Here is a 57,483-nt window from a genome sequence, read left to right as displayed (position 1 = left end):
TATCGGCTTATCACTAAGCGGCGTGGCTGCGGTGGGCATGACCTATATCAGCGAGGAGATGCACCCGGGCGCGATCGCTTTCTCAATGGGACTCTATATCAGTGGTAACTCTATTGGCGGAATGAGCGGCAGACTGCTAAGCGGAGTGATCACCGATTTCAGCTCCTGGCGTATTGCTGTCGCTGTTATTGGCTGCTTCGCTCTCGCTTCGGCCCTGATGTTCTGGAAAATTCTGCCGCCTTCGCGCCATTTCCGTCCCACATCCTTAAAACCCCGCACGCTGCTGATTAATTTCAGGCTGCACTGGCGCGATAACGGTCTTCCGCTGCTGTTTGCAGAGGGATTTCTGCTGATGGGTGCCTTTGTCACGCTGTTTAATTACATCGGCTATCGCCTGCTGGCGCCGCCCTACTTTATGAGCCAGGCCATTGTCGGTCTGCTTTCCGTGGTCTATCTCACCGGCTCATGGAGTTCGCCGAAAGCGGGCTTGATGACGGCAAAATTTGGCCGTGCAGCCGTACTGCTGTTTGCGACTGGCATGATGGTGGCAGGCGTACTGATGACGCTGTTCAGCGCCGTCTGGCTGATTTTGGCAGGGATGATGCTGTTTACCGCCGGATTCTTTGCCGGACATTCGGTGGCCAGCAGCTGGATCGGTCCACGTGCCAGACGGGCTAAGGGCCAGGCAAGTTCTCTCTATCTGTTCAGTTATTATCTTGGCTCCAGCGTGGCCGGGACGGCGGGCGGGGTTTTCTGGCATCAGTTCGGCTGGCAGGGGATTACCGCATTTATAATTGTACTGCTGATAATGGCCTTGCTGGTGGGGGTTCGTCTCAGAAATAAACAGCTGTAAAAAGAACGGGCCTTGCGCCCGTCCTCTGTTCTTGCTCTGCCTGCACCTGAAAGCTTAGGCTTTAGTGCGGTCCGCATAACGTTTATGCAGCTTTTGCAGTTTAGGGGGAATAACGGCCAGACAGTAACGATTCTGCTGCCCTTCGCCTTCCCAGTAATTCTGATGATACTCTTCAGCCGGATACCACTCCGCCGGCCCCTCAATTGTGGTCACAATTGGGCTGGTATGATCTTCCTGCGCCCGCACAATAGCGGCCCTGGCTTCTTCAGCCTGCGCTTCATTAGCGGGGAAAATGGCTGAACGATACTGAGTACCGATATCGTTACCCTGGCGATTAAGCTGGGTTGGATCGTGGGTGGCAAAGCTGATATCCAGCAGGTCACCATAGCTTACTTTTTCAGGATCAAAGCCCAGGCGGATGGCTTCAGCATGGCCCGTATCACCCTCACAAACCTCACGGTAAGTGGGATTAGAGGTATGCCCGCCGATATAACCACTTTCTACAGAGACTACACCGTTAATTTGTTTGAAGACCGCTTCGGTACACCAGAAGCAGCCTCCGGCGATGGTTGCATATTCTATTGTCATGGTGACTCCTCTTTTTAATGTGGCCGGACTTAATGACAGCCGATCCGGCTCAATGCAGGCCATTGCAGCATAAGCGTGTCGATAATACCATCCAGTTCTTGCCGGCTTGCCCCCTCCCGTGCGCGCACGGACATGCCCTGCATCAGACAGCCAAGATAGGCTGAAAGCGCGGCAATATTCGTTTTTGCATCCAGTTCACCCGCGCTCTGACGCTCAAGTAAAAAGTGATGGAGATGGCTCTCCTGGCTGGTGTGGCGCGCTTTAAGCATATCTGCCACTTCGGCAGAGTCGGCTGAAAGCGCCGTAGAAGTACAGATAAAGAAACAGCCCGCGGGTTTCTGCCCGTCGGTAAAACAGGCTGCGGTAGAACGGAAATAGTTTTCCACCCCTTTTTCAACGCAGCTCTCCGGACAGGCTAAAGCCGCCTGCCGTTGATCGGCAAACTTCTCTGTATATCTGTCTACGGCCGCGCGGAACAGCCCCTCTTTATTGGTAAATTCTGCATAGAGCGTTGGGGCTTTCGCACCCGTCGCCTCGACCAAATCTGACAAAGATGTGGCTTCATAGCCATGTTGCCAGAAGAGTTCAAGCGCCTTATCAAGGGCAGCTTCGCGGTTAAACGTTTTTGGCCGTCCCCGGCCCTTACGTGTGCAGATGTCCTGATCAGTCATAAGTCCTCTCTGTTGACACAGCACTTGCTGATTAAATTACCGATCATTATAAAAACGTTTAGGGCGTGATGTCGAGTCTCTTTGTCACATTCCTGCTGCAAATAAACTTACCGCGGCAAACGCAGGATTTCAGCTGAGAGTTACATTTTTTTTCTGGCTTTAAAATTTTATAAATCAATGTGATAACTAATAAATTAACGATCGATAACAAAATAGCATTGACGGATGAGCAAGGCAGGCATACCATTTAGTTATCGATCGTTAACTAATAACGACGCAGAGATCAACTAAACCGAATTAAGAGAGAATACAAACGATGAAAACCATGAAAATGACTCTTGCTGCCCTCGCCCTGACTTCCCTCTCATTTGCCAGTTTTGCGGCAGAGAGCGTGAATCAGGAACCGATGAACCAACAACAGGTGGGTGTGGTAAGCGCTACGGGTAGCAACCTCTCCTCACTGGAATCTCAGCTGGCGACTAAAGCCGATGCCGCAGGCGCGAAATCATTCCGGATTACCTCAACTACAGGTAATAACCGTATGCATGCTACTGCCGAGATTTATCAGTAATTACACCGAATGAGCTTTTTTTATAAAAATTTAAATTATTAAGGGTATCGTCATGAAAAATATCAAATTAACTATCGCGGCCGTTCTTCTGGGTTCTCTCTCTTTTGGCAGCATGGCGGCAGAACTGGTTACCAGCGCCCCATCCAGTCAGCAGAAACTGGGCGTAATCAGCGCAACCGGCAGCACTAACCTGGCTTCTCTGGAGGCACAACTCTCGGCAAAGGCTCAGGAGGCAGGCGCGAAATCTTTCCTCATCACTTCGACCTCTGGTCAGAACAACCTGCATGGCACCGCCATCATTTATAATTAATTTCGACAGCCGCCCTGCCGTCAGCTCATCGCTGGCGGCGGTTATATTTTTCTCCCGGGCACAAATATTCTTTTTCCTCTCTCCTTTGCTTTCTGTTCTCTCTGCAAGATGTGTACAAACTCCGCAATGAAATATCACCTCAACATCCCTCTCAGCTCCGATTTTTTTACTATGTAATGGCAGTGAAAATATAGCCATACCCTTAGTGTGGAAACAGATAATACCCAGACTTTTCGGGTTATTTTTAATTGAATGCTCAATCAATAAAAACTATGATGGTTATCAGTTTTTGCACATTATGTTATCAAAAAGGTGAAGAATTGGTTAATTAACAGAGTTAAATCAAAAAGATAACTTTACACCCCCTGAGTTTTCCCCAGTGTAGTTAGCGGATATGCGGCGGCTTTTCCCAGTATGCGCTAAGGCACGCTTTGCGAAAATCGGGTTCCATCTTGATTGATTTCGGAGAAGGTATGCCGACGACTGAAATATCCAGGAAAGAACAACAAGACCGTATTAATCCCGTGGTCTTTTACACCTCAGCAGCGCTGATACTGCTGTTTTCTTTAACCACTATCTTTTTTACTGATTTATCCGATCGCTGGATTAACTCAACGCTGGAGTGGGTATCAAATACCTTTGGTTGGTATTATCTGCTGGCAGCGACGGTTTATATCGTCTTTGTGGTGGTAATTGCCGCTTCACGCTTTGGCTCTATCAAACTGGGGCCGGAACAATCCAAACCGGAATTCAGCCTGATGAGCTGGGCGGCTATGCTGTTCGCCGCGGGTATCGGTATCGATCTGATGTTTTTCTCGGTCGCAGAACCGGTGACACAGTATATGATGCCACCTGAAGGCCAGGGTCAGACAATGGAAGCGGCGCGCCAGGCGATGGTCTGGACACTGTTCCACTACGGTTTAACCGGCTGGGCTATGTACGCACTGATGGGGATCGCCCTGGGCTACTTCAGCTATCGCTACGGCCTGCCGCTGACCATCCGCTCTGCCCTTTATCCTATATTCGGCAAACGTATTAATGGCCCAATCGGTCACTCGGTCGATATTGCCGCGGTAATCGGTACCATCTTTGGCATTGCAACCACACTGGGGATTGGCGTAGTTCAGCTGAACTATGGACTCAATGTGCTGTTCCATGTGCCTGAAGGGCTGACGGCGCAGGCTGCGCTAATTGCCCTTTCAGTCATTATGGCGACCATCTCGGTGACCTCTGGCGTAAATAAAGGGATCCGCCTCCTTTCGGAACTGAATGTTCTGCTGGCGCTGGGGCTGATCCTCTTTGTGCTGTTTATGGGCGATACCAGTTTCCTGCTGAATGCGCTGGTGCTGAACGTCGGGGATTATATCAACCGCTTTATGGGTATGACGCTGAACAGTTTTGCCTTTGATCGCCCAACGGAGTGGATGAATAACTGGACGCTCTTCTTCTGGGCCTGGTGGGTTGCCTGGTCGCCGTTTGTGGGCCTGTTCCTGGCCCGAATCTCTCGTGGCCGTACAATCCGACAGTTTGTCGTCGGCACGCTGACCATTCCCTTTATCTTTACCCTGCTCTGGCTGTCGATTTTCGGCAACAGCGCGCTGAATGAAATTATCCACGGTAACCTGGGCTTTGCACAGGAAACGCTGGCGCATCCGGAGCGCGGCTTCTACAGCTTGCTGGCGCAATATCCAGCCTTTACCTTCAGCGCTTCGGTGGCGACCATTACCGGCCTGCTGTTCTACGTCACCTCTGCTGATTCCGGCTCGCTGGTGCTGGGGAATTTCACCTCACAACTCAGCGATATCAATAATGATGCACCAAACTGGCTGCGGATCTTCTGGTCGCTGGCTATTGGGTTGCTCACGCTGGGCATGCTGATGGTTAATGGCGTTACGGCGCTACAGAAAACCACGGTGATTATGGGGCTGCCGTTCAGCTTTGTGATTTTCTTTGTGATGGCCGGATTATACAAATCTCTGCGTGTGGAAGATCACCGGCGTGCAAGCAGCGTTGCCAGCACTCCGCCCATGCCGGTTTCCCGTGAAGACCGTCTGAACTGGAAGCAGCGTATCTCCCGCGTGATGAACTACCCTGGCAGCACCCACACTAAAAAGATGCTGGATACCGTTTGTCTGCCCGCCATGCAGGAGGTTGCGCTGGAGCTGCAAAGGCGCGGTGCTGAGGTACAGGTCAACGAACTGCCGCCGCTGGAGGATGAGCGTCTGAATCATCTGGAGATGTTAGTCACGCTGGGCGAAGAGCAGCGCTTCCTCTATCAGATCTGGCCTCAGCGCTACTCTGTGCCCGCCTTTACTTATCGGGCGCGCAGCGGCAAGTCAGATTATTTCCGCCTGGAAACATTCCTGCTTGAAGGTACTCAGGGCAATGACCTGATGGATTACACCAAAGAGCAGATTATTAATGACATCCTCGATCAGTATGAGCGTCACTTAACCTTCCTGCATATTCATCGGGAAGCGCCGGGCAACGCCATGCCCTTCCCTGAAGTCTCTTAACGCACTCTTGTTAAGTAATAAAGCCAGGCACTTGCCTGGCTTTTATATTTAGCGCGGCCTCTCCTGTTTTCGTTGTTTAGCGGCCATTGAGTTGGCAACCCATCTTGCAAGAGCAGGCCCTGTCAGCAGTACAATAATAAACCGCCCGGTTTGCATCGACATCACAAACGGCATATCAACGTGGCTGGATGAAGCGATAATAGCTACCGAGTCGGCCCCGCCCGGACTGGTAGCCAGATAGGCAGTCAGCGGGTCGATGCCGGCAAAATGAACCAGGCACAAAGCAAATACGCCGCAGATCACTACCAGACTGAAAATCGATAATAAGAGTCGCGGCAAGGCTTTCGCTACATAAATCAGAATTGCCCGGTTAAAGCGCAGCCCGATACTCCAGCCAATAATCGCATAAGCCACCATTAGCAAGGCTGGCGGCAATTCGATTGAGATCACCTTGAAATCCTGCAAGAGTGCTCCGCCCGCAAGGGTGATTAATAACGGCCCTGCCGGAATACGCCAGAGACGGCTTACCAGCACTCCCCCGACAATAATCAGTAGCGTATAACCAAAATGGCTCCAAGCCACGGGCTGAATGATATCAAAGCTTGAACTCATGCTGCCGGCGGGCACGGCGGGCGCCCAGATACGCGCCACCAGCGTTGCCGTCACCGCCACGACAACTACCCGCAGATATTGCATAAAGGCGACCAGTCGCACGTCTGCCCCATAACTTTCTGCCATTAAGGTCATGGCCGTAGCCGCACCGGGTGACGATCCCCAAATAGCAGTTGAACCTGGCAACACTTGCCAGCGAGCCAGTAACCATCCCAGCAGAGTGCTGGCGATAATCACCGAACTGATACTGGCGACAAATAAAGGCCAGTTCTTAGCCATTTCAACAAAGAGTGAGGCCGGCATCGCTCTGGCAATCATCATCCCCACCACTCCCTGAGCCAGGGAAAAGAGCTGACGATGAATTGTCAGTGGCTTGTCACGTGCTGCGAAAACGATCGCCATGGCCATAGGGCCTAACAGTAGCGCTGCCGGTAGATTCAGGCTCTCCAGCCCCAGGACAGCAAGAGCAGAAAACAGGATTAGCCAGAACCAGCGCATGCGGGGTGTTTTCATTGATAGCTCCAGGAGGCGTTCAACACGAACTTCCGCAGTTTATCAGCTCATTTTCTGCCTGCCAGGCATTCTTACAGCGATGTTGTCTGTCATTTTTACGCGGTCTTACCGCGATTGTAGTGAAAATCAACAAATAGTATGTTGTAACTAAAGTAGCCGCTACCACCGCCTTCTGCCATCCTGATTTCTGCGCCATCCCGACTGGCTGCCCCTTAATAAGCCTGTGCTTTAAAAAACCAACAGCATGGTGCTTTTATCAATCTGTCTGGCGGAGAGCAAGATAAACCGCTTTTAATCCTGACGAAGATAGGAGTTATTACTGTAACAATCCCAGCAGAGTAATTTTTAGCAGGCAAAAGTATTGGAGTGCTTACTCATATTAACTCTGGCTCTGAACTTTTTATGTACGGCCCTGCCAGAGCAACTGAATATAGCCGGATGAATGACGCTGACAATTATCCCTCTGTGCAAAATGGGGTTTGTTCATTTGTCCAAACGTTCCGCCCATGTAACGTTAAGAATTGTCCTATTAATGTAAATATATTAATGTTGACGCCCTGCACTTTCGGTTAAAAAGGTGACGGCGCAGAAAATAAATAACGAAATTACACATTAACTGTTTTTTACCGTGAATTTTCTCTGTACACTGAGCCTTGTTACCTCCACTGTTTAATTTTTAAACCACTCAACGCTACGGATTCCTTTATGAGCGAAACTCTGAAAGTATTAAATAACATTCGAACTCTTCGTGCACAGGCTCGTGAAGTTTCTTTAACTGAACTTGAAGAGATGCTGGAAAAACTCGAAGCGGTAGTAAATGAACGTCGTGAATCAGAAGCGGCCATTGCTTCTGAAGTCAAGGAAAAAGAAGAAAAGCTGGCGAAATATCGTCAGATGTTGCTGGATGACGGCATTGATTTAAGCGAACTGACTGCGGCAGAAACCACTACCGGCAAATCCCGTGCTAAACGTGCTCCCCGCCCGGCTAAATATCAGTACACCGATGAAAACGGTGAAACTAAATCCTGGACCGGCCAGGGTCGTACCCCAGCGGTAATTAAGCAGGCGTTAGATCAGGGTAAAAAACTGGAAGATTTCCTGATTTAATCTTCCTGCCACGTCAGCTTATCCTGGCGTGGCCCCTCTGGTTTATTATTCCTGCCTGTTTAATTTTTTAGTTTTAAAAATGCCCTTGTTATATTACGCTGACAGTGATTAGTATGTTGTAACTAAGGATGCCAGATGAGCCGTTATGAAGCCGTAGATAATCTCCATCGCTGCGTGGCCGACCTTGAGACCGCCCTGAAAACCTTCACAAACTTCCTGCCTGGCCTGCGGTTGTTAGTGGCGCGGGTATTTGAGCTGCCGCCCGTTATGAAGGGGAACGAGCATGACCCCGTGCGTAAAATTGCGGTGAAACAGCACCTGGCGCAACCCGCTCTGGATCTGGCACTCAGACACTACCTTCGCCTTTTTATTCAGCATCAGTCTGAATCCTTAAGTACTAAAGCTGCGGTTCGCTTACCGGGCGCCCTCTGTTTTGCTGCCAGCCCCGAAGAATCCCGGCTGGTACATCAACATATCGATAACATAAATAGCCTTAAGCAGCGCCTTGAGCAGATTATTACCGTGGAATCTGGTGTGCCCAGCGAGGAGCGTTTTGAATTTGTTCATACGCATTTGAAGGGGCTAATTACGCTGAATGCTTACAGGACTATTACCCTGCTGGACGCCGCGGATTCCCTGCATTTTGGCTGGGCAAACAAGCATATTATTAAAAATGTCACACGCGAAGAGATGCTGGAAAAACTCAATAAAAGCGTCAAGGCAGGACGGGCAATGGCACCCTGGACGCGGGAAGAGTGGGCGGAAAAACTCAGCGACGAGATTGCGTTGCTTAATTCCCTGCCCGCTTCCGCGAAGCTAAAGATAAAACGCCCGGTTAAGGTGCAGCCCATTGCGCGCGTATGGAATAAACAGCAGCAGAAGCAAACGCAGCTTGCCTGCCCTTCCCCGCTACTGATTCTTTGTCCGGATGCAACCAGCGTGCCGAAATTAGGGGAGTTGCTCAATTACGATGCAGATAATGTGGTTCACAAATTTAAACCCCAGGCAAAAACCCTGTATACCCTGATCCCTAGGCTGCATCTATATAGCGATATTGAGGTTTAACCGTGTCAGAAAGCAAAAAAGAGCGGGTGGCACCCCGCTCTTTTTATCTGCATCATTTTACGACTTCATGCTGCCAACCATATCTTCTGGTCGCACCCAGGCATCAAATTCCTCTTCCGAGAGATAGCCAAGTTTCAGCGCTGACGCTTTAAGGGTTAATCCCTCTTTATGTGCCTTTTTGGCTATTTCAGCCGCTTTATCGTAACCAATATGTGTATTTAACGCCGTCACCAGCATCAGTGATTCATTGAGCAACTGAGAGATACGATCGTGGTTAGGCTCTATCCCTGTGGCGCAATGATGGTTAAAGCTCTCCATGCCGTCCGCCAGCATACGTACGGATTGCAGGAAATTATGAATAATCATCGGACGGTAAACGTTCAGCTCAAAGTTACCTGAAGCGCCCCCCATATTCACCGCAACGTCATTCCCCATCACCTGGCAGCACAACATAGTCATGGCTTCACACTGTGTTGGGTTGACTTTCCCTGGCATGATTGAGCTGCCCGGCTCGTTCTCAGGAATGGATATTTCACCAATACCGCAGCGCGGGCCGGAAGAGAGCCAGCGAACGTCGTTGGCGATCTTCATCAAAGAAGCGGCCAGACCTTTCAACGAACCGTGGGCATGAACCAGTGCATCGCAGGTTGCCAGCGCTTCAAACTTATTGGGTGAAGTGACAAATGGTTGACTGGTGAGGTTGGCCAGCTCTTCAGCCACGCGAACGGCATATTCAGGATGGGTATTGAGGCCGGTTCCCACCGCCGTTCCGCCCAGCGCCAGCTCAGCCACATGGGGAAGACTTTGCTCAATGTGCTTCAGATTATGCCCCAGCATGGCAACCCAGCCGGAGATCTCCTGGCCCAGCGTCAGCGGCGTGGCGTCCTGTAGGTGAGTTCGGCCAATTTTAACAATATCCTTAAAGGCTTCTGCTTTCTCATTCAGGGTCTTGTGCAGGGTTCTCAGTTCAGGTAGCAAATGCTCCTGCACAGCCAGCACGGCAGCGACGTGCATCGCAGTGGGGAAAACATCATTAGAGCTTTGGCTCTTGTTCACATCGTCGTTAGGGTGAACCAGACGTTCCATGCCGCGTACGCCGCCCAGGATCTCACTGGCGCGGTTGGCAAGCACTTCATTCATATTCATATTGCTTTGCGTACCGGAGCCGGTTTGCCAGATAGCGAGGGGGAATTCTGAGCTGTGCTTGTCGGCAAGTACCTCATCCGCTGCGTTGATAATTGCTGTTGCGCGTTCAGCCGGAAGCAGCCCTAAATCGCTGTTAACCTTTGCCGCTGCCCGCTTGGTGAGCACCAGCGCGCGCACCAGCTCAACGGGCATTTTTTCCGTGGAGATGCGAAAGTGTTCCAGCGAGCGCTGAGTTTGCGCGCCCCAAAGCTTATCCGCAGGAACGTCAATGGAACCCATTGAGTCTTTCTCAATACGGTTGGCAGCCATGATTCTCTCCTTTTACACAATGATATGAATATTAACCCTTTCTTTTACCCTTCCGGGCTGAAAGCGCGGGGCGTAGTGTGTCATACAATAATTTAACATTATGCGACTCATACGCCCTTATTGCACACCGCATTGTCTTTTAGTCATGGTTTTCTGCTTTAATATCACCAGAAATTATCGAAATACAGGTGAGTTAACATGCAAAAATTGATCAATTCTCTGCAAAATTACGCCTGGGGAAGCCCGACGGCCCTGACGGAACTGTATGGGATAGCTAATCCAGGCGGGCAACCTATGGCTGAACTCTGGATGGGTGCGCATCCCAAAAGCCCCTCTTATATTGAAGTTAACGGTGAAAAGGAGTCGTTGCGCGCGGTTATAGAGGCAGATAAAGAGACTTTATTAAGTAAAGCCGTGGCGGAGCGATTTGGAGAGCTGCCTTTCTTATTCAAAGTGCTCTGCGCTGACCAGCCTTTATCTATTCAGGTTCATCCCAGCAAGGCCGCTGCCGAAGTGGGGTTTGCCAAAGAGAATGCTGCCGGCATTCCTCTTTCAGCAGCGAACCGCAACTATAAAGATGCTAATCACAAGCCAGAACTGGTGTTTGCCCTTACCCCGTTTAAGGCGATCAACGGATTTCGTGAGCTGCACGAAATTATCTCTCTGCTGCAACCCGTAGCGGGCGCGCATCCGGCCATTGCCCACTTTTTGCAGTCGCCTGCGATGAGCGGCCTGTCAGCGCTGTTTGCTGCGCTGCTGTCGATGGAAGGGGAACAAAAAAGCCTGGCGCTGGATTTACTGAAGAGTGAACTGCGAAGCCGTACAGGCGAGCCGTGGGAGACCGTTGCTTTAATTGCCGAGAATTACCCGGATGACAGCGGACTCTTTTCCCCGCTACTGCTGAATGTGATTGAGTTGCAGCCTGGCGAAGCGATGTTCCTGTTTGCCGAAACTCCGCATGCCTATTTGAAGGGCGTGGCGCTGGAGGTGATGGCGAACTCAGATAACGTGTTACGCGCTGGCCTGACGCCAAAATATATTGATATTCCTGAACTGCTGGCCAACCTGAAATTTGAAGCCAAACCTTATGCCAGCCTGCTGACCCAGCCGGAGCAGGCAGGGACAACCCTGAATTTCCCGGTGCCGGTGGATGACTTTGCCTTCTCTCTGCACCAGCTCAGCGCCACGCCTGTTACCGTTCACCAGCAAAGCGCCGCTATTCTGTTCTGTGTAGAGGGTCAGGCTGTGGTCAGTCATGGTGAACAGCAGCTGACGCTTAAGCCCGGTGAATCCTGTTTTGTTCCGGCCACGGAATTCCCTCTCACTCTGGCAGGCACTGGACGAGTAGCGCGAGTCTTTAACGATCTGACGGATTGCGGCTGACGTAAAGGGCCACAATTGCTATTATTAATCAAATTATTAAACAAAAACGCCTCAGGGCGTTTTTTATTCGCCAGGCATTTGCCCACAGGATCGATTTGCCGGCGCCAGTGACTAAAAGGACGACTTTACAGATGAAAAAGACAAAGATAGCGATTGGAGTAGTAGTCGCACTCGGCGTGATTTGGACCGGAACTGCCTGGTTTACCGGAAAACAACTGGAAAAGAACATGGATCAACTGGTGCAGAATGCGAATGCCCAGATGAATAATATGGCACCGGAAAGCCGTCTGAAGCTGAGCTATCAGGATTACAAACGCGGCATTTTCAGCAGCACTGCCCGTTTCATGCTGCAATCTAACTCGCAGACTGAAGATAACGCCTTGATCAAGCCCGGCCAGAGCATCGTCTTTAACGAGAAGATTGACCACGGCCCTTTCCCTTTCGCCCAGCTGAAAAAATTCAATCTGATCCCCAGTATGGCTTCTGTACACACGCAGCTGGAAAACACCGATGCGGTGAAGAAGCTGTTTGAAATGACCAAAGGCCAGTCGATTATTCAGGCGGAAACCCGTGTGGGTTACAGCGGCACCACCGTTTCTGACATTCATCTGCTGCCGATGGATTATAACAATACCCAGACCGGAGAGCGGTTTGCCTCTAACGGGGGCACGCTCAACGTCAGCGCCGATAGCAAGGGCGACAAAGTTGAGTTTACCGGTAATCTGGACAGCCTGGTGCTGACCACCAAAAATCAGCTCGATATGCCGGTACTCTTTACCGCTAATGGCCTGAAGCTGGATGCCACCACCCACCTCAGCCCGGAAGGGATGCGCGTGGGCGATCAGAGCATCAACCTGCAAAAACTCACCGCCGCCGTGGATGGACAGGAAGCGTTTATTGCTGAAGGGCTGAAGGGGAAATCCTCCTTCAACTCTGAGAAGAGCCTGATCGCCGGTACCATTGATTACACGCTGGATTCCCTGAAGCTGCAAAACCAGAACTTTGGCGAAGGTAAGCTTTCGGTAAAACTGTCGCAGTTTGACGCAAATGGTATGAAGGCCTTTTCTGACAACTACAACAGCCAGGTGCAGGCACTGCTGAATGAGCCAGGGATCAGCGACAATCCGGCCCTCTATCAGCAGCGTATGAGCCAGATCCTGACGGCTAACCTTCCTCTGCTGCTGAAAGGCGATCCGGTAGTTAACATCGCTCCCTTCAGCTGGAAGAATGATAAAGGTGAGAGCAGCTTTAATCTCTCGGTGCACTTTAAAGATCCTTCCACTAACACCGCTCAACCGCAGAACATCGGGCAGGCGGTGGATAACGTCCTGAAAACGCTGGATAGCAAGCTGAGCATCTCAATGCCGATGGCAACCGAGATGATGACTCACGTGGCGATGGCTGAAGGCTATAAACAAGAGGATGCTGCTAAACTGGCGGATCAGCAGGTAAAAGGCGTGGCGGCAATGGGCCAGATGTTCAAACTGACCACGCAGAAGGATAATAATATCGTTACCAGTTTGCAGTACGCCACGGGTCAGGTAACAATGAACGGTGAAAAAATGCCGCTTGATCAGTTCCTGGCGCGTTATATGTTAGGTGGGATTGCACCAGCAGAAATGCCGCAGTAACGGTAAGCTTCTTATCAGGGCGCGATTATCGCGCCCTTTTTTATGCCACCCTCCTGCTTCAGGCCTGAGTCACGCTTTTAGCTGGCAGGCCGCTCTCAGAGTTACTCTATGCAGAGCCACGCTCAATAAGCACCGGCGGAAGGATGCTATTTTGCACAGCCCCGGCAGGATCGGCCATGCGCTGTAGCAGCCTTTGCGCCGCCGTGCGGCCAATTTCTCTGGCCGAGCTGGTGATAAAAGTCAGCGGCGGATCGGTCAGTTCCGCTTCCGGCGCGTCACCAAACCCTACCAGCGCCATTTGCTGTCCGTAGTAGCTGTCCACCCCGCCCTTGCCAATGGTTCTTCCCGTGCGCTGTAAGCCAAAGTAGCAGCCCAGCGCAACCGATGCATTATGGCAAAGGATTGCGGTAATGGTGGGATGATGATGGATCAGATCTTCCGTGAGTTCAGCCACATCCCGCTGATAGCGGCCGCTTTCAATAATCCATTCGCTACGAAACGGCAAACCATACTGTAACAATGTGGAGCAGTAGCCGCCGATGCGCTCCGCCCTGGTCAGAGAAGAACCCGAGCCGCCAAGCCAGGCAATACAGTGATGGCCTCGCCTGATCAAATACTCCGTGGCGATTTGCGCCGCGTGGAGATTATCGGGGCGGATAGAGTCCGTCTCCTCCAGGCTGCTGGCTCGTGAGGCGCAAATCAGGGCGATACCCTGCTCCCGTGCCTTTGCAACGAGGTGCGAGGCGTTCTCTGCACCGCCGCCTAACACAATCCCCTCCACGCCCTGCGCTACCAGCGTATCGAAACAGCGGTCAATCTGCTTTCCCTTTGGCCCGCTTTGCGTCAGAAACAGCACTTTGCCCTGCGCTTCCAGCCCTTCACTGAGGCCAGCGGTCATCTCAGCATAAAACGGATGGCAGAGATCGCGGACGATCAAGCCTACAACCCCACTCCCGCCGCCTCTGAGCATGGTGGCGGAGCGATTGGGAACAAACCCAAGCGCCTGAACGGCTCGGTTAACGCGTTCAGTGGTGGCAGAGGAGATGCGCCCTTTTCCGGAGAGAACCAAAGAGACGGTGGTCACGGAGACCCCGGCTTCGAGCGCAACATCATTGATAGTGCTTTTTTTCAGTGACATAAAAATTTCCAGCCAGCCCTGGCTGACTCGTTTAGTGAACCCGGTCGAAACCACAAGGTAAAACGTTACACTTGTGAAGCCTGAAATAAAACCTGCACCGCCGGGAAGAGTGTGACTGATGGCGCATTAATATCTGATAAAACGTTTTATCATTTTTTACCTCAGCGCGGTCTGAGCATTTTTTATCCCGGGAGAGTCTATGTCGGCCACTAAACACAAAATAACGCTTTGGGAGTTTTTCCAGAGTCTGGGCAAAACTTTTATGCTTCCCGTTGCGCTGCTCTCGTTCTGCGGCATCATGATGGGAATTGGCAGTTCGCTGAGCAGCCACGATGTTATTACGCTGATCCCCTTTCTGGGTAATCAGATCTTACAGCTGATTTTTCTGTGGATGAGCAAAGTAGGCTCTTTTGCATTCAGCTATCTGCCGGTGATGTTTGCCATCGCTATCCCGCTGGGAATGGCGCGGGAAAATAAGGGCGTTGCCGCTTTCTCCGGCTTCGTGGGCTTTGCGGTGATGAATCTGGCGGTAAACTTCTGGCTTAATGCTAAGGGGATTTTACCTGCAACAGATGCTGCGGTACTCAAGGCCAATAATATTCAGAATATTATCGGCATTCAGTCGATCGATACCGGGATCCTTGGCGCGGTCATTGTGGGCATCATCGTGTTTTATCTGCATGAGCGTTTCCACACCATCCGTCTGCCTGATGCGCTGGCCTTCTTTGGCGGCACGCGCTTTGTACCCATCATTACCACGCTGGTAATGGGACTGGTCGGGCTGGTGATCCCGCTGATTTGGCCCTGGTTCGCGGCGGCAATTACCGGTCTTGGCTGGGTGATCAACGGCGCTGGCGAGTTCGGACCGATGATCTTCGGCACCGGCGAGCGCCTGCTGCTGCCGTTTGGCTTGCAGCATATTCTGGTGGCGATTATCCGCTTTACCGATGCGGGCGGCACGATGGAGGTTTGTGGTCATACCGTCAGCGGCGCTTTAACCATTTTCCAGGCACAGCTCTCCTGTCCGGAAACTTCAGGCTTTGCTGAAAGCGCCACGCGCTTCCTGTCACAGGGCAAAATGCCGGCCTTCCTCGGTGGGTTACCGGGCGCCGCGCTGGCGATGTATCACTGCGCCCGTCCTGAAAACCGTCACAAAATAAAAGGCTTACTGATTTCAGGTGTCGTGGCCTGCGTGGTGGGCGGCACCACCGAACCGATTGAATTCCTGTTCCTGTTCGTGGCACCCGTGCTCTATCTGATCCATGCGCTGCTGACCGGTCTGGGCTTCACCGTGATGGCAGTACTGGGCGTGACCATCGGCAACACGGATGGCAATATTATCGATTTCGTGGTGTTTGGCATCCTGCATGGTCTTGCCACCAAATGGTATTTCGTGCCGGTGGTGGCTGCCATCTGGTTTGTGGGTTACTACCTGATTTTCCGCTTTGCTATTACCCATTTTAATATCAAGACGCCGGGTCGCGATCTCGACACCACCACCGTTGAGAAGAACATCTCCGCCACGGTGGGTAAATCGGGTTATAACACCCCGGCCATTCTTGCGGCACTGGGGGGAATGGAGAATATTACCTCGCTGGATAACTGCCTGACCCGCCTGCGTCTTTCGGTCAAAGATATGAGTCTGGTAGATGACGCAGCCCTTAAGGCGAACAGGGTGATTGGTGTAGTCCATCTGAATCAACACAGTTTGCAGGTGGTAATTGGCCCTCAGGTTCAGTCAGTGAAAGATGAGATGGCCAGCATGATGGCAGCGGTGCCCGGCTGAATAGTGGCTGAGGGTACGCCCCGGTGATGCCCTCTCCTCAGCGATTTATCCCACCTGTCTCTATAAAAAAACGGAAGGCAGACCAGCAGGGAAGCTGGTGCGCCCGCACGGAGAAACCAGATGTTTGATTTTGATCGAGTTATCGACCGGCGCGGCAGCTGGTCGACCCAGTGGGATTTTGTTGCCGACCGCTTTGGCCGCGACGATCTGCTGCCTTTCACCATTTCTGATATGGATTTTGCCACCGCTCCCGCCGTGACTGAGGCGCTTCAGCAGCGTCTGGCGCAGGGCGTGCTTGGCTACAGCCGCTGGCAGCATCCGGACTTTTTATCTGCCGTCAGCCACTGGTATCAGCGCCGTTTCGATATTAACGTTGACCCGCAGCAGATTGTTTATGGCCCGTCGGTGATTTATATGGTGGCGCAAATGATCCGTCGCTGGTCCAGACCCGGTGACGGCGTGGCTATCCATACTCCAGCCTACGATGCATTTTATAAAGCGATTGAGGGGAACGATCGCCGCGTTCTCTCTCTGCCGCTTGAGCGGCGTGAGAATGAGTGGTTTTGTGATATGCAGCAAATGGCAGCGCTGCTGGCTCGCGATGAGTGCAGGATCCTGCTTCTTTGCAGTCCGCACAACCCTACCGGCAAGGTCTGGCGGCGTGAAAAGCTGGAAGAGATTTCAGCCCTTTGCCAGCGTTACAACGTGCGGGTGATCAGTGATGAAATTCATATGGATATGATTATGGGCGACCAACAGCACACCCCCTGGAGCGCGGTTGCGGGCGATCGCTGGGCGCTGTTCACCTCTGCCTCGAAAAGCTTCAATATCCCCGCCCTGACCGGGGCGTATGGTTTTATCAGCGATGAGCAGGATCGGCAAGCCTGGTTCGCGGCGCTGAAGGGCGCTGACGGTCTCTCTTCTCCCGCCGTACTTGCCGTAGCGGCGCATATTGCCGCTTACCGGCAAGGGGAAAGCTGGCTGGATGCCTTGCGGGAGTACCTCAAAGGCAATCTGCAACGGGTGGCGACGCGGCTCAACCAGGCATTCCCTTGCCTGAACTGGCAACCTCCTCAGGCCACTTATCTGGCGTGGATTGACCTCTCGCCGTTAAAGCTGGATGACCATGCGCTGCAACAAGAGCTGATTGAACAGCAGCAGGTAGCGATCATGCCAGGTTACACCTACGGCCCGCAGGGAGCAGGTTATCTCCGGCTGAATGTGGGTTGTCCGCGCAGTAAAGTTGATGAGGGACTTAACCGCCTGATCGCCGGAATTGAAAATTTGCGCTGCCAGAGCGCCCGCAAGCCGCTGCGAGGCGGCGAATGGCGCAAATAATCAACACTTGCAGCGGCGATTGCGCAAACCGCTGGCGGAGTTGCGCAAATTGTTTTTATACTGTTATGCACTTTATGAAAATAACCGAGTGCGCCGACATGATTGATACCCAGCTTCCCCTTACCGATATTCATCGCCACCTTGACGGCAATATTCGTGCACAAACCATTCTGGATCTGGGCCGTGAGTTTAACCTCACCCTGCCCGCCACCACGCTGGAGCTTTTGCGGCCACACGTACAGGTTACGCAAACCGAACCCGACCTGGTGAGCTTTCTTAACAAGCTGGACTGGGGCGTCAAAGTTTTGGGTTCGCTTGATGCCTGCCGCCGCATTGCGATAGAAAATGTGGAAGACGCAGCCCGCGCCGGCATCCATTATGCTGAACTGCGCTTTTCACCGGGCTATATGGCGATGACCCACAATCTGCCGATCCAGGGCGTGGTGGAAGCCGTGATTGACGGCATTCGCACCGGTTGCCAGCAACACAACATTGATGTTCGCCTGACGGGCATTATGAGCCGCACCTTTGGTGAAGAAGCCTGCCTGCGCGAGCTGGAAGGGTTTCTGGCCTGTCGCGACAACATTACGGCAATCGATCTCGCTGGCGATGAGCTGGGCTTCCCTGGCAGCCAGTTCCTGAGCCACTTTACCCTCGCCCGCGATGCCGGCTTCCGCATTACCGTGCATGCTGGTGAAGCCGCTGGCCCGGAAAGCATCTGGCAGTCGATCCGCGAGCTGGGTGCCGAGCGTATTGGTCACGGCGTGAAGGCGATTGAAGATCCGGCGCTGATGGATTTTCTGGCTGCACACCAGATTGGCGTGGAGTCCTGCCTGACCTCCAATATTCAGACCAGCACCGTTTCCTCGCTGGCGCATCATCCGCTGGCGACCTTCCTTGAACATGGCATTCTGGCAACCATTAACACTGACGACCCCGCTGTTCAGGGCATTGAGCTGGCGCACGAGTATGAAGTCGCCGCTCCCCAGGCAGGGTTAAGCCCGGCGCAGATCCGCACCGCGCAGGAGAATGGGCTGAAGATTGCGTTTCTGACAGAAGCGGAGAAAGAGGCGGTACGCGCGCGCGTTGCGGCCTGAATTCGCTGAAAACCAATAAAAAACCCCGCCAGGATTATTCTCCGGGCGGGGTTTTATCAGAGCCAGGCGGCTCCTGCTCTACTTCAGTGACAGCGTCTGTCGCTTCTCAGCCGACTGCAAGCCAAGTTCAATCAGCTCCATCACCTGAATCGCTTCTTCCGCAGTAACCGGGTTGTTGCCGTCGCCATTGATGGCGTCACGTACCCCAGCGTAATAGGCTGGATAGTTGCCTGGTGTGGTCAGCAGCGTTTCTTCTGCCATCATGTCGCCGTTTACCAGCGTCACTACGCCATCGCGCATATCGTAGCCCCACTCCTCCTGCGGTGGACGGGCGCCCGCTTTCAGGCGATCCTCCTGCGGATCTAGACCATATTTCACATAGCTGCCTTTGGTGCCGTGCACCTGATAACGTGGCGATTCGGCGGCCACCAGCATGCTGGCATGCAGCACAATGCGACGCTGAGGATAGGTCAGCACCGCATGGAAATAGTCTGTGGTCTGCGCGCCAGGACGCATCTCAGCTAAATCTACGTTGATCGCTACCGGCGAGCCGAACAGTTGCAGAGCCTGATCGATCAGATGCGGCCCCAGATCGTACCAGATGCCGCTGCCTGCACCCTTCTGCTCACGCCAGCGGTTACGCACTTCCAGACGGAAGCGGTCAAAATGGGATTCAAAGTAACGTACTTCACCCAGCGTCCCCGTACTCAACAGCGTTTTCAGCGTCAGGAAGTCGCTGTCCCAGCGTCGGTTATGGAAAACGGAAAGCAGCAGCCCTTTAGCCTTTGCCAGCGCATCCAGCTCACGTGCCTGAGAAAGGGTGACGGTAAACGGCTTGTCCACCACCACATGCTTGCCCGCATTCAGCGCGGCTTTCGCCAGCGGGAAATGGGTATCGTTTGGCGTGGGGATCACTATCAGTTGCAGAGTGGGATCGTCAAACAGGGTTTGCGGGTCTGACACAACCTGGGTGGATGGCCAGTCAGCGTGCACTTTACCGGCATCGCTGCTGGAAACGGCCGCCAGTTCCATCCCGGCGGTGCCTGCGATTAATGGCGCATGGAAGGTCTTGCTGGCGAAGCCGTAACCCACCAGCCCTACACGTATTTTGTCGCTCATTTGCATTCCTCTTGTCCTTTACCCAGATGATTTAAGACTATCAACCGGGCAAGAACAAGCGGGAATGCGCTGAAATATCCCGTTCAGCTTAACTGATGGCGGTTAAATCCCAGGTTTCCTGCGCCACCAGCGCATCGTGCGCATCCAGCGAACGACGGCGGAAGTCGCTGGGGCTGACGCCCACGCGTTTACGAAACACGCGGGAAAAATAGAGCTGATCGTCATAGCCTACAATTCTTCCTACGGTGGCAATCGGCTCCTGCGTGGTTTGCAGCAGCAGTTTGGCGCGGATCACACGCTGATCCTCCCGCCAGCGCAGCAAATTAACGCCCATCTGCTCACGAAAGAGATGTGCCAGGCGCGACGGCGAGAGACAGACATGGTTAGCCACTTCATCAATTTTCAGCTCACCCGCCAGGTTGCTGGTGACGAACTGACACGCCTCGATCACTCTTGGATCACGGATCTGCTGATGACTGCGGGGGTCTTCTTCCACCGCACGCAAGAGCAGCCGCTCCAGCAGGTTCATCGCCAGCTCTTCCGCAAACCGCCTGCCGGAGGTATGCGTCTGCTCGATATTGGCAAACAGCCTTTCGAACTCTCCCCGCAGACGCTCCGGCAGCCTCAGCCTTCCCACGCCCTGCTTCTCATCCTGCCACTTCAGCCAGTCGCTCCAGTAGGCGCGCGGACGGAAATAGATCCAGCGATGGTGCCAGCAGTCGCTTTCTGGCGATCGGCCATAATAATGGGGCGTTTTTGGCTGAAACAGCAGTATATCGCCCGGTTCACAGTCAAACGCATGCTCATTGTTAAACACCTGACCGCGACCTTTGGTGGTCAGGTTGATGATAAAGCCTTTCATGCCCTGTGGACGGTCAATAAGAAAGTCCAGCCCATCTCCGGCATTGATTGGCGTCATACCGGCAACCAGCCAGGCGGTAAACTGATAACCGGGTAAGAGCGGGTTTGACTGCGCAACCGGCGCTAAACGATGGTACATAACGCCTCCTGTCAGGCCGCTTTAGCTTTCTGTTTGTAGCGGTCGAAAATAACCGCCGCTAACAGTATCAGACCGCGCACCACATACTGTGAGAAAGGCGAGATATTCAATAAATTCATCGCATTCTCAACCGTACCGAGGATCAGCACGCCTGCCACCACGTAGGAGATTTTGCCGATCCCGCCCTTCAGCGAGACGCCACCCAATACACAGGCTGAGATCACTATCAGCTCATAACCCAGTGAGGTCATCGGCTGACCGCTGGTCATGCGCGAGGCAAGAATGATCCCGGCTGCGGCGGAAACCAGGCCCGAGAGGATAAAGATAATGATGCGGGTTCGTACCACCGGCACACCCGCCAGACGGGCCGCTTCTTCATTACCGCCGATAGCCAGCGTGTTGCGGCCAAAGGTGGTTTTATTCAGCAGGAAACCAAAGATGATCATGGTGCCAATAGTCAGCCACACGGGTGCCGGCACGCCAAACCAGTTGGTGTAGCCCAGCGCAAAGAAGCGTTCATCTTCAATGCCAACGGCCTGACCATTAGAGAAGATATAAGCCAGACCACGTACTATCTGCATCGTCGCTAAAGTGGTAATCAACGCATTGATTTTCAGTTTGGCAATCACAAAGCCATTAATAAAGCCGCAGGCCACGCCCAGCAGCAGTCCGGCAGCAATACCGATCCAGAGGCTTTCGGTCATGTTGATCACCACGGCGGTGGTCACACCGGCACAGGCGATAACTGAAGCGACGGAGAGGTCAAAATCACCCGAGGCCAGGCAGAAGAGCATGCCGCAGGCAACCATGCCAGACATCGACATCGCCAGCCCAAGGCCTTTCATGTTAATCAGTGAACCAAAATTTGGCACAAAAATAGTGCAGCCGATAAACAGCACGGCGAAGACTACCAGCATACCGAAATTATCCCAGATGCGGCTTAAATTCACCCGCTGGGTCGGCTTCGGTGGCGTTGCAGAAGACGTGGTGGAAGATGACATAACAATACTCCTTCTAATCAGGCCACTACGGCAGTGTGTTGGGTGGTTTTTGGCATAGCAAGACTGAGCGTTAACGCTTCCGTGGCCTGGTCATGGCTTAGCTCACCGGCGATTTCGCCCTCTCTCATCACCAGAATACGGTCCGCCAGCCCCATAACCTCAGGCAGATCGCTGGAGGCAAACAGCACGGCAATGCCCTGTTCCGCCAGCGCATAAATCAGGGTATAGATTTCGTTTTTGGCGCCGACATCGATACCGCGGGTCGGCTCATCAAGCAGGATCACTTTCATATCCTCTGATAACCAGCGGCCCAGAATCGCTTTTTGCTGGTTGCCTCCGGAAAGGTTCATGATCAGCTGATCGGCAGAAGGCGTTTTAATATTGAGTGAACGGATATGCTTCGCGGCATTTTTCCCCTCCCACTGATTGTCGATCAGACAGCCAGCGGTAAGATTGTTGCGGCGGGCGCTGATGTTGATGTTGTCCCGTACTGAGTGAACAGGAATGATACCGTCCGCCTTACGATCTTCCGGGCAGAGCAGGATCCCGGCGCGGATTGCGTGCGCTGGCTCTTTAATCACTATCGGTTCGCCATCCAGCCGCATTTCACCACCGGTGAGTCTGGTCGCGCCAAACAGCCCCTTCATCAGTTCGCTGCGCCCTGCACCGACCAGACCAAACAGCCCCACAATTTCGCCGGCATGGACGTTAAGGGAGATCGGCTTCCGCACGCCTTTGGCCTGCACTTCATTCAGTTGCAGCCGCACCGCACCGGTTTTGCGCGGTGAATAGCCATAGATATCACCGATATTACGGCCCACCATCGCCTGCACCAGCTCATCGTGCGTGGTGCCTGGAACATTGGTAAAGGTCTGGACATAGCGGCCATCCTTAAACACGGTAATTGCATCGCTCAGGGCGAAAATCTCTTCCATGCGATGCGAGACGTACAGCACCACGCGGCCCTGCTCACGCAGCTGGCGGATCACGCGGAACAGGTGTTCAATCTCACGGGCGGAGAGCGAACTGGTGGGTTCGTCAAAGGCGATAACCTTAGCGTTACGCGCCAGCGCTTTGGCGATTTCAACCATCTGCCACTGCCCCAGAGAGAGCGATTTAAGCGGAGTATCCGGGTCGATATCCATCCCCAGGTTTTTCAGCTGTTCTCCCGCCTCATAACGCAGCAGCTTGCGGTTAACGAAGCCCGCTCTCTGCGGCAGCTGACCCAGATAGATATTCTCTGCCACCGACATTTCCGGTACCAGATGCAGCTCCTGATAGATGATGGCTACCCCCGCATCCAGCGCGGCTGTGGTATGGGTAAAGCTTACGGGTTGACCCTGTAGGCGGATCTCTCCGCTGCTGGGCTGATAGCTGCCGCTGAGAATTTTCAACAGCGTGGATTTTCCCGCGCCGTTTTCTCCCATCAGGGCATGGATCTCTCCGGCACCACATTCAAAGCTGATATCCTGCAAGGCTTTAACGCCGGGAAAGGTTTTCCCGATGCCATGAAAACTCAGATAGGCGGGTTGCGTACTCATTATTCCTCCTGCCGGGTTTACCAGGACGACGCATTGCGCCGTCCTGGTGGGATTACATCAGGCCTTTTTTCGCCAGTTCCGTTTTGAAGTTGTCGCGGGTGATCAGCACCACGTCGGTCACTTCAGTAAATTTCGCCGGTTCAGCATCTTTCGTTACCCAGTTGTAAAGCATCTGGATGCTCTTATAGCCATGCACATCCGGGCTTGGCAACAGTGAACCGTAGAAGCCGGTAGCCTGGCCTTTCGACAGTTCATTAACGGCATCCACGCCGTTGATACCAATGCCAATCACATCCGGAGCCTTAAAGCCCTGACCTTCTGTAGCGCGGACGCCACCCAGCACGGTGTTGTCATTCATGCCCAGGATCAGCCAGTGCTTCACGCCCGGATGCTGCACCAGCAGTGAGTTACCGGCATCAAAGGCGCCAGGGATATCATTAGATTTGGTCGGAACTTTGTAGATCTGTGCTGCCGGGAAGCCAGCCGCTTTCAGCGCCTCCATAGATCCACTGGTGCGACGACGAGCGGTATCCAGCTCATCAGCGGTGATCGCCATTACGCCGGTGTCCTTCGCTTCCCAACCGCGTTTCTTCATCTCCTTATAGAGTTCCTGCCCCTGACGCTCGCCAATTTTAGTGGCGGCCATCATCACCAGCGGCACGGTATCCATAGGTTTGCCTTTGGCAGTGACAAACTGATCGTCCACGGCAATGACTTTCAGATCGTAGCTGCGTGCTTTAGCCACAATAGCGGAGCCGAGTTTGGGGTCCGGCGTACAGATAACAAAGCCTTTCGCCCCGCTTGCCGCCAGACTGTCGATGGCGTTCAGGGTTTTCTCGCCGTCCGGTACGGCAATTTTGATCACTTCAAAGCCCATCTCTTTGCCGGCTTTATCAGCAAACTTCCATTCAGTCTGGAACCAGGGTTCTTCCGGTTGTTTCACCAGGAAACCCAGTTTCATGGTCTCAGCCATAGCTGAATGTGACATAACGGCTGCAAGGCCAATTGCTGCCAGCGCGTAGGGTATTTTGTGCATGAGGCTCTCCGGCTCAGTACCCGCTTTCAGGCGGTGTGATGTAAACGGTATCATTCAGATTGCTGCCCCGCTAAGGGCTTAAAACCGCAAGTTTTTCGGTCAGGACAGCAAGCCCTGTGCCGATGAGCGCTAGTTTTAACGGGAACTTAGCAAGGAAAGGGAGAGCGGTATCACACCCTGTGATTTCAGCAATTTCATCCATGTATTCAGCAAAATTAACCTTCATGTAACATTAGAGCTGCGTCACAGATTCCCTCCCCATGACAGAAAAGTGCATATTTGCAGCGTACTTTACCTAACCGAAACCCGGCCAAATTCATAGGGTAGTCAGACAGGATTAACCATACCGTCTGGAGATCAGAGAATGCAGTTGGGAGCCATCACAATAGGCCTGGATTTCGGAAGCGATTCGGTTCGGGCATTAGCCGTAGACTGTGCCAGCGGCAAAGAGTTATATGCAGAGGTTGTGGCCTACCCGCGCTGGCAGGCGGGACGCTACTGTCAGAGCCGTATTAATCAGTTTCGCCATCATCCACAGGACTATATAGACGCCTTCGAACAGGCTATCCGTGACGTTGTCACCAAGTTAACCCCAGAGCAGCGGCAGAATGTTGTCGGCATCGGCGTCGATTCAACCGGTTCAACCCCTGCCCCTGTTGACCGCGATGGCCAGGTGCTGGCGTTGCGTCCGGAATTTGCCGACAACCCCAATGCCATGTTCGTGTTATGGAAAGACCATACTGCAATTAAAGAAGCAGAGGAGATCACCCGTCTCTGTCACAGCGGAGAGTTTGAAGACTATTCGCGCTTTATCGGCGGCATTTACTCTTCCGAATGGTTCTGGGCCAAGATCCTGCATGTCAGCCGTGAGGATCGTGCCGTGCGTGAAGCCGCCGTTTCCTGGGTAGAGCTTTGTGACTGGGTGCCCGCTTTGCTGAGCGGCACTACTGCACCGGCGGAGATGCGTCGCGGACGTTGTGCGGCGGGTCATAAATCACTCTGGCACCCGGAGTGGCAGGGTTTACCCACCAGCGAGTTTTTAAATGCGCTGGACCCAATGCTGACCCAACATCTGGATACCCCGTTATTTAACGAGACCTGGACCGCTGATTTACCGGTGGGTCAGATCACATCCGAATGGGCAGAACGCCTCGGCCTGCCCACCACCGTCACCCTTTCCGGCGGCGCGTTTGACTGCCATATGGGCGCGGTGGGAGCGGGAGCTGGCCCTTATACCCTGGTGAAAGTAATTGGCACCTCAACCTGCGACATTCTGATTGCCGATCCGGAGCGCGTTGGCGACCGGGCAATTAAAGGCATTTGCGGTCAGGTAAACGGCAGCGTGGTGCCAGATATGGTAGGTCTTGAAGCGGGCCAGTCAGCCTTTGGCGATATGTACGCCTGGTTCAGCCGCCTGCTCTGCTGGCCGCTTGAACAGGCGGGCCAGCGTCATCCTGAGCTGAAGCCAGATCTGGACGCCATCCGCAAAACCCTGCTGAACGATCTGACCAAAGCCTGGGCAGAGGATCCGCAACTCGACCATTTACCGGTAGTACTGGACTGGTTTAACGGCCGCCGCACGCCTTTTGCCAATCAACGTTTGCAGGGGGTCATTACCGATCTCAACCTTGGCACCGATGCGCCAACGCTGTTTGGTGGGTTTATCGCCGCCACCGCCTTTGGCGCCCGTGCCATTATGGAGTGCTTTGAACAGCAGGCCATTCCTGTGGAGAGCATTCTGACGCTGGGCGGCATCGCCCGGAAATCGCCCGCCATTATGCAGGTCTGTTGCGATGTGATGAACCGTCCGCTGGATATCGTCGCCTCTGATGAATGTTGTGCACTGGGCGCAGCGATTTTTGCCGCAGTTGCCGCAGGCGTCTATCCGGATGTCCCTTCTGCGCAGCAAAAAATGGCCAGCCCCATCGCCACGACTTTGCAACCCGATGCCACCCGCGTCGCACGCTATCAACAACTTTATCAACGTTACCTTCAGTGGTGTGAAGTGGCCGAACCTCAGTTTGCCGCTCAGCCGACCCAAATTTAAGGAGAACTACATGACTAAGCCTGCTTCTTACAACGTCTGGTTTGTTATTGGCACCCAGCATCTTTATGGCGCGGAAACCCTTCGCCAGGTTGAACAGCATGGTCAGCAGGTGGTGGACGGGCTGAACAGCGAGGGGAATCTGCCCTTTACGCTGGTGCTGAAACCGCTGGTAAAAAGCCCTGATGAAGCGCTGGCGCTCTGCCGCCAGGCCAATTATGCGGATGACTGTCTGGGAATTGTCACCTGGCTGCATACCTTCTCTCCGGCCAAAATGTGGATTGGCGGACTGTCGGTACTGAATAAACCGCTGCTGCAATTCCATACCCAGTTTAATGCTGAAATCCCGTGGGACAGCATGGATATGGACTTTATGAATCTGAACCAGACCGCACACGGCGGCCGTGAGTTTGGGTTTATTGGCGCACGCATGCGTCTTCAGCACAGCGTGGTGACAGGTCACTGGCAGGATAAAACAACCCAGGAGCGTCTGGGCAAATGGATGCGATCCGCCGCCGCAAAACAGGCCAGTCAGCAGCTGAAAGTTGCCCGCTTTGGCGACAATATGCGTGAAGTAGCGGTAACTGAGGGGGATAAGGTTGCGGCGCAAATCCAGTTTGGCTATTCAGTCAACGGCTGGGGCGTGGGCGACCTGGTGGAGGTCATTAACGGTGTCAGCGAGGGTGATGTGAACGCCCTGGTGGATGAATATGAGAGCCTGTACGAGTTCACCGCCGCCGCCGCAGTAAATGGCGAGAAGCGTCAGAACGTGCTGGATGCAGCAAAAATTGAGCTGGGCATCAAAGGCTTTTTACAGAATGAAGGCTGCATGGCGTTCACCACCAATTTCCAGACGTTACACGGCATGACCCAGCTGCCGGGTCTGGCGGTACAGCGTCTGATGCAGCAGGGCTATGGATTTGCAGGCGAAGGCGACTGGAAAACCGCTGCGCTGCTGCACATTTTCAAAGTAATGGCGACAGGCCTGCCGGGCGGCACCTCCTTTATGGAGGATTACACCTATCACTTCTCACCGGGCAATGAGCTGGTTTTAGGCTCGCATATGCTGGAAGTCTGCCCTTCCATTGCCAAAGAGAGCCGTCCGCTGATTGACGTGCAGTATCTGGGCATTGGCGGCAAGGCCGACCCGGCCAGGATGATTTTCTCCACACCGGCAGGCCGCGCGGTCAATGCCAGCGTGGTGGATATGGGCGACCGTTTCCGTCTGTTGGTGAATGTGGTGGATGCTATCGAGCAGCCAAAACCGCTGCCTAAGCTTCCTGTCGCCCGTGCGCTGTGGCATGCACAGCCGTCGCTGGCAACAGCTTCAGAAGCCTGGATCCTGGGCGGCGGCGCGCACCACACGGTGTTCAGCCAGGCGCTGACGGTCGAAGATATGCGCCAATATGGTGAGATGCATGGCATTGAGGTGCTGATCATCGACGAGGAAACCACTCTTCACGGCTTCAAAGACGCTTTGCGCTGGAACGAGGCATTTTACCGTCTGAATCAGCGCTAACTGTTATCCGCTTTTGATTTTCAGCAACGCCCACTTAACGTGGGCGTTTTTATAAGCGCAGCTCGTCCGCCGGGCTATTATTTGAGCGTACCGGGAATAAGATCGTTGCCGCCGTTAAGGGCGAAGGTTATTTTCTGATGCAGGTTTTTATAAGGTTTATTGATCTCAAATCGCCATTGCGCCATCGCAGCAATCACCGCGTCATCAAACAGATGTTGTGGCTCTGATTCTCTAATCCGCATCTCACTCACTTTCCCGTCCGCTCCGACATCGTAGTCAAACTTCACAAAGCCAGTGATATGGTTCCTGTAAGCGTAAACCGGATAGTTTGGTTTAACCTGCTTGATTATTTCAGGTTGTCCGGAAGAAGTGGCGGGCGTCGTTGAGCAGGCAGTAAGCAATAAACAGGTGAGAATAATGAGGGACTTAAGCATGACCACACCCTGTGAAGAAGAATGGCTGGCATCTTAACGCATTCCTGTTGCTCTGGGAATATTCGTCAGTAAGACTAATGTTTTGGCACTACGGAGCACCATCCGTTAAATTTAGCCTTATTGGTGAATTTGGCATTCATACATGTCAAGACCGGGCACAGTGAAAAGACGTCACCACAGGGCACGTTATCCAAGACGCAGTAAGGTCAAAACCGGGTGCGGTGGCAAGGCGTCACCATTGGGCACGTTATCCGAGACGTCGTGAATCCATCCCTGGAGACCCGGATGCCGCATCCCTGCGGCATACACTCGGCTTACGTGCCCAATGGTGCCACCCAAAATGTTCGGTGTTGTCGGTGAGTTCAGTGCTTGCACAGGTCAAAAGCTGACAGTGCCAAATTTGTGCCGGGGTAATACTTTGGTTTTGGTTTTTCAAACAGGCATCACTAAAGCTATTGGGAAGGGAGAATGGGCTGATAAGCAAAGGCTAAGCGGCATGGACGCCGCTTCGCAGCCATCAGGGATGATTTCACGGCGTCTTTGTGTTCAGCCCAATCTCCCTGACCGGAGCACCGCCTCACAGGCAACTTGTCCCTTTTTTGGGTTCAGCCTAATCTCCCGGCAGAGCACTCCCCCACAGGCAACTTGTGCCTGTGAGTTCAGCCCAAACTCCCTGCCCCTATCCAGCCAGCCTTTTCACCGGCGCATTTTGCTGACGATCCCACATTACCGTCAGCAGACGTTGCAGCGCGATAAAGGCGAACAGCAAAATACCGATGGCGATTTTGGTCCACCAGGAACTCAGCGTACCGTCAAAATTGATCCAGGTCTGGATCAACCCCTGAATCAGTACGCCGAATAAAGTACCCAGCACGGTGCCAACGCCGCCGGAGAGCAGCGTGCCGCCAATTACCACTGAGGCAATGGCATCCAGCTCTACACCCATGCCCGCCAGCGCATATCCGGCGGAGGTATAAAGCGAGAAGACGATACCCGCAAGCGTGGCTAACCCGGAAGAGAGCATATAAATACGGATAGTGGTGCTGCGGGTGGAAATGCCCATCAGCTGGGCGGAAGTGACATTACCGCCAATGGCATAAACCTGATTACCAAAACGGCTGCGGTGTGCCAGCAAGATACCCAACGCCACCACCATCAGCATAATCACCGCCAGCAGGCTAAGCCTGCCGCCACCGGGTATCTTCCACGCCAGGCTGGATAAGGTAGTGTAGAGCGGGTGATCAATAGGCAGTGAGCTTTCAGAAACCAGATAGCTGCTGCCCCGTAAAAAGAACATGCCCGCCAGGGTAATAATAAACGCCGGGATTTTCAGCGCGTCGATAAGCCAGCCCATAAAGGCACCAAACGCCGAACCCATTACCATCACCAGCGCAAATGCCGCCCAGGGATTCAGGTGAAAATCGCCGATGGCTCTGGCCAGAAATACGCCGGTGAACGCAATAACCGCACCAACCGACAAATCGATCCCGCCGGAAAGAATAACAAACGTCATTCCTACCGCAATAATGCCCAGAAAGGCGTTGTCGGTCAGTATATTGGCAATCACCCTGGTTGAAGCGAAACCGGGAAACTGGCTGAGACAAAAGAGATAACCTGCTACAAATACCAGCAGCGTTATCATCAGGGGAAGATGACGTTTAACCACCTTGGCGTCCTCGCTTAAACAGTTGAATAAACCGTGGCGACTGGATCAACAGTACCGCCATCACCACCACCGATTTCACTACCTGATTCAGCTCAGGCGGGAAGCCGGAAAGCAAAATCCCGGTATTCATCGCCTGGATAATCAGCGCACCCGTCAGCGAAAGCAGCAGATTGAAGCGCCCTCCCATCAGGGAAGCACCACCTATCACTACCGCAAGGATCGCATCCAGTTCCAGCCAGAGTCCGGCATTGTTGGCGTCCGCGCCCCGGATATCAGCCGCAATAATCAGTCCCGCCACCGCCGCGCACAGGCCGCTGATAACATAAGTAGTCATCACTATCAGCCAGCCATTGACCCCAGCGTTTCTCGCCGCGCGCAGGTTAATCCCTACCGCTTCGATAAACATGCCTAACGCACTCTTACGGGTCAGTACCCAGACCAGCAGCGCCATGACCAGCGTAATCCAGACCGGCACCGGTAACAGCCAGAGGGTACCGCTTCCCAGATGAGCCAGCGACTCACTGTCAAAGGTGACAATTTGTCCCTGAGTGATCAGTTGCGCTATCCCGCGCCCCGCCACCATCAGGATCAGCGTGGCGACAAAGGGCTGGATCTTCAGCAGCGCGACCAGAATGCCGTTCCACAAACCGCAAAGAATGCCGGTTCCTAACGTGGCAAGGATAATCACCGTCAGGCTGTGGCCCGCCACGGTAAGTGTCGCCGCCGTGGCGCCGGCAATTGCCATTACCGCACCCACGGAGAGGTCAATCCCGCCGGTAGCGATCACCAGCGTCATGCCAATCGCCAGTAACGCAACGGGAGCGGCCCGGTTAAGAATATCGATCGGGCTGCCGAACAGGCGCCCATCCTGAAGATGAATAGCGAAGAAATTATTGGCAACCAGGCTGTCCACCAGCAGCACCAGCAACAGCGCTGCGAGTTGCGGCATGCCTGCCGGCAGTTTACGTTTCAACATGGGTCTCTTCCCCGGCACCAGATGTGACTCAAGCATGCTGCGCCCCTCCTGCCGCAATAGCGTTAACAATTGAGGCCACGGAAAGTTGCTCAAGCGGTATTTCCGCTACCTGCTGACGATCTCTCAGGATCACCACCCGATCCGCATATCCCACCAGCTCTTCAAGCTCAGAGGAGATAACCAGCAGTGCCAGACCGTCGGCACAGAGTGATTCGATCAGACGAATGATTTCAGCATGCGCACCGACATCGATGCCGCGCGTAGGCTCATCCAGGATCAGAAACTGAGGTTTTGTTACCAGCCAGCGGGAGAGCAGAACTTTTTGTTGATTGCCGCCGGAAAGTAACTCAACCGGCTGCTCTGCATGTGGGGTGCGGATACCCAGGCTTTTAATAAAGCGCTCCGCTATCTGCTGCTGCTCACGGCGTTTAATGGGCCGCAGCCAGCCGCGCTGCGCCTGAAGCGCAAGAATGATATTTTCACGCACCGATGCCGCACCGATGATGCCGTCCGTTTTGCGATCTTCCGGACAGAACCCCATGCCAAGACGCGATGCCTGCGCCGGGGTGCGGATAGTACGTTTTTTTCCCTTGATAAAGGCGCTGCCGCTGTCGGCGCGTTTAATGCCAAACAGCAGCTCGGCGGTCTCCGTCCTGCCCGACCCTAACAGGCCAGCCAGGCCCACGGCTTCACCAGGACGAACGCTGAGGCTGAATGGCTCAATGGTGCCTTTCTTGCCGTAATCTTTGAACTCCACCACCGGCTGATTGCTTTTCAGCGTGCTGCCCGCACGTTGCAATGCCGTTTCCAGCAGTTCGCGCCCCAGCATCAGCTTGATCAGTTCAATCTGCGGCAGCTCACGGGTTTCACGCGTGGCAACAAATTGCCCGTTGCGCAGTACGGTGATCCTGTCGCTGACTTTATAAACCTGGTCCAGGAAGTGAGTAACAAAGATCAGACTCATCCCTCTGGCTTTAAGCTGATTCATCAGCGTAAACAGCATCTCAACTTCACTGGCATCCAGACTGGCGGTGGGTTCATCAAGGATCAGAACTTTAGCGGAGAGATCCACCGCCCGGCAGATGGCAATAATCTGCTGCATAGCTACCGAGAACTGCCCCAACGGGCGCGTAACGTCCAGCTCAAAGCCGTAGCCTCTCAGCAGGGCCTGCGCTTTACGTATCAGCGTTTTGCGGTCGATCAACCCAAAGCGACGTGGCTCACGACCAATAAACAGATTATCCGCAACCGACATGTTAGGCAGCAGATTCACTTCCTGATAAACCGTACCGATACCCATAGCCTGAGCTTCGGCAGTGCTATGCGGATTAATCGCTTGACCGTCCAGGATAACGGTACCGCTGTCCCGCTTATAAACGCCGGTCAGCACTTTAATAATGGTGGATTTACCCGCGCCATTTTCCCCAAGCAGCGCCATTATTTCGCCGGGCCGGATCTCAAAAGAGACGTTATCCAGCGCCTTCACGCCAGGAAAAGCTTTGCTGACGCCGCTCACGGAGAGCAGCGGTGCCGGTGTCATGTTTTGCATGCTCATACGACTTCGCCTCAACCATGAAAAAAGCCGCCTGATTGCCAGGCGGCGAGAGGGTTAGTAACCCATGCCTTTTTTCTTGTCTAACTGAGACTGCGCATCGGCAGGAAGGTAGAGCTTCGACTCGGTTTTGATGATTTTCGGCGGCATGGTGCCATCTTTCTTGAATTTCTCCAGCGCATCAAACGCCGGGCCAGCCATATTTGGTGTCAGCTCTACGTTGGCATTCGCTTCGCCCGCCAGCATCGCTTTATAAATATCGGGAACGCCATCAATAGAACCGGTCAGAACATCTTTACCGGGCTTCAGTCCCGCTTCTTTAATGGCCTGAATAGCGCCAATTGCCATATCATCGTTATGGGCATATACCATGCAGATATTTTTGCCGTTATTCTCCGCTTTAATAAAGCTTTCCATCACTTCTTTCCCTTTACTGCGGGTGAAGTCGCCGGACTGAGAACGGATAATTTTAATCCCCGGTGCCGAGCTTATCGCTTCAGCAAACCCTTTTTTGCGGTCAATCGCTACGCTGGCACCCACAGTGCCTTGCAGTTCCACCACATTACATGGCTTACCCGCCTGCTGTTTCACCAGCCAGTCGCCAATAAGTTTGCCTTCATAGACGTTGTCTGCCGTCACCACCGCCATATATAACGATTTGTCTTTGACCACAATTGCGCGGTCAAGCAGGAACACCGGAATTTTGGCATCTTTTGCTTCTTCAAGTACCGGCTCCCAGCCGGTTTGTACCACCGGCGCGATAAAAATGGCATCCACACCCTGCGCGATAAAAGAGCGCACGGCCTTGATCTGGTTCTCTTGTTTCTGCTGACCATCGGCAATTTTCAGCGTGATGCCGCGCTTCTGGGCCTCGCTTTTCGCCACGCTGGTTTCTGCCGCACGCCAGCCTGATTCAGAGCCAACCTGCGAGAAACCCACCGTCATTGATTCTGCCAGCGCCGCGCCAGAAAGGCTCGCACTGATAAGGGTGGTTAAAAGTAAACGCTTCCACATGATTATTTTTCCTCTGAAGGGATTTCGTTGTGTAGGGTCAAACGCCACTGAATCCTGACCGATTCTGGCTAAAACAATTTCGACAATGCTCACAAATCACAACAATTAAAAGAGGTTACGTGAATTACCACCCTGTAAGGCAGGCTACGCGATATGGACAAAATGCCTGAAGTTTTTTTTGGGGATGTTAAATAACTGTAATAAACATAAGCGCTTATCGCCGCATCTGATGGAAGCGATTACAATATAAGGTCAGGTTCTGTCATGGCGCGGCCCCTGTATCAGCTAAAAGCTTTTTAACCGTTTTGTGACTTACGCCACATCTGATTAAAGCCAGAGCGGAAAAGTGGCGAGATAATAAACGTCTGGTCTCAAAATTGCGTGAAATCCTTACGTTGTTTTCTGAAATTAGCTGGCTTTACCACTTTGACCTATAGACACCTTAAGCGTCAGTAATATACTTGTGCCTCCTATTTCTGACCGCTAACGGCCACCATGACAGTTCAAGATTATCTGTTAAAATTTCGTAAAGTAAGCTCGCTTGACACGCTGGAAAAATTGTACGACCACCTGAATTATTCTCTTACCGATAATCAAGAAATTATTAATATGTATCGCGCTGCCGATCACCGTCGTGCTGAACTCACTTCAGGGGGACGTCTGTTTGATCTCGGCTGCGTACCTAAATCTGTCTGGCGTTATGTGGTTTAAATTTCCGTTCAAAATTCACCAGGCCTTTCGTATACTCTTTGTCCCTGTTATGCATGACCTGTTCAGATAAAAAAGGGTCTGCTTGTTTTATAAGGATAATGAGTGGCTACCGATCCAACACCGCGCATTGCCGGGCTGCTTCTGGTCCCGCTTGCCTGGTTAATAATGACCATGCTGACCAGCGCCCTGGTGGTGGCAATGTATTTAAGCGCATTGATCACCCCTGAACTGCGCAGCGCGCTGCTTAACAATACCCATGCTTTTACCCTGCAATGGAGTATTTCATTAATTACCTCGCTGATAGTCTGGGGTTACAGCATCTGGGTCACATGGATTTTCTGTAAACGATCGCGCCGTCTTCCCCGCCATTATATAATCTGGCTTCTGGTGACGGTGCTGTTGGCCATCAAGACCTTTGCCTTTTCCCCGGTTAGCGACGCGGCAGCGCTTCGCACTTTACTGATTGCCCTGTTTGCTGCGGCGGTTCTTGTGCCCTACCTCAAGCGTTCTCAACGGGTGAAAAACACCTTTATTGAGCCTTAACCTTCCGCCTGGCTTTGATCGTGCTGCTCCATCTGAGCTGACGCGGCGAGCCAGACTTTTTCCCGCAGCCAATTACCGCACGGCATCCTGGTACTTTCTGAAGCGAGGGGAAGGCCATTTTATGCCGCCACGGGTGCCAGCTGGCCTGCGGAAAGCTGCTTCCCCTGGTTTTTCCGCCGGTTCAGTGATGAAAAAGGCAGCATAATTTTAATCCTCCGTGCGTTAGAGCAATAACCTTGCTGCTGGTGTGTTGTCGTCACGCGCTCAATGTCCGATAATAGGCGGCTATCTTTTTATCAGGCGTAAAAATGACCGATTACCTGCTTCTTTTTATTGGCACAGTGCTGGTGAACAACTTCGTTCTGGTGAAGTTTCTCGGCCTCTGTCCCTTTATGGGCGTTTCCAAAAAACTGGAAACGGCAATTGGCATGGGACTCGCCACGACGTTTGTTATCACCCTGGCCTCGATCTGCGCATGGCTGGTGAACCACCTTATTCTGCTGCCGCTGGATCTCGTCTATCTGCGCACCATGGCCTATATCCTGGTGATCGCCGTCGTGGTGCAGTTCACCGAAATGGTGGTGCGCAAAACCAGCCCGGATCTCTATCGGCTTCTGGGTATTTTTCTGCCGTTGATTACCACCAACTGCGCGGTGTTAGGCGTGCCGTTGCTCAGCGTTAACCTGAATCACACCTTCCTTCAGGCTGCGCTGTTTGGTTTCAGCGGCGCGCTGGGCTTTTCACTGGTGATGGTTCTGTTTGCCGGCATCCGCGAACGTCTGGTGCTGGCGGAAGTTCCTGCGCCGTTTAAAGGTTCCTCCATTGCCCTGGTCACAGCAGGCCTGATGGCGCTGGCTTTTATGGGCTTCAGCGGACTGGTGAAATTCTGATGAGTGCGGTATGGATTGCTGTTGGGGTGCTGAGCGTGCTTGGCCTGTTTTTTGGTGGCCTGTTGGGCTACGCTTCCCGTCGTTTCAAAGTGGAAGAAGACCCAATCGTCGAACAGATTGATGCCATTCTGCCGCAAAGCCAGTGCGGCCAGTGCGGTTACCCTGGCTGCCGACCCTATGCAGATGCAGTGGGAAACAACGGCGAAATGATTAACAAGTGCGCACCGGGCGGCGAGCAAACCATGCTCAAGCTGGCGGCGCTGCTGAATGTCGATCCTCAGCCGCTGGGTGAAGAAGCGGTGCTGGAACCTCAGCGCAAAGTCGCGTGGATAGATGAAGAGAACTGCATCGGCTGTACCAAGTGTATTCAGGCCTGCCCGGTGGATGCGATTGTAGGAGCGACACGCGCCATGCACACCGTGCTTAGCGATGTCTGCACCGGTTGCGATCTCTGCGTTGCGCCCTGCCCAACCGACTGTATTGAAATGCGTCCGGTTGCGCCCACCACAGCGAGCTGGAAGTGGGATTTAAATACTATCCCGGTCAAGGTTATTTCTGTGGAACGTCATGCGTAATCTGTTCAACTTTTTTAAAAAAGAGCCTCTCTGGGATTTCGCTGGCGGTATTCATCCGCCGGAGATGAAAACCCAGTCTAACGGCACGCCTTTGCGTCAGCTGCCGCTGCCGGCACAATTTATTATTCCCATTAAGCAGCACATCGGCCACGAGGGCGAACTGCTGGTCAGCCCTGGTGACAAAGTGCTGCGCGGCGAGCCGCTGACGTTTGGTCGTGGCCGTATGCTGCCGGTACACGCCCCCACTTCCGGCATCGTAGAGGGGATTGGTCCCCATATGACCGCCCATCCTTCTGCGCTGGCCGAAATGTGTATTTTTCTCAGGCCGGATGGCGAAGATCGCTGGTGTGAACGTCATCCTGTGGCGGATTACCGCCAGAGTGAACGAAGTGAAATTGTCAGTCGGATCCATCAGGCTGGCGTGGCTGGTCTGGGCGGTGCTGGGTTCCCGACGGCTACCAAGCTAAAAGGTGGCCTGCACGGCGTGAAAACGCTGATTATCAACGCCGCAGAGTGTGAGCCTTACATCACCGCAGATGACCGTCTGATGCAAGACTGCGCCGCAGAGGTGCTGGAAGGCTGCCGCATCCTGGCCTGGGTATTACAGTCGGAGCAGGTGCTGATCGGCATTGAAGATAATAAGCCCGAGGCGATAGCCGCGCTGAAAAAAGCGCTGGGCAAGGCTACCGATCTGCAAATCAGGGTTATCCCTACCAAATATCCTTCCGGCGGCGCGAAACAGCTGACTAAAATCCTGACCGGACGCGAAGTTCCCCATGGCGGGCGTTCCACCGATATCGGCGTACTGATGCAAAACGTCGGAACGGCATACGCTGTTAAACGGGCAGTGATTAACGGTGAGGCGCTGACTGAACGCGTGGTGACGCTGACGGGCGGCTCCGTTGGTAAACCTGGCAATGTCTGGGGCCGCCTGGGCACCCCAATCAGCCACCTGCTGCACAATGCTGACTTCTCTCCGGCTTCTGGCCAGATGGTGGTGATGGGCGGCCCGCTGATGGGCTTCACCCTGCCGACGCTGGATGTGCCGGTGGTGAAAATTACCAACTGTATTCTGGCCCCGTCGGCCAGCGAAATGGGCAACGAAGAAGAGGAGAAATCCTGCATTCGTTGCAGCGCCTGCGCCGATGTCTGTCCGGCGGCCCTGCTGCCGCAGCAGCTTTACTGGTACAGCCGCGGCGGCGATCATGACAAAGCCCGCGAGCACAATATCTCGGACTGCATTGAGTGCGGTGCCTGCGCCTACGTCTGCCCCAGCAATATCCCTCTGGTTCAGTATTATCGCCGGGAGAAGGCAGAAATTCGCGCCATCGATCTTGAGGCTGAGCGTACTGCACAGGCTAAAGCCCGATTCGAAGCGCGGCAGGAACGTCTGGAACGCGAAAAACTGGCGCGGGAAGCCCGTCATCAGCAGGCTAAGCGCAGCACCAGTGACGGCGAGAATGGCCAGGTTGCCGCTGCGCTCGCACGGGTAAAAGCTAAAAAGCAGGCAGAGTCACCGACAGACGAAACGGCGGCAGAAAACCCCGTCCAGACGGCGCAGCGCTCAGCGCGTCATGCGCAAGCGATGGCACATGAAGCCGAAAGACAGTCTGAGACCGAACCAGCCACCAGACAGACAGGCGATCCGCGTAAAGCGGCAGTTGAGGCCGCTATTGCCCGAGCCAGGGCGAAGAAGGCTTCGCAGGATCAGCACGAATCAGCGCCGCAGCAGGAAAACTCTGAGGTAAAACCGGCAGCCCCTGAAGCTGAAGCACCAGTCGATCCGCGTAAAGCAGCGGTGGAGGCTGCCATCGGGCGGGCAAAAGCGAAGAAAGCTGCACAGGCTGCTGAGCAGGCAGAAGCTGAGCCTCAGCAGGCAACGCCGGAAGTCAAACCGGCAGAGCCTGAAGCTGAAGCACCAACCGATCCGCGCAAAGCAGCGGTGGCGGCTGCCATTGCGCGGGCAAAAGCGAAGAAAGCTGCACAGGCTGCCGAGCAGGCAGAAGCTGAGCCGCAGCAGGCAAACTCTGAAGTAAAACCGGCAGAGCCTGAGGCCGAAGCACCAGCCGATCCGCGCAAAGCAGCGGTGGCGGCTGCCATTGCGCGGGCAAAAGCGAAGAAAGCTGCACAGGCTGCTGAGCAGGCAGAAGCTGAGCCGCAGCAGGCTACGTCGGAAGTCAAACCGGCAGAGCCTGACGCCGAAGCACCAGCCGATCCGCGCAAAGCAGCGGTGGCGGCTGCTATCGCACGGGCAAAAGCGAAGAAGGCTGCACAGGCTGCTGAGCAGGCAGAAGCTGAGCCGCAGCAGGTGGAGCCTGCCGGATCAGCGGAACAGCATCCTGAAGCCGCAACTAAAAACGATTCTGACGGATCGCCAGCAGCGTCTGACGATCCCCGTAAGGCGGCAGTGGCGGCGGCCATCGCACGTGTTAAAGCGCGCAAGGCGCAGCATTCTACGCAAGAGGATTAAATGGCTTTTCGACTCGCTAGCTCGCCCTATACGCACAACCGCCGCAGCACCAGCACTATTATGCTGCTGGTGCTCGCCGCAGCTATTCCCGGTATTGCCGCCCAGTGTTACTTTTTTGGCTGGGGGAATCTTATTCAGGTAGTGATTGCCGCAGCCGCCGGACTCGCTGCGGAAGCCGCCGTCCTTAAGCTGCGCAAAATGCCGCTGGCTAAAACGCTGGGGGATAATTCTGCCCTGCTCACCGCACTGCTGCTGGGGATCAGCATTCCCCCGCTGGCCCCCTGGTGGGTGATTGTTATCGGCACGGTGTTTGCCGTGGTGATCGCCAAACAGCTTTATGGCGGTCTGGGACAGAATCCGTTTAATCCGGCGATGGTTGGCTACGTTGTGCTGCTTATCTCCTTCCCGGTGCAGATGACCAGCTGGCTGCCGCCCGAATCCTTACAGTCCATAACACCGACGTTTATGGACACGCTGAGCATGATCTTTCATGGCCATACCCTGAACGGCCATAGCATGCAGCAGTTACAAACTGGCATTGATGGCGTCAGCCAGGCTACGCCGCTGGATACCTTTAAAACCGGCCTGCGCGCTGGTCACAGTGCTGAGGCGCTTCGCGCGCAGCCCATTTATAGTGGCGTGATCGCCGGGCTGGGCTGGCAGTGGGTCAACATCGGCTATCTGGCTGGTGGCTTGTTCCTGCTGTGGAGCAACAGCATCCGCTGGCATATTCCGGCCAGCTTCCTGCTCTCTCTGGCACTCTTTTCCACGCTGGGGTGGATCTTCTCGCCTGACACCCTGGTTTCACCCGTAGTGCATTTATTCTCCGGCGCGACGATGCTGGGGGCATTCTTTATTGCCACCGATCCTGTCAGCGCCTCGACCACCAACAAAGGTCGCCTGATTTACGGTGTGCTGATTGGCCTGCTGGTCTGGCTGATCCGCAGCTTTGGCGGCTATCCGGATGGCGTTGCCTTTGCAGTGCTGCTGGCTAATATTACCGTGCCGTTAATTGATTACTATACGCAGCCGCGCGTCTACGGTCATCGGAGGGAGAAGTAATGCTGGATGCCATTCGCAAAAACGGCGTACGGCTGGCGCTGTTTGCTGCCGTCACTACCGGCTTAACGGCGGTGATCAATGCCGTGACCAAACCGACGATTGACCATCAGACCGTATTGCAGCAAAAAATCCTGCTGGATCAGGTTGTTCCGCCAGAGATGTATAACAATGCCATTCAGCAGGAGTGCTACCAGGTGCTCGACCCGTCACTGGGTAGCGGCCCCCATCATCTCTATCTTGCCCGTAAAGATGACAAGCCCGTAGCCGCCGCGGTTGAGACCACGGCGCCGGACGGCTATTCTGGTGCTATTAAAATGATTGTGGGTGCGGACTTTACCGGTAAAGTGCTGGGTGTGCGGGTAGTTGAGCACCACGAAACGCCGGGGCTGGGTGATAAGATAGAGCTGAGGATCACTAACTGGATCAACAGTTTTAACGGCGTTCAGCTGAAAGGTAAGGATGACGCCAGTTTTGCAGTGAAGAAAGATGGTGGCAACTTTGACCAGTTCACGGGCGCAACCATTACGCCACGCGCCGTGGTCAACGCGACGAAACGCGCCACGCTTTATATCGCAACCTTACCAGCGCAGCTTGCCTCGCTGCCTTCATGTGGAGAGTCCAATGAGTGAAGCAAAAAACCTGGTGATCGGCGGCCTGTGGAAGAATAACTCTGCACTGGTTCAGCTGTTGGGCTTATGTCCCCTGCTGGCCGTCACCTCAACGGCCACCAATGCGCTCGGGCTGGGGCTGGCTACCACGCTGGTGCTGACCTGCACCAACAGCGCCATTTCAGCTTCGCGCCGCTGGGTTCCCTCTGATATCCGTATTCCGATCTACGTGATGATTATTGCCGCCGTTGTCAGCTGCGTGCAGATGCTGATTAACGCCTTTGCTTACGGCCTTTATCAGTCGCTGGGGATCTTTATTCCGCTGATTGTTACCAACTGCATCGTGGTGGGCCGCGCTGAGGCCGTAGCCTCGAAAAACAGCGTGCCTCTCTCTGCGTTGGATGGCCTGGCTATCGGGCTGGGGGCCACCAGCGTTATGGTGGTGCTGGGTTCACTGCGGGAGATCATCGGTAACGGCACCATTTTCAACGGTGCCGACCAGCTCTTAGGCCCCTGGGCAAAAGTGTTACGCATCCAGGTGGTGCATTTTGATTCGCCAATGCTGCTGGCCATGCTGCCGCCGGGCGCGTTTATCGGACTGGGAATGCTGCTGGCCGCTAAATATGTTATCGACAATAAACTCAAGGCAAGGGCGGCCCTGAAAGCCGAACAGGCTGCGAAGAACTTGCCAGAAGGAAAAGCGAGTGCGCTGTGAATAAGGATAAACGTCTGCAAATTTTGAGCCGTCTGCGCGAGAACAATCCGCATCCCACCACGGAACTGGTATTTACCACCCCCTTTGAACTGCTGATTTCGGTGCTGCTTTCAGCGCAGGCTACCGACGTCAGCGTCAACAAGGCCACAGCCAAACTCTATCCGGTGGCTAACACCCCGGCACAGTTGCTGGCGCTGGGTGTGGAGGGGGTAAAAGAGTACATCAGAACTATTGGCCTGTTTAACAGCAAAGCAGAGAACATCATCAAAACCTGCCGTATTTTGCTGGAAAAGCATCAGGGTGAAGTGCCGGAAGATCGTGAAGCGTTAGAAGCGCTGCCAGGCGTGGGCCGTAAAACAGCGAACGTGGTGCTGAATACCGCTTTTGGCTGGCCCACCATTGCCGTCGATACGCATATCTTCCGCGTCTGTAACCGCACCAATTTTGCGCCAGGCAAAAATGTTGAACAGGTTGAAGAGAAGCTGCTGAAGGTTGTGCCAAAAGAATTTAAGGTGGACTGCCATCACTGGTTTATCCTGCACGGTCGCTATACCTGCATTGCCCGCAAGCCGCGCTGTGGCTCCTGTCTGATCGAAGACCTTTGTGAATACAAAGAGAAGGTTGAGATCTGAGATCAAAAAGGCGGAACCTCTGTTCCGCCTTTTTGGTGCTGTAGCTGCCCTTCACTCTCTGCAATAACTCAGCTCAGGGTTTCTTCCGCTTCCGCTTTTTCACGCTGCAACTGATAATATTCCGCCGTCGAAAGCGCCAGCGGCGCTTTACCCCGGATCATATCGGCTATTTTTTCCGCAATCATCACCGTTGGGGCATTCAGGTTGCCGGTAGTGATTTGCGGCATAATGGAGGCATCCACCACACGCAGCCGCTGCATACCATGCACACGCCCTTCTGCATCCACCACTGCCATCTCGTCATTTCCCATCGCGCAGCTGCCACAAGGGTGATAAGCGGTCTCTGCGTGCTCCCGGATAAAGGCATCAATCTGTTCGTCACTCTGAACCTGCGCCCCCGGCTGGATTTCGTCGCCGCAATAGTCGGCCAGAGCAGGCTGACGCATGATTTCACGGGTCAGCCGTACGGCGTTGCGGAACTCTACCCAGTCGCGCTCTTCAGACATATAGTTGAAGAAAATTGAGGGTGCGGCACCAGGATGCTTCGAAGTCAGCTTAACGCGGCCACGGCTCATCGAGCGCATCGGCCCTACGTGTGCCTGAAAGCCGTGCTCTTTTACCGGGCTGCTGCCGTTGTAGTTGATCGCCACCGGCAGGAAGTGATATTGCAAATCAGGCCAGTCTGGCTGGTCATCGCTGCGAATAAATCCACCTGCTTCAAACTGGTTGCTGGCTCCGGTGCCTGTACCGTTAAACAGCCACTCAGCCCCGATTGCAGGCTGGTTCCACCACTGCAACGAAGGATAGAGGCTGACCGGCTTTTTGCAGCGGAACTGCATATAGACTTCCAGGTGATCCTGCAAATTACGCCCCACACCCGGCAGGGCATGTACCACATCAATATCCAGCTCGCGCAGCCACTCTTCCGGCCCTACGCCCGAGCGCTGAAGGATTTGTGGCGAGGCGATAGCCCCCGCACAGAGCAGCACTTCACGCCTTGCTTCCGCCTGCTCTTCTTTGCCGTTGCGCAGCCAGCAGACGCCGGTAGCACTTTTGCCGCTGAACAGGATACGGTCAGTCTGAGCATGGGTAATAATGGTCAGATTTGAACGCTGCTTTGCCACGTCCAGATAACCTCTGGCAGTGCTGGAACGGCGACCCTGCGGCGTGACAGTACGATCCATGGGGCCAAAACCATCCTGGCGATAACCGTTAAGATCATCCGTTTCGTGATGTCCCGCCTGAGTGGCGGCATCGATGAAAGCACGGAACAGCGGATTATTGCCTTTTTTGGGCGTCGTGACGCTCAGGTAGCCTTCGCCGCCGTGATAGTCGTTTTCGCCGATATCACGCTTCTCTGCCTTACGGAAATAGGGCAGGCAGTGAAGATAGGACCAGTTCTCCAGCCCCTTTTTGCTGGCCCAGTTGTCGTAGTCCATCGCGTTGCCGCGAATGTAGCACATACCGTTGATCAGCGAAGAGCCACCCAGCCCCTTACCGCGTCCGCACTCCATACGGCGGTTGCCCATATTCGGCTCAGGATCGGTTTCAAAGGCCCAGTTATAGCGTTTACCCTGTAGCGGGTAAGCCAAAGCGGCTGGCATTTGGGTACGGAAGTCCCAGCGGTGATCTTTTCCGCCCGCTTCCAGTAACAGTACCGATACGTCAGCATCCTCAGTCAGTCGCGTGGCCAGTACGTTGCCTGCTGAACCCGCGCCAATAATGATGTAATCAAATTTCTGCATTAAACCTCCAGAGTGCCGCGGCGGGAAAGCCGCGGCAAAAAAACAGATTGCCAGCCCTGCGCATCAGAATGCGGAAGGGTACTCTCCCATCTCAATCAGCACGGACTTGGTGCGCGTATAGTGATGCAGAGTTTCAAGCCCGTTTTCACGGCCAACGCCCGACTGTTTGTAGCCGCCTACCGGCATAGGTGCCGGTGATTCGCCCCAGCTGTTCACCCAGCAGATACCCGCTTCAAGCTGATGAATAACCCGGTGGGCACGGTTCAGAGAGGTGGTAAACACCCCTGCTGCCAGGCCATATTCGGTGTTGTTGGCGCGTTCGATCGCTTCCTGCTCATCATCAAACACCAGCACGCTCATGACCGGACCAAAAATCTCTTCCTGCACGATACGCATCTCATCGGTGCAGTCAGTAAAGACTGTAGGCTCCACATAACACCCTTTGGCAAAGGCGCCTTCTGTCATCCTTGAACCGCCAGCCAGCAGCCGTGCCCCCTGCTCTTTACCAAGATTCAGGTAGGAGACAACTTTCTGGCAGTGCTCTTCACTGACCAGCGGCCCGAAATTGACCTGAGGATCCATTGGGTCACCGCACCGGATACCTGCCATTTTCTCCTGCAAACGTTTTTCAAACGCCGGAAGCAGTGAACGCTGCACAAAAACGCGGGTGCCGTTAGTGCAAACCTGGCCGCTGCTGTAGAAGTTAGCCATCATCGCGCCATCTACGGCACGTTCCAGCTCGGCATCCTCAAACACGATCAGCGGTGATTTTCCGCCCAGTTCCATCGTGACAGATTTGAGGTTGGCCAGCGCCGCATCAGCCATCACCCGTTTACCGGTGTTGACTTCCCCGGTGAAGGAGACTTTAGCAATCTGCGGATGCTGACTGAGGCCTTGCCCCACGGCTGCTGCGCCCTGAACCACGTTAAAGACGCCGTCCGGCAGGCCCGCTTCGGTGAAGATTTTGGCCAGTTCCAGCGCGCTCAGCGGCGTCACTTCACTGGGTTTGAAGATCATTGCGTTACCGGTAGCCAGCGCCGGAGCACTTTTCCACAGAGCGATCTGAATGGGATAGTTCCAGGCTCCGATCCCGGCGCAGACGCCAAGCGGCTCGCGGCGGGTATAGACCAGCGCGCTGTCACGCAGAGGAATAGACTCGCCTTCAACCGCTACGGCCAGGCCGGCGTAATACTCCAGCACGTCGGCCCCGGTCACGATGTCGACATAAGCCGTTTCGCTGATGGGTTTACCGGTATCGGCGGTTTCCAGTTCGGCCAGCGTCTGATTGCGTTCGCGCAGCAGCGCAACCGCCTTCAGCAGCACACGGCTACGCTCTACCGGCGTGTAGGCGCGCCAGATACGCTGCCCGGCATGCGCTGACGCTACGGCACGGTCAATATCCTGCGTACTGGCCGCGGTGATCTCAGCCAGTACCTCGCCATTGGCGGGGTTGATGGTGGTAAATGTTTCGCCATGACCGGGTTCTTCACGGCCATTGATATAAAGTCCACGGCGTTGCATATCTGCCATGCCTCCTCCTTTGGGGGGGTTAGTGTGCCGGGCCTGATAGCCACAGCGCGAGATTTTGATAGCAAAGCGCACGGGCGTTCTCCAGGCCCTGAGCCATCGGCTGTGGCGCCAGCGTCATACGCAGCCACAAACCGTCAATGAGCGCCGCCATGCTGGCTCCTGCCGCACGAGCCTTCTCAACAGGAAGTACCCTTGCGAACTGCGCCGTCAGGTTGGAATAGAGGCGTCTGTCGTTAATGCATTGCAGACGGTGCAGATTGGGTTGATGCAGGCTGTTAGTCCAGAACGCCAGCCAGGTCTTCAGCACCGGGCTGTCAATCTGCGACACATCAAAGTTACCGTCGATAATGGCGCGTATTTGCGCTTCCGGCAGCTTTGCCGCCTGCTGACGATACTGAACCACCGCCTGATAAAGGTCAGAAAGGATCTGGCGCATACAGGCATCCAGCAGGCCATTTTTGTCGCCAAAATAGTGGCTGACAATCCCGGTGGATACGTCCGCCTCTTTGGCGATCAGTGCCAGGCTTGCATCTGCCAGCCCTACTCTGTCGATAACGGTCAGGGTGGCATGAATTAACTGCGCCTGACGGATCACTTTCATTCCAACTTTTGGCATCGCTTCATCGGTTTTAGCTATTGAATGAAAGTGATTATAGCCTTTTTATATTGAACGTTCAATCAATAAAAAAAAGGCGCGCAGCTTCAACAGCCCTGTCTCAACGTGCGACGGCTCACAGTCACTACAAAAAAGTGGGTTAAATTTGTCGGAACGTCCGCGCGGATGAATAAAAGAAGAGAGAGCAAGAAAAAGTTAATTTTCAATAATTATTATGTTGGCTTAAAGTGATCTGAATCACATTTAGATCATTTCCCTGCGATAAAATAAGTCCCGCCGCTATGTAATGGTGTGTATAGCTGCTAACAGACTCATTAATAGCTATTAATTTTACCTTTATTAAAGCAAGCAGTGGATATCTCCTTTATTCACCCAGGACTCCCGCTTTTACAGCGAGAAATGAGAGGCGCGTCCTTTTTAAGCTGTTTATTCTTAAAGGAAAATAGTTAACAGTATATTCATCTATCGATGAATATTTCACCGCAGGTTAACACTCGATAAGCGCCCGAGTACCTTATAAGAAAAAATGCTTGCCTGATCTGCTTCGATCGGCGAAATTAACCGCCGCTTTTCATTTCTTATAATCATGCGGCGAATGCCCACCTTGTGCTACGACGACTTTATTCAGGAGTCGAAACAGGCTACGAACATCAGAGGTACCAGTGTCAACTGCAAACAAACATCCTGAGGTCAACAGCCTCAATGCGTTCAAGCAACCTAAATCGTTCTATCTGATTTTTTCTATCGAACTGTGGGAACGCTTCGGCTATTACGGCCTGCAAGGCATCATGGCGGTCTACCTGGTAAAAATGCTGGGTATGTCCGAAGCGGAGTCGATCACCCTGTTCTCCTCCTTTAGTGCGCTGGTCTATGGTCTGGTTGCCGTGGGCGGCTGGCTGGGCGATAAAGTGCTGGGAACCAAACGCGTTATCGTGTTGGGGACGCTGGTGCTGGCGCTGGGTTATGCGCTGGTGGCCTGGTCAGGGCATGACGTGAGCATGGTTTATATCGGCATGGCGACCATTGCCGTCGGTAACGGCCTGTTCAAGGCTAACCCCTCAGCCCTGCTCTCTACCTGCTACCAAAAAGATGACCCGCGCCTGGATGGGGCTTTCACCATGTATTACATGGCGATTAATATCGGCTCCTTCTTCTCGATGCTGGCGACGCCGTGGCTGGCGGCAAAATTTGGCTGGAGCGTGGCGTTCTCCCTCTCCTTTATCGGTATGCTGCTGACGCTGGTCAACTTTATGCTGTTCCGCAAATGGGTAAAAAATTACGGTTCTAAGCCCGATTTTGCCCCACTTCAGGTTGGCAAATTACTGGCCACGCTGGTGGGTGTCGCCGTACTGATCGTGCTGGCGACCTGGCTGCTGCACAACCAGGGCATCGCCCGTCTGGTGCTGGCGGTGATCGCTGCGGGCATCGTTGTGATCTTCGCTAAAGAAGCCTTTGCGATGAAAGGCGCCGCGCGCCGCAAAATGATCGTCGCGTTTATGCTGATGGTCGAAGCGGTGGTGTTCTTTGTCCTCTATATGCAGATGCCTACTTCCCTGAACTTCTTTGCTATTCGCAACGTTGAACACAGCATCTTCGGCATCGCCTTTGAGGCTGAACAGTATCAGGCGCTGAACCCGTTCTGGATTATGATTTTCAGCCCGATTCTGGCCGCTATCTATAACAAGATGGGCGACCGTCTGCCGATGCCGCACAAGTTTGCGCTGGGGATGATCCTCTGCTCGGCTGCCTTCCTGGTTCTGCCGCTGGGCGCGAAGTTTGCCAATCAGATGGGCATCGTTTCCGTTAACTGGCTGATCCTCAGCTATGCGCTACAGAGCGTGGGTGAACTGATGATTTCAGGCCTGGGCCTGGCTATGGTGGCGCAGTTAGTGCCACAGCGCCTGATGGGCTTCATTATGGGTTCCTGGTTCCTGACCACCGCTGGCGCTGCAATGATTGCCGGTAAAGTGGCGAACCTGATGGCCGTACCGGAAAATATCACCGATCCGCTACAATCCCTGAACGTCTATGGCGATGTCTTCCTGCAAATTGGTATCGCGACAGGTGTTATCGCCATTCTGATGATGCTGACAGCACCTAAGCTGAACCGCATGACGCAGGACGAGCAAGGCGACTTAAAAGAAGTTAAAGCATAACGCATTGCTGTCTGTGCTGAGGGCGACAGAGATGTCGCCCTTTTTTATTGCCGGTTATCCGGCTGCAACCGAAGAATCAGCATATTCAACAGCAAGTCCCGCCGGCGCAAAGAGCTGGCGGATGCGCCAGACCTTTTCAATTTCCACATACCAGAAGCGTTCGGTCAGCCCCTTCCCCCTTTGCCAGTCAATCTCCGCTTTACCCTGAATATGCAGCGCAGCGCCCTGCTGGAAATCGGGGATCAGCAGGGCGCAGCGTGGCTCAACCAGCAAATTGCCCAGCGTGTTCATATAACGGTTGCCGACATAATCAGGGATTTTCAGTTTTCCCTGCTCCAGTGAGAGAAACCCCGGCAGACCGCCACGATGGGAAATATCTGTCCCCCCCACATCCCCCTGGCGTGGTGCCACGCTGGCGACAAAAAAGGTATCCGCAGCGCCAAGGGCATAACGCGCAGCAGCATCCAGAGTCGCAAGCTGCTCCACCTCCACCGGGCCTTTTTCGCTACTGTAGCGGAGATGACGCCGCTGGATATATTTCGGGCAGTTGCCAAAGCTTTCCTCCACGCGGATCGCAACTTGTTCTTCATCTACAGCCTGAACCACACCATTCACCCGGTTACGCCTGCGGTTAGAGAAATCAATGCCCAGACCTCCTACCGCCATTCCTGCTTTCAGCGCGGGGAGTAAAGGCGTTGCCCGCAGAGCGCGCTGTGTGAGCGTCAGCAGACCAGACCCCGCGCTGCTGACGAAACCCAGCTCTCCCTGCAATAGACCCGCTACCGGATAGCCATCCTCACCCAGCGTTGCCAGGTAAAAAGTCTGTAGACCGGCAAAGAACTGACGATGCTGCTCAGGCATGGCGGGATAGATGGCGGCCCTGACCTCGCCATATCCCGCCCGCTGCTGGGCGTGCTGTTCCCCTGGATGAAACATGGCTAAATCAACTCAGGTTGCGGCAGCGGAGGAAGCCCAATAAAACCGGGCATTGCCTCGACGTTTTGCAGCCACTGCTGAATGGCAGGATAATCTGCAAGTGAAATGCCGCCCTCCGGCGCGCAGGCCACGTAGGCGTAACAGGCCAGATCGGCCAGCGTAGCCTGTTCCCCCACCAGCCAGCGTTTACCGGTCAGATGCTGTTCCATCTGCGGCAGAAATTTAGCCGCCACACTACAGGCCGATGCATAATTCTCCGGCGTGGAAAACTGCCTGATTAGCCTGGCAGAGGCCAGGCCATAGCGGATTTCACCGGCAGCTTTTGCCAGCCACTGATGCACTTCCACTTCCTGCAACAGATCCTGCGGCAGCCAGTGGCTCTCTGGCGCATAACGCTTAACCAACCATATAAGGATAGCGTTGCTGTCTGTAATAACGGTTTCCCCCTCCACCAGCACGGGTATTTGCCCAAGCGGATTCAGCGCCAGAAACTGCGCAGTTTGACGTATGTCCGCACCGGCTTCGATCTCTTTAAACGGGAGATCCAGCAGGGTGAGAAGTAATTTTACCCGATGTCCGTGCCCCGATAACGGAGTGTTGTAGAGCGTTAATGCGGTCATGATCTTCTCCTCTTGAGTTTCCCTGAGCTTACTCTTGCAGCAAATGGACGGAAAGCTGCATTATGGCAATTCATAATTTCTTTTAGTGGAAGAGTGATGGACAAGCTGGATGAACTTGAGGTGTTTGTGGCAGTGGTGCAACAGGGTAGCCTGGCGGCGGCAGCGCGGAAGCTGCGGCGTTCTCCCCCCGCGATTACCCGTGCGTTGGCCTCGCTGGAGAGCCGCTTCGCGGCCAGCCTGATTGAGCGAACCACACGCAATATGTCCCCGACGCCCGCCGGGCTAGCGCTGTTTGAACGGGCCAGGACGCTCATAAGTGATTACCAACAGGCGATTCAGGACTCCTCTAAATCTCAGCTCAACGGCCTGCTACGCATAACTGCCCCGGTACAGTTTGGCCGCAAGTTTATCGCTCCGCTGGTGCTGGAGTTTATCGATCGCTATCCCGGCATTCAGGTTGAACTGCTGCTTAACGACAGCTACCAGGATCTGCTGGAACAGGGGCTGGATATCGCCGTGCGCATCGGCCAGCTACGGGATTCATCGCTGGTTGCTGTGGAGACGGGAACCGTCCAGCGTATCCTGCTTGCCAGCCCTGAGTATCTGGCACGCGCCGGCAACCCGGCCTCGCCGGCCGATTTGGCGGCCCATACGCTGATAGCGGGAACCTCCGTGAGTTCAGTCAGAGAGTGGCGCTTTGGTGCGGTGACTCATCAGGAACGCGTGCGCATTCAGCCCACATTTATGGTTAACGAAGTGGAAACGCAGTTAATCGCCGCCAGAGCGGGTAAAGGCATTACCCGCCTGCTCTCTTATCAGGCTTATGATGACCTGGCGCAGGGCACGCTTTGCGAGGTGCTGCCTTCCAGTCGGCCTGCCCCCCTGCCCGTACAGCTGGTCACGCAGAATCTGAAATATATGCCTGCCAGAGTCCGCGCATTCTGGGATAACGCCAGGGAAGCGCTGTCAGCCCTCACCTGCCTGCAAGCCGAAAGCATGACGCCGGTTAAGAAACAGACAGATAATTAATGAAAGTTATCCCCTGGCGCTGACTTTTCAGCCAGCTACATTAAGCTCAAAATATCTTTCGCTAATCAGCTGTAGGAGCCTGCATGAAACTCTACTTTAAGTCCGGGGCCTGTTCGCTCTCGCCTCACATTGTATTGCATGAGTCTGGTCTTGATTTCACAGTGGTGTCGGTAGATTTAACGAGCAAAAAAACCGAGCAGAACGGTGACTTTCTGGCCATCAATCCACAGGGCAAGGTACCTGCGCTGGAGCTGGATGATGGCACGATCCTGACCGAAACCGTGGCGATTGTTCAGTATATTGCAGACCAGAAACCGGACCGCCAGCTGCTGGCGCCCACCGACTGCCTGACGCGCTATCAGACGCTGGAATGGCTGAATTTTATCGCCACCGCGCTGCATGAAAATTTCTATGCGCTTTACCGTTCTGGCGTGCCTGAAGAGTACCGCACCCAGGTGCGGGAACAGTTGCAGAGCAAATTTCACCGGATAAATGAGGCACTGGAGGGAAAACAGTGGTTGATGGGGCAGCACTTTACCGTGGCAGATGCCTACCTGTTTACGGTGATGCGTTGGGCGAAGGCGGTGAAGCTGGATTTCACCGGACTGGATAAGTTAACAACGTGGTTTGAACGAGTGGCAGAACGGCCCGCCGTGGCAGCAGCGTTACAGGCTGAAGGCATACAGGGCTGAAGTGTTCCCTCTGCCCTGTACTGGCAGAGGGAATTTGTGCTGTTACAGTTTTTCTGCCGCGAAATGCTGCTGCGGATTAGCTATGCCATCCTGCGCCGCGACCAGCTGTAATTCATACTCGCCCATCTCATGGGTTTTCAGCATCACTTCATACACAGCCGCAGTTATATGCTCCAGCGCCTCTTTGAGGGATTTACCCTGCAACAGATCAACCAGCAGCAGGCCACTGGTGAGATCGCCCACGCCCACAGGCTGCCTTACGCCGAAATCGACCAGAGGACGGCTGATGTGCCAGGCTTCATCCGCCGTCACCAGCAGCATTTCAAATCTGTCGCTGCGCAGCCCTGCTCTTGCCAGGTGCTTCACCAGCACTACTTTCGGCCCTTTAGCAATCAGCTCACGGGCGGTGGCCACAGCCTGCTCTACGTCGGTGACCGCGTGTCCGCTCAGCATTTCCAGCTCAAGCAGGTTTGGCGCAATGATATCGCTGGCGGGCAGCGCAGAGCGGGTATGAAACTCCGCTACGCCCGGTGCCACAATGCAGCCTTTTTCCGGGTGGCCCATGACCGGATCGCAGAAATACCACGCAGCAGGGTTGGCCGCTTTTACCTGGCGCACAATCTCCAGGATCTGCTCGCCCTGCTCTGCCGAGCCTAAATAGCCGCTCAGCACTGCATCGCAGGTTTTCAGACGATCAATATCAGCAATGCCTTTAACAATTTCGGTCAGATGGGTGGCGGGCATCACCACGCCGGTCCAGTGCCCATACTGCGTATGGTTGGAAAACTGAACGGTGTTCAGCGGCCAAACGTTTGCGCCCATGCGGCGCATAGGAAATTCAGACGCGCTGTTTCCCGCATGACCAAACACCGTATGCGACTGTATAGAGAGAATGTTTTTCATAACGAACCCTGCCTAAAAAGAAAGGCCGGACTGGCCGGCCTGGGGTGATATGGTTTTATTTCCAGACAATCAGGCTGTAATTCTTTTTTCCACGGCGCAGCAGCGTAAAGCGGTCAAACAGGCGGTCTGCATCAGTAAAGAGGTACTCTGCACTGAGCTGAGGCTCGCCGTTAATGCTGACCGCTTTGGAGTCAATCAGCTTACGGGCCTGTCCCCGTGAAGGTGCAAGGTCGCCATCCACCATTGCCTGCTGCAAATCCTGTCCACGCTCCAGCTCAACGAACGGCATGCCATCCTGCGCCAGCTGCTCGAAGTCAGCTTCCGTCATCTCGTTCAGCGCGCCGGAGAAAAGGCTTTTGGTGATACGTACCGCAGCGGCAAGGCCTTCTTCGCCATGTACCAGTTTTGTTACCTGCTCGGCCAGCACATATTGTGCACGAGGCGCTTTGCCACTGTTTTTGTCTTCCTCTTCCAGCGCATTGATCTCTTCAAGGCTCATAAAGGTGAAGAATTTCAGGAAACGATACACATCAGCATCTGCGGTGTTGATCCAGAACTGGTAGAACTTGTAAGGACTGGTTTTGCTGGCATCAAGCCAGACAGCGCCGCCTTCGGTTTTACCAAATTTGGTGCCGTCCGATTTGGTGATCAGCGGCACGGTCAGACCAAAGACCTGGTTCTGATGCAGACGGCGGGTAAGATCGATGCCGGAGGTGATGTTGCCCCACTGATCGGAACCGCCAATCTGTAGCGACACGCCATGCAGCTTGTTCAGGCAGGCAAAGTCGTAACCCTGTAGCAGGTTGTAGGAGAACTCGGTAAAGGAGATGCCCTGATCGTCACGGTTAAGGCGCTGCTTCACCGCTTCTTTATTAATCATCTGATTAACGGAGAAGTGCTTGCCAATATCACGCAGGAAGGTCAGCACATTCATGTTGCCAAACCAGTCATAGTTATTAGCAGCGATAGCGCTGTTGTCACCGCAGTCAAAGTCGAGGAAGGGGGCAACCTGATGGCGGATTTTTTCCACCCATTCATTCACCGTCTCGTTGGTATTGAGCTTACGCTCCGCCGCTTTAAAGCTGGGGTCGCCAATCAGGCCGGTGGCACCGCCCACCAGCGCGACCGGGCGATGCCCGGCATCCTGGAAGCGTTTCAGGCAGAGTAACGGCACCAGATGCCCCAAATGCAAGCTGTCGGCAGTGGGATCAAAGCCGCAATAGAGTGCGATTGGCCCCTGCGCCAGTCGTTCTGCTAACGCCTCTTGATCCGTGACCTGGGCTACCAGGCCCCGCTCTTGCAATTGTGTGATCAGGTTACTGCTGGCCATCTTTGACTCCATGTAAAAAAGTCTGCACCTTAGCTGGTACACAGCTTTCCGCTGATTCGCGGAGAGAAAATAAGGCGTATAGAATAAAGCGCTGGCGCACTCTGTGCCAGCGCTTAACAGGATTATTTCAGGGGTTCAGGGTGCCAGGCGATCGATTTTCCAGCTATCCGCTTCACGCTGGTAGAAAAAGCGGTCATGAAGACGATGCTCGCCCCCCTGCCAGAACTCCATTGAATCGATTTTGATGCGGAAACCGCCCCAGAAACTGGGCAGAGGAATTTCCCCCTGCTGAAACTTTTGCTTCAGCTCCAGGAACTTGCCTTCCAGTACGCCTCTGGCAGAGATGCGGCTGGACTGTTTCGATACCCAGGCACCAATCTGACTCTCGCGCGGGCGGCTGTGGAAATACTTCATTACCTCCAGCATCGAGAGCTTCTCCACCGTTCCCAGCACCATCACCTGACGCTCCAGCATGTGCCACGGAAACAGCAGGCTGATGCGGGGATTGCTCTCCAGGTGATGGGCCTTGCGGCTGCCCAGGTTGGTATAGAACACCATGCCACGCTGATCGAAATGCTTCAGCAGCACAATGCGCTGGTAAGGTTGCCCCTGCTGATCTACGGTTGCCACACTCATCGCCGTAGGATCGGGCAGTTGCGCCTCAACAGCCTGGCCCAGCCAGTGCTCAAACAGCACCAGCGGGTCGGCAGGCAGATCGTTACGGCGCAGGCCGCCACGGGTATATTCACGGCGCAGATGGGCAATCTGCTGTAGGTTGTCGCTTTCGTTCATCGCTCAGGCTTCAGCTTGAAGGGGGATGCTGCATTGTGCGCTTCATCCCGATGGGTTTCAACGGGTTAACTGCCATTGAGGCGGCAGTCATTGATAATGACTTTATCATTTCGCTCGATAAACGCCCCGTCACCTTTAGACCAGAAAACATAGGTTCCGTCACTGTAACGGGTACCGGAGGCGGCTTCCTGCTGTTTTAATGTCAGCGGGTTACCATCAAGGATAAGGTTAACCTCCTCACGGCTATTATCAACAACCACCGTCAGGGGCAGCGTTCCGCAGGTGTAGTGCAAGGTTTTCTGCTGCTCCGGTGCTGAATGGAAATAGCTACAGCCCGACAGTAACGCCAGCGTGGACAGTAAAAGTATCTTCTTCATATTCTCTCCTGTGAACAGGGGTTAGCGATAACGGGCAGGGTTAGCGGGATAGATAGCGCCAATCACCGAAGCTTCTTTCGCTCCCGTTACTGAGGGCAAATTTCCAGGCAAACCCGATAAAGTACGGTAAGCCAGCCAGGCGAAAGCCAGCGCTTCCATATCATCACCGCCGACCCCCGCTTCATCCGTGCTGCCCACTTCAATCCCCGGAAGCTGTGCTGCCAGCCTTGACATCAGCAGGGGGTTCCTGCTGCCGCCGCCACAAACCAGCAGCCGCTCGCACCCGCCGCACAGCATGACCTGTTCCGCAATAGTCACTGCGGTAAGTTCCGCCAGCGTCGCCTGTACATCCTGGGGTTGCAGTCCGGGGAAGGCAGAAAGCTGTTGCTCCACCCAGCCCAGATTAAAGTATTCGCGACCGGTAGATTTAGGTGCCGGTAGTGAGAACCAGGGGTCGCTCAGCATCTGTTGCAGCAGCGGCCTGATAACGCTGCCCTGTCGGCCCCATTCGCCATCTTTATCATATCCTTTACCCTGATGGCGCCAGATCCAGGCATCCAGCAGCATATTGCCGGGACCGGTATCGTAGCCACCGATCGGTTTGCCGGGGATCAACAGCGAAAGATTGGCGATGCCACCGATGTTCAACACCATCCGGCGCTCTTCAGGGTGCATCAGAATAGCCTGATGGAAGGCGGGCACCAGCGGCGCGCCCTGCCCGCCAAGCGCCATATCGCGACGACGGAAATCTCCCACCACGGTGATGCCGGTAGCAGCGACAATCTGGTTGTTATCGCCAATCTGCAAGGTATTTGGCGCCTCGCCCTGCGGCTCATGCCAGACCGTTTGCCCGTGGCAACCGATCGCCGTAATATCCTCTTTCTCAAGCCCTTCACGCTGGATCAAGGCCTGCACCGCTTCGGCAAATACCCTTCCCAACTGCGTGTCTATCTGGCCCAACTGAGAGAGCGTTAATGACTGTCCCTGACAGATCCCCAACACTGCCTGACGCAAAGCTGGCGGCATGGGATGGCAGTAGCTTGCCTGCTGCGCCACCATATGCTCATCAATGGCTGCCAGCACCACATCAATGCCATCCAGGCTGGTACCGGACATCACGCCAATATAGCGTCCTGATTTCATTGTTTCGCCTTACCCGTTGGGGTTTGCTGAATTTCCTGCCTACAGCGTCGCAAAATCAGCCGGGCAATTCTATGATTAACTAACCATTTTTAAAGGCTGGCTGGATATTTAGCTCTCTTTACGCAATTTTGCAGCTGATTGATTTATGGTTTATGCATGTTGCGCTACGCTGGGGGTAGCAGTTTTTTTACCCAACTTAGCGGCTTGTGCCATATAATTACCCTATTGAACGCTGCGCAATTATCTGCAGCAAATGGAAAAGTAAGGAGTTTTACGATGATTAAGCGTTTATTAGTCGTGGCACTGACTGGCGTGACATTGGCAGGATGCAGCAACACTGACACCCTTTCTGGTGATGTTTACAGTGCCTCAGAAGCCAAGCAAGTGCAAAACGTCACTTACGGAACGCTGGTTTCCGTCCGCCCGGTTCAGATTCAGGGTGGAGATGACAATAATGTCATTGGTGCAATTGGCGGTGCGGTACTGGGGGGCTTCCTGGGAAATACTCTGGGCGGCGGTACTGGCCGTAGCCTTGCTACCGCAGCTGGCGCAGTGGCTGGCGGAGTAGCGGGTCAGGGTGTACAGGGCGCAGCTAACAAAACGCAGGGTGTGGAGCTGGAAATCCGCAAAGATGACGGCAATACCATTATGGTCGTGCAGAAACAGGCTGCCAGCCGTTATGCCGTTGGCCAGCGTGTAACCATGGCCTCTAACGGAAGTCAGGTCACCGTTTCACCACGATAAGTAACAATAAAAAAACCGGCCTCAGCCGGTTTTTTTATTCATCCCGACCCTGTAGTTCCAGGATGTTTTTTTCGAGACGGGCTATCAGCGTCACCAGTTTGTCGATTTCACTTTGCGAAATACCTGACAAAATATCATCCCGTGTAGCTTCAATAACATGTTCAACCTGGGTGATGATGGGTGCAGCTTCAGCCGTGAGCTTAATCCGCTTAGCGCGGCGATCGCTGGCACAGGTCGTCCGGGTAATCAGCCCCTTCTCCTCCAGCTGATCCAGCGTACGCACCAGTGAAGGCTGCTCTATACCTATCGCCTTGGCTAACTGAATTTGTGACTGTTCAGGCGGCAGCTGATGAATATTGTGCAGCGTTACCCAGTGCGTCTGCGTGAGTTCCAGTGGCTTAAGGCGCTGATCGATCAGTGAACGCCAGATACGCACCAGTCTGGCGAGATCCGTTCCTAATGGGGTATCCAATTTCATCTCCTTATAATTAGCTTGCTAGCTATCATGCCTCATTTTAGACTATTCTGCGAGTTTACAGGACAAAATACAAATTCATCCCTTTTGAAAAGTATTGATTACCCGGCGCGCCGCAAACGGCCTGGCAAGAAGGATTTACTTCGTGGATAACGCACATTTCTCCTCCTCCTCACCGCTGACAGACCTGGTTTTTGGCGCCTCGGTGTTTTTTCCACCGATTTTCAAAGCCGTACTGCTGGGGTTTTTCTTCTGGCTGTTACTACATCCCCTGCTGCGGGGCTGGATCTACTCTGGCGAAATCTGGCACCCAACGCTGCTGGATCTTTCTCTCTTTATTCTTTGTGTCAGCGTTTCGCTGTGGCTGTTGCAGGTGAACGGATGAAATTCAGCACATTAAAATATTTTTCCACGGTAATTTTCTTTGCAGCGGCGCTCTGTGCCGGTTGGTGGTTGTGGAATTACTATATGCAGTCACCCTGGACCCGCGATGGTAAAGTCCGCGCAGAGCTGGTTAATATCACGCCGCAGGTTTCCGGGCGTATTGCGCAACTGGCGATCAAAGATAATCAGTTTGTCACCCGAGGCACGACCTTACTGACTTTAGATGATGAACCTTACCGGATTGCCGTGCTGAATGCTGAGGCACAGTT

General features: G+C 54.0%; 54 protein-coding genes (2 of these 54 running past the window's edge). 28 read left to right on the top strand and 26 right to left on the bottom strand.

Annotation, left to right across the window (positions count from 1 at the left end):
• A protein-coding gene (locus tag AAH450_RS04495; protein WP_463322708.1) for an MFS transporter crosses the window boundary here: on the top strand, window positions 1-853 show its 3' portion. Its footprint begins 371 nt before the window's first position; the window shows 853 of its 1,224 coding nt (coding positions 372-1,224); its start codon lies beyond the left edge, outside the window; the stop codon is at window positions 851-853.
• A gap of 54 nt (window positions 854-907) precedes the next feature.
• On the opposite strand, the gene msrA is transcribed toward AAH450_RS04495, so the two are convergent.
• Both msrA and AAH450_RS04485 read right to left on the bottom strand, forming a co-directional pair.
• The gene (gene msrA / locus AAH450_RS04490; RefSeq protein ID WP_342909096.1) at window positions 908-1,441 is read right to left on the bottom strand and encodes a peptide-methionine (S)-S-oxide reductase MsrA; all 534 of its coding nucleotides are present in this window, start codon (window positions 1,439-1,441) and stop codon (window positions 908-910) included.
• A gap of 29 nt (window positions 1,442-1,470) precedes the next feature.
• Window positions 1,471-2,112, bottom strand: a complete 642-nt coding sequence (locus AAH450_RS04485) for a TetR/AcrR family transcriptional regulator (protein WP_342909095.1) — start codon at window positions 2,110-2,112, stop codon at window positions 1,471-1,473.
• 316 nt (window positions 2,113-2,428) lie between these two features.
• Between AAH450_RS04485 and bhsA (AAH450_RS04480) the strand changes: the two genes are divergently transcribed.
• The 3 genes from bhsA (AAH450_RS04480) to AAH450_RS04470 all read left to right on the top strand — a co-directional run bounded on the left by bhsA (AAH450_RS04480) (window position 2,429) and on the right by AAH450_RS04470 (window position 5,509).
• Window positions 2,429-2,683: a multiple stress resistance protein BhsA gene (gene bhsA, locus AAH450_RS04480; RefSeq protein ID WP_342909094.1), complete on the top strand. Its 255-nt coding sequence runs from the start codon at window positions 2,429-2,431 to the stop codon at window positions 2,681-2,683.
• Window positions 2,684-2,735: 52 nt separating this feature from the next.
• On the top strand, window positions 2,736-2,993 hold the full coding sequence (bhsA, locus tag AAH450_RS04475; protein ID WP_342909093.1) for a multiple stress resistance protein BhsA: 258 nt from the start codon (window positions 2,736-2,738) through the stop codon (window positions 2,991-2,993).
• Between the two features lie 473 nt (window positions 2,994-3,466).
• Window positions 3,467-5,509, top strand: a complete 2,043-nt coding sequence (locus tag AAH450_RS04470; RefSeq protein ID WP_342909092.1) for a choline transporter — start codon at window positions 3,467-3,469, stop codon at window positions 5,507-5,509.
• Between the two features lie 48 nt (window positions 5,510-5,557).
• Here the strand turns inward: AAH450_RS04470 and AAH450_RS04465 are convergent, their stop codons facing one another.
• Entirely contained in the window at window positions 5,558-6,634 is a 1,077-nt protein-coding gene (locus tag AAH450_RS04465) for an AbrB family transcriptional regulator (RefSeq protein ID WP_342909091.1), read from the bottom strand.
• A 705-nt stretch (window positions 6,635-7,339) separates the two neighbouring features.
• On the opposite strand from AAH450_RS04465, the gene AAH450_RS04460 reads away from it, so the two are divergent.
• Both AAH450_RS04460 and tus read left to right on the top strand, forming a co-directional pair.
• The gene (locus AAH450_RS04460; RefSeq protein ID WP_306212757.1) at window positions 7,340-7,741 is read left to right on the top strand and encodes an H-NS family histone-like protein; all 402 of its coding nucleotides are present in this window, start codon (window positions 7,340-7,342) and stop codon (window positions 7,739-7,741) included.
• A 135-nt stretch (window positions 7,742-7,876) separates the two neighbouring features.
• A complete protein-coding gene (gene tus, locus AAH450_RS04455) occupies window positions 7,877-8,806 on the top strand; it encodes a DNA replication terminus site-binding protein (RefSeq protein WP_342909090.1) in 930 nt (309 codons plus the stop codon).
• A 57-nt stretch (window positions 8,807-8,863) separates the two neighbouring features.
• Here tus and fumC read toward each other — a convergent pair whose 3' ends face one another.
• The gene (gene fumC / locus AAH450_RS04450; RefSeq protein ID WP_342909089.1) at window positions 8,864-10,261 is read right to left on the bottom strand and encodes a class II fumarate hydratase; all 1,398 of its coding nucleotides are present in this window, start codon (window positions 10,259-10,261) and stop codon (window positions 8,864-8,866) included.
• Between the two features lie 198 nt (window positions 10,262-10,459).
• Here fumC and manA point away from each other — a divergent pair, with 198 nt between their 5' ends.
• On the top strand, window positions 10,460-11,644 hold the full coding sequence (gene manA / locus AAH450_RS04445; RefSeq protein ID WP_342909088.1) for a mannose-6-phosphate isomerase: 1,185 nt from the start codon (window positions 10,460-10,462) through the stop codon (window positions 11,642-11,644).
• A 131-nt stretch (window positions 11,645-11,775) separates the two neighbouring features.
• Window positions 11,776-13,275, top strand: coding sequence for a YdgA family protein (locus AAH450_RS04440; RefSeq protein WP_342909087.1), 1,500 nt, complete (start codon window positions 11,776-11,778; stop codon window positions 13,273-13,275).
• Between the two features lie 106 nt (window positions 13,276-13,381).
• On the opposite strand, the gene AAH450_RS04435 is transcribed toward AAH450_RS04440, so the two are convergent.
• On the bottom strand, window positions 13,382-14,413 hold the full coding sequence (locus AAH450_RS04435) for a Mal regulon transcriptional regulator MalI (RefSeq protein ID WP_342909086.1): 1,032 nt from the start codon (window positions 14,411-14,413) through the stop codon (window positions 13,382-13,384).
• A 199-nt stretch (window positions 14,414-14,612) separates the two neighbouring features.
• Here AAH450_RS04435 and malX point away from each other — a divergent pair, with 199 nt between their 5' ends.
• The 3 genes from malX to add all read left to right on the top strand — a co-directional run bounded on the left by malX (window position 14,613) and on the right by add (window position 18,634).
• Window positions 14,613-16,199 (top strand): maltose/glucose-specific PTS transporter subunit IIBC, encoded by a 1,587-nt coding sequence (gene malX, locus AAH450_RS04430; protein ID WP_342909085.1) that lies wholly within the window; start codon window positions 14,613-14,615, stop codon window positions 16,197-16,199.
• 120 nt (window positions 16,200-16,319) lie between these two features.
• Window positions 16,320-17,537, top strand: coding sequence for a MalY/PatB family protein (locus AAH450_RS04425; protein ID WP_342909084.1), 1,218 nt, complete (start codon window positions 16,320-16,322; stop codon window positions 17,535-17,537).
• Between the two features lie 98 nt (window positions 17,538-17,635).
• Window positions 17,636-18,634: an adenosine deaminase gene (gene add / locus AAH450_RS04420; RefSeq protein ID WP_342909083.1), complete on the top strand. Its 999-nt coding sequence runs from the start codon at window positions 17,636-17,638 to the stop codon at window positions 18,632-18,634.
• 78 nt (window positions 18,635-18,712) lie between these two features.
• Here add and AAH450_RS04415 read toward each other — a convergent pair whose 3' ends face one another.
• From AAH450_RS04415 to AAH450_RS04395, 5 genes are all read right to left on the bottom strand, one after another.
• A complete protein-coding gene (locus tag AAH450_RS04415) occupies window positions 18,713-19,753 on the bottom strand; it encodes an oxidoreductase (RefSeq protein ID WP_342909082.1) in 1,041 nt (346 codons plus the stop codon).
• 88 nt (window positions 19,754-19,841) lie between these two features.
• Window positions 19,842-20,753, bottom strand: a complete 912-nt coding sequence (araC, locus tag AAH450_RS04410; RefSeq protein WP_342909081.1) for an arabinose operon transcriptional regulator AraC — start codon at window positions 20,751-20,753, stop codon at window positions 19,842-19,844.
• 11 nt (window positions 20,754-20,764) lie between these two features.
• A complete protein-coding gene (araH, locus tag AAH450_RS04405) occupies window positions 20,765-21,754 on the bottom strand; it encodes an L-arabinose ABC transporter permease AraH (protein WP_342909080.1) in 990 nt (329 codons plus the stop codon).
• 17 nt (window positions 21,755-21,771) lie between these two features.
• Window positions 21,772-23,295 (bottom strand): L-arabinose ABC transporter ATP-binding protein AraG, encoded by a 1,524-nt coding sequence (gene araG / locus AAH450_RS04400; RefSeq protein WP_342909079.1) that lies wholly within the window; start codon window positions 23,293-23,295, stop codon window positions 21,772-21,774.
• Between the two features lie 52 nt (window positions 23,296-23,347).
• Window positions 23,348-24,331: an arabinose ABC transporter substrate-binding protein gene (locus AAH450_RS04395; protein WP_342909078.1), complete on the bottom strand. Its 984-nt coding sequence runs from the start codon at window positions 24,329-24,331 to the stop codon at window positions 23,348-23,350.
• 364 nt (window positions 24,332-24,695) lie between these two features.
• On the opposite strand from AAH450_RS04395, the gene AAH450_RS04390 reads away from it, so the two are divergent.
• Window positions 24,696-26,378, top strand: coding sequence for a ribulokinase (locus tag AAH450_RS04390; RefSeq protein ID WP_342909077.1), 1,683 nt, complete (start codon window positions 24,696-24,698; stop codon window positions 26,376-26,378).
• A 10-nt stretch (window positions 26,379-26,388) separates the two neighbouring features.
• The gene (araA, locus tag AAH450_RS04385; protein ID WP_342909076.1) at window positions 26,389-27,894 is read left to right on the top strand and encodes an L-arabinose isomerase; all 1,506 of its coding nucleotides are present in this window, start codon (window positions 26,389-26,391) and stop codon (window positions 27,892-27,894) included.
• A gap of 77 nt (window positions 27,895-27,971) precedes the next feature.
• On the opposite strand, the gene AAH450_RS04380 is transcribed toward araA, so the two are convergent.
• The 5 genes from AAH450_RS04380 to ytfQ form a co-directional block, all read right to left on the bottom strand.
• Window positions 27,972-28,328 (bottom strand): TonB family protein, encoded by a 357-nt coding sequence (locus AAH450_RS04380; RefSeq protein WP_342909075.1) that lies wholly within the window; start codon window positions 28,326-28,328, stop codon window positions 27,972-27,974.
• Window positions 28,329-29,007: 679 nt separating this feature from the next.
• Window positions 29,008-29,994, bottom strand: coding sequence for a galactofuranose ABC transporter, permease protein YjfF (yjfF, locus tag AAH450_RS04375; protein ID WP_342909074.1), 987 nt, complete (start codon window positions 29,992-29,994; stop codon window positions 29,008-29,010).
• Window positions 29,987-31,006 carry a galactofuranose ABC transporter, ATP-binding protein YtfT gene (gene ytfT / locus AAH450_RS04370; RefSeq protein WP_342909073.1) on the bottom strand — a complete coding sequence of 340 codons (1,020 nt, stop codon included), beginning with the start codon at window positions 31,004-31,006 and terminating at the stop codon, window positions 29,987-29,989. Before ytfT ends, yjfF begins: the two co-directional genes overlap by 8 nt.
• Window positions 30,999-32,525, bottom strand: a complete 1,527-nt coding sequence (gene ytfR / locus AAH450_RS04365) for a galactofuranose ABC transporter, ATP-binding protein YtfR (protein ID WP_342909072.1) — start codon at window positions 32,523-32,525, stop codon at window positions 30,999-31,001. The genes ytfT and ytfR overlap by 8 nt, the downstream gene beginning before the upstream one ends.
• Before the next feature lie 54 nt (window positions 32,526-32,579).
• Complete coding sequence (ytfQ, locus tag AAH450_RS04360; RefSeq protein WP_342909071.1) at window positions 32,580-33,536, bottom strand: galactofuranose ABC transporter, galactofuranose-binding protein YtfQ; 957 nt, start codon at window positions 33,534-33,536, stop codon at window positions 32,580-32,582.
• Window positions 33,537-34,031: 495 nt separating this feature from the next.
• Between ytfQ and ydgT the strand changes: the two genes are divergently transcribed.
• The 9 genes from ydgT to nth all read left to right on the top strand — a co-directional run bounded on the left by ydgT (window position 34,032) and on the right by nth (window position 41,742).
• On the top strand, window positions 34,032-34,247 hold the full coding sequence (ydgT, locus tag AAH450_RS04355; RefSeq protein ID WP_342909070.1) for a transcription modulator YdgT: 216 nt from the start codon (window positions 34,032-34,034) through the stop codon (window positions 34,245-34,247).
• A 102-nt stretch (window positions 34,248-34,349) separates the two neighbouring features.
• Complete coding sequence (locus AAH450_RS04350; protein WP_342909069.1) at window positions 34,350-34,790, top strand: DUF2569 domain-containing protein; 441 nt, start codon at window positions 34,350-34,352, stop codon at window positions 34,788-34,790.
• Window positions 34,791-35,098: 308 nt separating this feature from the next.
• Window positions 35,099-35,680 (top strand): electron transport complex subunit RsxA, encoded by a 582-nt coding sequence (gene rsxA, locus AAH450_RS04345; protein WP_318792013.1) that lies wholly within the window; start codon window positions 35,099-35,101, stop codon window positions 35,678-35,680.
• Window positions 35,680-36,255, top strand: a complete 576-nt coding sequence (gene rsxB / locus AAH450_RS04340; protein ID WP_342909068.1) for an electron transport complex subunit RsxB — start codon at window positions 35,680-35,682, stop codon at window positions 36,253-36,255. The genes rsxA and rsxB overlap by 1 nt, the downstream gene beginning before the upstream one ends.
• Entirely contained in the window at window positions 36,248-38,725 is a 2,478-nt protein-coding gene (gene rsxC, locus AAH450_RS04335) for an electron transport complex subunit RsxC (RefSeq protein WP_342909067.1), read from the top strand. Before rsxB ends, rsxC begins: the two co-directional genes overlap by 8 nt.
• On the top strand, window positions 38,726-39,787 hold the full coding sequence (gene rsxD, locus AAH450_RS04330) for an electron transport complex subunit RsxD (RefSeq protein ID WP_342909066.1): 1,062 nt from the start codon (window positions 38,726-38,728) through the stop codon (window positions 39,785-39,787).
• A complete protein-coding gene (rsxG, locus tag AAH450_RS04325; protein WP_342909065.1) occupies window positions 39,787-40,416 on the top strand; it encodes an electron transport complex subunit RsxG in 630 nt (209 codons plus the stop codon). Before rsxD ends, rsxG begins: the two co-directional genes overlap by 1 nt.
• The gene (locus AAH450_RS04320) at window positions 40,409-41,110 is read left to right on the top strand and encodes an electron transport complex subunit E (RefSeq protein WP_318792018.1); all 702 of its coding nucleotides are present in this window, start codon (window positions 40,409-40,411) and stop codon (window positions 41,108-41,110) included. The genes rsxG and AAH450_RS04320 overlap by 8 nt, the downstream gene beginning before the upstream one ends.
• Window positions 41,107-41,742: an endonuclease III gene (nth, locus tag AAH450_RS04315; RefSeq protein ID WP_342909064.1), complete on the top strand. Its 636-nt coding sequence runs from the start codon at window positions 41,107-41,109 to the stop codon at window positions 41,740-41,742. The genes AAH450_RS04320 and nth overlap by 4 nt, the downstream gene beginning before the upstream one ends.
• A 68-nt stretch (window positions 41,743-41,810) precedes the next feature.
• On the opposite strand, the gene betA is transcribed toward nth, so the two are convergent.
• The 3 genes from betA to betI all read right to left on the bottom strand — a co-directional run bounded on the left by betA (window position 41,811) and on the right by betI (window position 45,633).
• A complete protein-coding gene (gene betA / locus AAH450_RS04310; RefSeq protein ID WP_342909063.1) occupies window positions 41,811-43,487 on the bottom strand; it encodes a choline dehydrogenase in 1,677 nt (558 codons plus the stop codon).
• A gap of 63 nt (window positions 43,488-43,550) precedes the next feature.
• Entirely contained in the window at window positions 43,551-45,008 is a 1,458-nt protein-coding gene (betB, locus tag AAH450_RS04305; protein ID WP_342909568.1) for a betaine-aldehyde dehydrogenase, read from the bottom strand.
• Between the two features lie 28 nt (window positions 45,009-45,036).
• On the bottom strand, window positions 45,037-45,633 hold the full coding sequence (betI, locus tag AAH450_RS04300; protein ID WP_342909062.1) for a transcriptional regulator BetI: 597 nt from the start codon (window positions 45,631-45,633) through the stop codon (window positions 45,037-45,039).
• A gap of 662 nt (window positions 45,634-46,295) precedes the next feature.
• Between betI and dtpA the strand changes: the two genes are divergently transcribed.
• Window positions 46,296-47,789, top strand: coding sequence for a dipeptide/tripeptide permease DtpA (gene dtpA / locus AAH450_RS04295; RefSeq protein ID WP_342909061.1), 1,494 nt, complete (start codon window positions 46,296-46,298; stop codon window positions 47,787-47,789).
• Window positions 47,790-47,843: 54 nt separating this feature from the next.
• Here dtpA and AAH450_RS04290 read toward each other — a convergent pair whose 3' ends face one another.
• On the bottom strand, window positions 47,844-48,725 hold the full coding sequence (locus AAH450_RS04290; protein WP_342909060.1) for a pyridoxamine 5'-phosphate oxidase family protein: 882 nt from the start codon (window positions 48,723-48,725) through the stop codon (window positions 47,844-47,846).
• A 2-nt stretch (window positions 48,726-48,727) separates the two neighbouring features.
• Window positions 48,728-49,345, bottom strand: a complete 618-nt coding sequence (locus AAH450_RS04285; RefSeq protein WP_342909059.1) for a glutathione S-transferase — start codon at window positions 49,343-49,345, stop codon at window positions 48,728-48,730.
• A gap of 96 nt (window positions 49,346-49,441) precedes the next feature.
• On the opposite strand from AAH450_RS04285, the gene AAH450_RS04280 reads away from it, so the two are divergent.
• On the top strand, window positions 49,442-50,374 hold the full coding sequence (locus AAH450_RS04280; RefSeq protein WP_342909058.1) for a LysR family transcriptional regulator: 933 nt from the start codon (window positions 49,442-49,444) through the stop codon (window positions 50,372-50,374).
• 83 nt (window positions 50,375-50,457) lie between these two features.
• Window positions 50,458-51,066, top strand: coding sequence for a glutathione transferase GstA (gstA, locus tag AAH450_RS04275; RefSeq protein ID WP_342909057.1), 609 nt, complete (start codon window positions 50,458-50,460; stop codon window positions 51,064-51,066).
• Window positions 51,067-51,108: 42 nt separating this feature from the next.
• On the opposite strand, the gene pdxY is transcribed toward gstA, so the two are convergent.
• The 5 genes from pdxY to anmK all read right to left on the bottom strand — a co-directional run bounded on the left by pdxY (window position 51,109) and on the right by anmK (window position 55,611).
• A complete protein-coding gene (gene pdxY / locus AAH450_RS04270) occupies window positions 51,109-51,969 on the bottom strand; it encodes a pyridoxal kinase PdxY (protein ID WP_342909056.1) in 861 nt (286 codons plus the stop codon).
• A 55-nt stretch (window positions 51,970-52,024) separates the two neighbouring features.
• On the bottom strand, window positions 52,025-53,299 hold the full coding sequence (gene tyrS, locus AAH450_RS04265; RefSeq protein WP_342909055.1) for a tyrosine--tRNA ligase: 1,275 nt from the start codon (window positions 53,297-53,299) through the stop codon (window positions 52,025-52,027).
• Window positions 53,300-53,434: 135 nt separating this feature from the next.
• Window positions 53,435-54,091, bottom strand: coding sequence for a pyridoxamine 5'-phosphate oxidase (pdxH, locus tag AAH450_RS04260; RefSeq protein WP_342909054.1), 657 nt, complete (start codon window positions 54,089-54,091; stop codon window positions 53,435-53,437).
• 65 nt (window positions 54,092-54,156) lie between these two features.
• Window positions 54,157-54,468, bottom strand: a complete 312-nt coding sequence (locus AAH450_RS04255; RefSeq protein ID WP_342909053.1) for an MliC family protein — start codon at window positions 54,466-54,468, stop codon at window positions 54,157-54,159.
• Between the two features lie 21 nt (window positions 54,469-54,489).
• On the bottom strand, window positions 54,490-55,611 hold the full coding sequence (gene anmK / locus AAH450_RS04250) for an anhydro-N-acetylmuramic acid kinase (protein WP_342909052.1): 1,122 nt from the start codon (window positions 55,609-55,611) through the stop codon (window positions 54,490-54,492).
• Between the two features lie 276 nt (window positions 55,612-55,887).
• Between anmK and slyB the strand changes: the two genes are divergently transcribed.
• Window positions 55,888-56,355, top strand: a complete 468-nt coding sequence (slyB, locus tag AAH450_RS04245; RefSeq protein WP_306212679.1) for an outer membrane lipoprotein SlyB — start codon at window positions 55,888-55,890, stop codon at window positions 56,353-56,355.
• 34 nt (window positions 56,356-56,389) lie between these two features.
• Here the strand turns inward: slyB and slyA are convergent, their stop codons facing one another.
• On the bottom strand, window positions 56,390-56,827 hold the full coding sequence (gene slyA, locus AAH450_RS04240; protein ID WP_342909051.1) for a transcriptional regulator SlyA: 438 nt from the start codon (window positions 56,825-56,827) through the stop codon (window positions 56,390-56,392).
• 148 nt (window positions 56,828-56,975) lie between these two features.
• Between slyA and AAH450_RS04235 the strand changes: the two genes are divergently transcribed.
• Both AAH450_RS04235 and AAH450_RS04230 read left to right on the top strand, forming a co-directional pair.
• The gene (locus AAH450_RS04235; protein WP_318792033.1) at window positions 56,976-57,215 is read left to right on the top strand and encodes a DUF1656 domain-containing protein; all 240 of its coding nucleotides are present in this window, start codon (window positions 56,976-56,978) and stop codon (window positions 57,213-57,215) included.
• On the top strand, window positions 57,212-57,483 hold the 5' end (the start) of the coding sequence (locus AAH450_RS04230; RefSeq protein WP_342909050.1) for an HlyD family secretion protein. 586 nt of this gene lie beyond the right edge of the window; only the first 272 of its 858 coding nucleotides appear in the window; it begins with the start codon at window positions 57,212-57,214; its stop codon lies off the right edge, out of view. The genes AAH450_RS04235 and AAH450_RS04230 overlap by 4 nt, the downstream gene beginning before the upstream one ends.

Source organism: Erwinia magellanica (genome assembly GCF_039023495.1).
GTDB lineage: Bacteria > Pseudomonadota > Gammaproteobacteria > Enterobacterales > Enterobacteriaceae > Erwinia.
This window is presented reverse-complemented; position numbering and strand designations above follow the sequence as displayed.

Bases quoted from the DNA above. Each gene is read 5' to 3' on its own strand.
- msrA (WP_342909096.1), bottom strand. From the start codon at position 1,441: ATGACAATAGAATATGCAACCATCGCCGGAGGCTGCTTCTGGTGTACC.
- AAH450_RS04485 (WP_342909095.1), bottom strand. From the start codon at position 2,112: ATGACTGATCAGGACATCTGCACACGTAAGGGCCGGGGACGGCCAAAA.
- bhsA (WP_342909094.1), top strand. From the start codon at position 2,429: ATGAAAACCATGAAAATGACTCTTGCTGCCCTCGCCCTGACTTCCCTC.
- bhsA (WP_342909093.1), top strand. From the start codon at position 2,736: ATGAAAAATATCAAATTAACTATCGCGGCCGTTCTTCTGGGTTCTCTC.
- AAH450_RS04470 (WP_342909092.1), top strand. From the start codon at position 3,467: ATGCCGACGACTGAAATATCCAGGAAAGAACAACAAGACCGTATTAAT.
- AAH450_RS04465 (WP_342909091.1), bottom strand. From the start codon at position 6,634: ATGAAAACACCCCGCATGCGCTGGTTCTGGCTAATCCTGTTTTCTGCT.
- AAH450_RS04460 (WP_306212757.1), top strand. From the start codon at position 7,340: ATGAGCGAAACTCTGAAAGTATTAAATAACATTCGAACTCTTCGTGCA.
- tus (WP_342909090.1), top strand. From the start codon at position 7,877: ATGAGCCGTTATGAAGCCGTAGATAATCTCCATCGCTGCGTGGCCGAC.
- fumC (WP_342909089.1), bottom strand. From the start codon at position 10,261: ATGGCTGCCAACCGTATTGAGAAAGACTCAATGGGTTCCATTGACGTT.
- manA (WP_342909088.1), top strand. From the start codon at position 10,460: ATGCAAAAATTGATCAATTCTCTGCAAAATTACGCCTGGGGAAGCCCG.
- AAH450_RS04440 (WP_342909087.1), top strand. From the start codon at position 11,776: ATGAAAAAGACAAAGATAGCGATTGGAGTAGTAGTCGCACTCGGCGTG.
- AAH450_RS04435 (WP_342909086.1), bottom strand. From the start codon at position 14,413: ATGTCACTGAAAAAAAGCACTATCAATGATGTTGCGCTCGAAGCCGGG.
- malX (WP_342909085.1), top strand. From the start codon at position 14,613: ATGTCGGCCACTAAACACAAAATAACGCTTTGGGAGTTTTTCCAGAGT.
- AAH450_RS04425 (WP_342909084.1), top strand. From the start codon at position 16,320: ATGTTTGATTTTGATCGAGTTATCGACCGGCGCGGCAGCTGGTCGACC.
- add (WP_342909083.1), top strand. From the start codon at position 17,636: ATGATTGATACCCAGCTTCCCCTTACCGATATTCATCGCCACCTTGAC.
- AAH450_RS04415 (WP_342909082.1), bottom strand. From the start codon at position 19,753: ATGAGCGACAAAATACGTGTAGGGCTGGTGGGTTACGGCTTCGCCAGC.
- araC (WP_342909081.1), bottom strand. From the start codon at position 20,753: ATGTACCATCGTTTAGCGCCGGTTGCGCAGTCAAACCCGCTCTTACCC.
- araH (WP_342909080.1), bottom strand. From the start codon at position 21,754: ATGTCATCTTCCACCACGTCTTCTGCAACGCCACCGAAGCCGACCCAG.
- araG (WP_342909079.1), bottom strand. From the start codon at position 23,295: ATGAGTACGCAACCCGCCTATCTGAGTTTTCATGGCATCGGGAAAACC.
- AAH450_RS04395 (WP_342909078.1), bottom strand. From the start codon at position 24,331: ATGCACAAAATACCCTACGCGCTGGCAGCAATTGGCCTTGCAGCCGTT.
- AAH450_RS04390 (WP_342909077.1), top strand. From the start codon at position 24,696: ATGCAGTTGGGAGCCATCACAATAGGCCTGGATTTCGGAAGCGATTCG.
- araA (WP_342909076.1), top strand. From the start codon at position 26,389: ATGACTAAGCCTGCTTCTTACAACGTCTGGTTTGTTATTGGCACCCAG.
- AAH450_RS04380 (WP_342909075.1), bottom strand. From the start codon at position 28,328: ATGCTTAAGTCCCTCATTATTCTCACCTGTTTATTGCTTACTGCCTGC.
- ytfT (WP_342909073.1), bottom strand. From the start codon at position 31,006: ATGCTTGAGTCACATCTGGTGCCGGGGAAGAGACCCATGTTGAAACGT.
- ytfR (WP_342909072.1), bottom strand. From the start codon at position 32,525: ATGAGCATGCAAAACATGACACCGGCACCGCTGCTCTCCGTGAGCGGC.
- ytfQ (WP_342909071.1), bottom strand. From the start codon at position 33,536: ATGTGGAAGCGTTTACTTTTAACCACCCTTATCAGTGCGAGCCTTTCT.
- ydgT (WP_342909070.1), top strand. From the start codon at position 34,032: ATGACAGTTCAAGATTATCTGTTAAAATTTCGTAAAGTAAGCTCGCTT.
- rsxA (WP_318792013.1), top strand. From the start codon at position 35,099: ATGACCGATTACCTGCTTCTTTTTATTGGCACAGTGCTGGTGAACAAC.
- rsxB (WP_342909068.1), top strand. From the start codon at position 35,680: ATGAGTGCGGTATGGATTGCTGTTGGGGTGCTGAGCGTGCTTGGCCTG.
- rsxC (WP_342909067.1), top strand. From the start codon at position 36,248: ATGCGTAATCTGTTCAACTTTTTTAAAAAAGAGCCTCTCTGGGATTTC.
- rsxD (WP_342909066.1), top strand. From the start codon at position 38,726: ATGGCTTTTCGACTCGCTAGCTCGCCCTATACGCACAACCGCCGCAGC.
- rsxG (WP_342909065.1), top strand. From the start codon at position 39,787: ATGCTGGATGCCATTCGCAAAAACGGCGTACGGCTGGCGCTGTTTGCT.
- AAH450_RS04320 (WP_318792018.1), top strand. From the start codon at position 40,409: ATGAGTGAAGCAAAAAACCTGGTGATCGGCGGCCTGTGGAAGAATAAC.
- betA (WP_342909063.1), bottom strand. From the start codon at position 43,487: ATGCAGAAATTTGATTACATCATTATTGGCGCGGGTTCAGCAGGCAAC.
- betB (WP_342909568.1), bottom strand. From the start codon at position 45,008: ATGCAACGCCGTGGACTTTATATCAATGGCCGTGAAGAACCCGGTCAT.
- betI (WP_342909062.1), bottom strand. From the start codon at position 45,633: ATGCCAAAAGTTGGAATGAAAGTGATCCGTCAGGCGCAGTTAATTCAT.
- AAH450_RS04290 (WP_342909060.1), bottom strand. From the start codon at position 48,725: ATGTTTCATCCAGGGGAACAGCACGCCCAGCAGCGGGCGGGATATGGC.
- AAH450_RS04285 (WP_342909059.1), bottom strand. From the start codon at position 49,345: ATGACCGCATTAACGCTCTACAACACTCCGTTATCGGGGCACGGACAT.
- AAH450_RS04280 (WP_342909058.1), top strand. From the start codon at position 49,442: ATGGACAAGCTGGATGAACTTGAGGTGTTTGTGGCAGTGGTGCAACAG.
- gstA (WP_342909057.1), top strand. From the start codon at position 50,458: ATGAAACTCTACTTTAAGTCCGGGGCCTGTTCGCTCTCGCCTCACATT.
- pdxY (WP_342909056.1), bottom strand. From the start codon at position 51,969: ATGAAAAACATTCTCTCTATACAGTCGCATACGGTGTTTGGTCATGCG.
- tyrS (WP_342909055.1), bottom strand. From the start codon at position 53,299: ATGGCCAGCAGTAACCTGATCACACAATTGCAAGAGCGGGGCCTGGTA.
- pdxH (WP_342909054.1), bottom strand. From the start codon at position 54,091: ATGAACGAAAGCGACAACCTACAGCAGATTGCCCATCTGCGCCGTGAA.
- AAH450_RS04255 (WP_342909053.1), bottom strand. From the start codon at position 54,468: ATGAAGAAGATACTTTTACTGTCCACGCTGGCGTTACTGTCGGGCTGT.
- anmK (WP_342909052.1), bottom strand. From the start codon at position 55,611: ATGAAATCAGGACGCTATATTGGCGTGATGTCCGGTACCAGCCTGGAT.
- slyB (WP_306212679.1), top strand. From the start codon at position 55,888: ATGATTAAGCGTTTATTAGTCGTGGCACTGACTGGCGTGACATTGGCA.